This is a genomic window from Candidatus Phytoplasma pruni, from assembly GCF_013391955.1.
Classification (GTDB): Bacteria; Bacillota_I; Bacilli_A; order Acholeplasmatales; family Acholeplasmataceae; genus Phytoplasma.
In genome coordinates, this window is record NZ_JABUOH010000023.1 from 1 (window position 1) to 41,363 (window position 41,363).

Here is a 41,363-nt window from a genome sequence, read left to right on the forward strand (position 1 = left end):
TTTTTTTATTGTGTATTTAAAAAATATTAATTTTTTTTAAAAAAATTATTATTTAATTTCGTAAGCTGTTTTAACTTCGTCAACTGCTGTTTTGTATTGATCTTTTGAAACTGCTCTTAAAGCTGTGTTCATTTTGTCAACTGCTGCTTGGTCGTTGCCTTTTTCATCTACAGCTGGTTTTAAAGCATCTACTAATAATTTAACTGCTGCTTGAGCTCTTTCATAAGCTGCTTTTTTAGTGTCATCTTTAGGTTTGTTTGCGTCTTTAGTTAAATCTTCCATAGTTTTTGCATATGAATTTAACGTTGAAACAACTTTTTTCAATCCTGTAGCTTTTTCTTTAACTTCTGTTTTTCCGTTAGCTGCGTTTACTGGGTTAGTAACTACTTCGTCCCATTTATCAACTAACTTAGTTTGTAAATTGTTAACTGCTTTAGTTGGTGTAGTTCTCATTAATAAGTAAGCACCAACCCCTACTAAAAGTACTACAACTGCACTAACAACACCAAGAACTATTTTACCATTCTTAGTTTTTAAATAACTTTGTTTATTTTGCTTATCCATTGCTGCCATAATATTTTATTATCTCCTTTTTTTTCATTATTAAATCTTCAATAAAGATCCAATACCGATTTTAATTATAACATATTTTTTTATATAAAGTTATAATAATACATTATTTTTTAATCTGTTTAAAAATTTTATGTAGTATTTGATCCGCTTTATCGTCATTTTCTAGTTTTACATGATTTGTTTGGCTTAAAATTCTTTCGATATAATTGAGAGAATCTTTTTTATTTAAACCCGCTTGAACGATTATTTGGGTAATATTATCGTGGGTATAATTCTGTTCTAAATACCAACTTTTCACGATTTCTAATTCGTTCCCAGTTAAGAGACGGCCTTTTAAAGTTTCTAAATTTTCAATAGTTTCAGAAATATTGTTTTTTTGTTTTTTTTCAGTACTTTTAGCTTCTTTTTCTTTATATAATTGTTGTATTTTAACAAAAGTATTATCTAAATTAAAGATTTCTATAATTTTATTATCTTTTTTATCTTGTAGGATGGAAAAAAAATTTTTTTGTCTTAATCTTTCTAAAATAGATTCTAGTTCGTTTTTAGAAAGATTCGCTTTTTTAGCTAAAAAAGAGGACGAAAAGATTTTTTTTTCATAAGAATCAAATAAACAAAGTAAAACACTTAATTCTTGTATGTCTAAATGGAGTTTTTTAAATTCACGGATTAAAATTTTTTCTATATTTAAAAAACCTTCTTCGTATAAAATTTTAATCATTTTTTAAAATGCCTCCTTTAGAAACTTTGGTTAAAGCCTTTTTAGCAGCTTGTTGTTCGGCTGCTTTTTTGGTTTTACCATTCCCTTTTCCTAACCATTCTTTGCCTAAATAGACTTCTGATACAAATTCCTTTTCATGAGCTAAACCTTTTTCAGAAATGATTTTATAAGTGATATTTTGTTTTCTTGTTTGGACTAATTCTTGTAGTTGAGTTTTAAAATCAATAATATTAATGATTTTATTTAAACAAGGTAAAACAACGTGATAAAAGGTTTTTTGTGCTTGTTCAAACCCTAAATCTAAATAAATAGCGCCAAATAAAGCCTCAAAAGCATCCGCCACAATAGAATAATTATGAACGGATCTTTTTTTCTCTCCTTTGCCTAAATAAATATATTTTTTTAATTGAATTTCTTCAGCGTAAATCAATAAAGAATCTACACAAACTGCTTGAGCTCTTTTTTTAGTCATAACTCCTTCATCGTCTTTATTTTTTTTATATAAATAACTCGCCATGAAGAAATTAATGACCGAATCGCCTAAAAACTCTAATCTTTCGTTATTATTGTGTTTGGCGTTATTCTCATTAGCGTACGAACTATGCGTTAAAGCGTTAATATATAAAGAAATATTTTTGGGCTTGATATTTAATCGTTTAAATAACTGTTTAATAGACATAATGTTTCCTTATGTGATCTCAATTTTTTATTTTTTGAGAAAGTTTTGTTAAAAAATCTTTTTCTATTAATTTTTTCGCTTTTAAAATAGCGTTATAAAAAGAATAATAATCGGAGTTTCCTTGAGCTTTAACAACAATTTTGTTTAAACCTAAAATCATCGCTCCTCCAATTTCTTTGCTATCTAATTTTTTTTTAATGTTTTGAAGCTTTTTTTGAAAAAGTAATTTACTAATAATTTTTTTGAACCAATTTTCTGTTAAAACGTTTTTGACGTTTTTCATTAAGATGCCAAAAGCACCTTTATATGTTTTAACGATCATATTGGAGGTGAAACCGTCACTCAATAAAACATCCGCCTCAGAGTATAAAATATTTTGCGGTTCTTCGTTGCCTTTGAATAAAACATGAGGAGTTTTTTCTAATAAATCAAAGGTCTCCATTTCTAAATTTCTCCCTTTGTGCGGTTCTGAACCAATATTTAACATTTTCACAATAGGAGTTTCAATATTGAATAATTCTTGAGCCACAATAGAAGCGGCAATAGCGAATAATAATAGATTTTCAGCTTTAATTTCAATATTAGCCCCAGCATCTAATAAAATTCTTGTTCTACCATCTAAAGAAGGGAAAATGATAGCTAAAGCGATTCTTTTCATAGGTTGAATAGTGCCGATAATTAAATAACTGGCTAAAATTAAAGCTTGTGTAGGGCCAGCAGAAACAACGCCGTCTACTTCCTTATTTTTAGCCGCTTGTAAAGCTAAAAACATAGAATGTTGCGAATTATCTCTAATTTCTTCTCTAATGTTTTTAACGCCCATATCTAAATAATGAGGGGTGTGGATAATGCTTAATCTTTCTTGTAAAGATTCAGGTAATTCAGAAGAAATATGTTTTTTTAAAAATTTTTGAATTTGTGGTTCATCGCCATATAAATAAAGATATAAATCTTTTTCTTCGGATAACGCTTTTAAACTACCTTTGATAATAGAATCGGGAGCGAAATCGCCTCCCATAGCGTCGACTGCTATTTTAATCATAATAACCTCTTTTTATTTTCTAAATTTTCAAAATCTTTTTGTACTTGAGAAATAATTTTAAAATCTGTTGCTACATTTAAAAAATGATATTTTAAATAACCACTTTGTTTTTTACCTACAAAATCACCAGGACCTCTATTTTTTAAATCAAATTCGCTTAATTTAAAACCATTACTTTCTTGTTCTAAAATATTTAAACGTTGGTTATCTGCTGGATTTTCAGGGACTAAAAAACAATAATTTTGTTTTTCATTCCGCCCTACTCTTCCTCTTAATTGGTGTAATTGACTTAAACCAAAATGATCGGCCCCTAAAATAACAATGGTTGTTGCGTTAGGAACATCAATTCCTACTTCAATAATAGTAGTAGCTAACAAAATACCTTGAGGATTTTTCACAAAATCCGCCATAATTTCTTCTTGTTCTTGGTTATTTTTTTTACCATGTAAAACATAAAGATGTTGAATTTGTTCTTCTTCTAAAAAAGAAGTTATGGTTTCAATATTGAATTTTTTAGCATTTTGTTTAATAGCCGGAACTACTATATAAGTTTGTTCGTTTTTAGCTTGATTTTCCCTCAATAAAGGAACCATCTCTTCAAAAGGAAATCTTGCAGTAATAATGCTTTTTTTAGCATAAGGAGGTTCGGTTAATAAAGAAGTTTTTAATAAACCAAAATACATAACTGCTAAAGTTTTAGGAATGGGGGTCGCTGTTAAATATAAAACATCTGCTTGAAGATTTTGAAAGGAAGTTTTATCTTTCACATCAGTCCCGAACTTATGAGTCTCATCAATGATGATCAATCCTAAATCATTAAATGCCGTATTTGCTAACAAATGAGTACCAATAACCATTTGATATTCATTCTTAGCAATAGCTTTTTGTAAGGTTTTTTTCTTTTTACTTTTAGAAGTGATAAAAATAGTCTTAATTTCAGGAAATAATTTCGTAAAATTTAAATAATGTTGTTTAGCTAAAATTTCGGTTGGAGCCATCATTAAAACTTGTTTTTTGGCACTAATAACCGCAATAGCGGCTAAAAAAACAGTAATCGTTTTGCCCGAACCAACATCACCTTGAATTAACCTTTTAGTGGGATAATTCTGTTTTAAATCACTGTAAATATCTTTGACTATTTGTTTTTGGTTATCAGTTAAAGAAAAAGGAATTTTTTGCATCATTGTTTTAATATAATGATTATCATAATTTAAAGGTTTTTTAAAAGGAAGTTTCTTTTTTTCTTCAAATAATTTTTGTGCTATATTTAGGGCTTCTTCATGTTTAAAACGTTTTAAAGTTTTATGCAGTAATTGTTGACTTTTGGGCAAATGAAGATTCATTAAAGCTTCTTTTCTATCAATTAAATTATATGTTTTTAAAAAAAGAGGACTTAAATTTTCTTTGATTTTTAATTGTGGTTTATTAAAAATACTTTTTAAAAAAGTGGTGATAGAACGATCAGTAATATTTTTAATACCATAAACAGGCTTTATTTTATTTTTGTTTTTTAAATCAAAAGAAATTAACGAAGCAGTAATACTTTTATTATATAAATTATATTTACCTTTAATAAAAACATTTTTATTTATCTTTAAGAAATTGGTTAAATAAAATTTATTAAAAAGAACCACATCCAAAACTACATCATCATGGATTAAGATTTGAAAATGAAGTCTTTTTTTATCAGAATCATCTTTAGATACAAGAGGTTCGCTAACAATTTTTCCTATAACATTAATGATTTCTTTATCCATCACTTGGTTAATATTAGATAAAAGGAAGTTTTGATATTTTTTAGGTTTATAAAAAATCAATTCTTTTAAAGTGTTGATATCATTTTGAACTAATTTAGGGTATAAATTAGATTTTACAAACATTTGGTTTAAATTAGAATTCATTTTGGAAAAACCTCAAATATACCTTTAAATCTGATTTTTATTATGTCTTTGTTGGGTAAAAACAACCAATATGGCGATATCTTTCTAACTAATCAAGATCAGGTAATTAACACTATTTTAATAACATTAAAAAATTAGTACCACATTATTAAATCTTTTTTATATTGAATAATATTTTAAAAATAATATGGATATTATGCTTAAAATATTATTCATCTTCTTAATTATAACATATTTCAAATAATTGCGGTCTAATGGTTTTTTGTTTTTTTAAAAAAAATATTTTGTTTATTGAAAGAAGTGTAAAATAGAAAAGTTCAATATAGAAGAAGTAAAGATACCATAAATTTATTATCTTTTAATGCGATAATTGTCTGTAAATCGTTATTAAATTTTTATTTTACCATAATATAGAAAAATAACACCTTAATTTTTCATTAAGGTGTTATTATAAAATCTTTTGAGCGGTTTTCATTGTAAACTGTTTCTATTGTTAATTCGCCTGTTTCAGGATTATATGTTTTTTTTTTTTTTTTTTGTTGTTGTTCATTTTTGAATTCGCTTTTGATAGGTTTTTTGTCGCCGTTTAAAGAGGTGATATAATCAATCTTTGCACTACCGTTTTATCCAACGTTATATGTAGTTAAAGTATTATTTTTATAATCTATGATAGAGTCAATTTTCTTATCCTCTGTATTTTCGCCATCCTTTTTATAAAAAGTTATTTGAGAAGCTCTTTCTTGTGTTGTTTGGTTATCGTATTTTTTTTCAAATAGTTGTTTTTTAGGGTAAAAAAAAGAATTGTTGAGAAGAATATCGTCTTTATAATTGGACTGAAACCAAATTGTGGAACCGTCAGGATAGAATTTAGTATAAATTTTTTCATTTTGTAAAATTTTATATTCTGTAATATTGTCATTCTTTCCATCTTCACGCTTATAAGTTTCTTTTATCTTTTCTTCTTGTTCATTATATTCTTCAATCGAGCGAATTGTATCGTCTGAGTTATAATAAGTGATAGTTTTTATTTTATTATTTGGATGGTAAAGAACAATTTCAATTAACTTATTTAATTTGTTTAATTTGCGAATTTTCTTGCAATTATTGTTGTCCGTTTCTGTGATTAATTTATTGCCTTGTTCATCTGTTAGATCATGTTCTTGATTTTGAAGTGTTCCATCGTTATCAGTTGTCGGAAAACGACTGTAATTAAATTGTTTTTCCAACGTGTTATTTTCTTTGCGAATTGGCTCCTCATCATTGCCATCTTTTCTTTCGGATGATGCATCATCTTGCGCATCTTTTAAAACATGTTCTTTATTGTCAGATGTTCCTTCGTTATGGGATGACGGAAAATGACTGTAATAAACTTTTTTTTCCGAAGTGTCATCATCTTTTGATATTTTGTCAGACTCTTTTGGTACATTTTTATCATATTGTTCTTGTGATTTGATTGTATTTTCTAGATTGTCATATCTTGTTTTTTTGTCAGCTAAATTGATTTTTTCTTCTGATTTAAGAGAATTAAAAGCTGACACTCCAAAAAAACTAAAGAACAAAAATATTGTTAAAATTAAAATAAGTGCTTTATTGTTTTGCAATAATTTATTATTTTTTTTCATTTTTGCTTCTCTTTCTTTTTATATTACTTCCATTATACTCTTTTTTTTGATTTTTTATAATTTTTCTACAACAACAAAACTTTTAATAAGTTCCAACGGATTTTTCGAAAAATAGATATAATTTTATCTTAAAACGTACCTCCCATTTTATTGGTTAACGAATAGCTAATAAAAAAAAGACCTTATTCAAATAAGGTCTTAAAGTGGAGAAAAACATTCTTTAACGATGAATAGTTTCTTCAATTGAACTATCAGAATTATAGTAAATAGTTCTCGTTAATTTTTCGTTTTCAGGGTCGTATTCTTCCACCCTATTTCTTTGTTTATCTTGGATATTATAGTAAGTTTTTTTGATCATTTTACCGTTATTAGGATTAAATTCCGTTTCATAAAAAAGACCGAAGAACCCTTTAAATATTTTGATAGGTGGTTGGTAAGAATTGTTGGGAAGAGTATTTTTATCTGAAACATTCATCTTTTCAGGTTTAGTTGGCGGAGGAGTAGTGTCTAAATAGTCTAATTGCCATTGAAAATCTTTTAAAACCATGGAAGTACCTAAATTGATATTATCCAAAAACCATTCATCATTGATAAAACCTTTTTTATATTCGTATTGATGGGTATTTCCTTCGCTATCGTAAAGGATTAGGTCCTCTCTATACAATATGTTTTTGATGTCTCTACCTTTATATTCTCCTGGTTTAATATAACATTGATTTTGCCATTTTTTTAAATCTTCTTTATAATCATCTTCATTTTCATATTTTTGGTTACCCCATTGATGCGTTTTAGAAGTTAATTTTCGGGGCGTCTGATAAAACATCATTAACCCTAAAATAAAACATAAAATCAATATGGAAGACACTATAGCGGTTATAATGCATTTTTTATTTTTTACCAATTCTTTGAGTTTCATCTTTTCTTGCCTGTTTTTCTTTCTTTAATTGTTATTTATTAAAAGCATAATTAATAGATTCTTGATGTATGTTTAAAAATAATTTACTTTTTTATTTTATGTCTCTATTATACGTTTTTTTTGCAATAGTTTGAGGACAAAAATAAAACTTTTAAAAAAACACAAAATTTAAGAACATAAAAAAAATCATAAAATGCAGGCAATAAGGTTGATTTATGCATTTCTCTGTACATAGATTAATGACCTAATTTCTTTCATTATGACAAGAACAAGATGTATTTATTTTCTCTATGATAAGCTCAACAATCATTTGTTAAGTTAATTCGTTAAAAATAACTTGACAATTGTATATAAAATAACTTATAATTTAAGTGAATTATATTTATTTGTTTGTAAAAAAGTTTTTAAATTTTTCCTAATTTTTAATGATTATTAAAACTCTTAAATAGGTAGTTAATGAAATCTTATTATAATATTAGTTTTTAAAACCTTAAGACCGATAAAATAACGTATTTATCTTATATTTTGCATGAACGAAAACTTTTATCTTTTTTTTAGTTTGATTTTCTTTTTTATCTATTTATGCCTTATTTTAATAATTATTGATAAAATGATTCTTTTCCATGGAAACATTATAATTTGATTTGAATAAAAAAATATGATTTGATGATTTTGTTAAGATTCTGACAAAGAATTAAAAAAATTTTTAAAATATTAATAATTATTTTATTGGTGGGAGCTAAAAAAATGTGTTCTGTTAAAGATATTTATACCGATTACGCTCTTTATTTAAATAAAAAGATCGCCATTAATGGTTGGCTAAAAAACGGTCGTTTTCAAAAAAAATTTGTTTTTATCGATTTAAATGATGGCACTTATGTAGACGATTTACAAATAGTTTTAAAAGAATCTGAAGGAATCGACTTAAACGCGCTTAAAGATTATTTGACGATAGGAACGGCTGTTAAAGTGGAAGGCGTTTTAGTCGCTACTCCGCAAGCTAAAAAACCTTTTGAATTGTTAGCTTCTCAAGTACATATTTTAGGCAATAGTTCTTCTGATTATCCTATTCAACCTAAAAAACATTCTAAAGAGTTTTTGCGCACAGTGGCTCATCTCAGATTAAGAACTAATCTTTTTGGGGTAGTTTTTCGCCTTCGTAACACAGTTTCTATGGCTATTCATCATTTTTTTCAACAAGAAGGCTTTATTAACGTGCATACACCGATCTTAACTGGTAGTGATGGCGAAGGAGCAGGTCAATTATTTCAAGTGACGACCTTGGATTTAAATAAAATCCCTTTAAATGCTAATAAACAAATTGATTATAAACAAGATTTTTTCGGACAACCGGCTTATTTAACTGTAACGGGTCAATTAGAAGCTGAAGCTTTCGCGACCGCTTTTAGTAAAGTTTATACTTTTTCCCCTACTTTTAGAGCGGAAAATTCTCATACTCAACGTCATATGTCTGAATTTTGGATGGTAGAGCCAGAAATGGCTTTTTATGATTTAGGACAGAATATCAAAATGGCTCAAAAAATGCTCCAAAGCGTGATTTCTTATTCTTTAGAAAAGAGTCGAAAAGATTTTGAATTTTTAGATCAAAACGTCGAAAACGGTTTAATTCAAAGATTAACCGCTATAGCTAATTTGGAAAAATTTCCCCAAATAACGTACGAAGAAGCAATTAATCTTTTATTAAAAAGTGAAGTAAATTTTGAACAAAAACCTTTTTATGGTGGAGATTTAGCCACAGAACATGAAAAATATTTAACAGATACGGTTTTTAAAGCGCCTGTTTTTGTGATTAATTGGCCTAAAGAAATTAAAGCTTTTTACATGAAAAATAATCCTGATAATAAAACAGTGGCTGCTATGGATCTTTTAGTCCCTAAAGTAGGCGAATTAATTGGCGGTTCACAAAGAGAAGAAAACTTAGAAGTTTTACAAGCTAAAATAAAAGCTTTTAATATTTCTCAACAAGACTTAGAATGGTATTTAGATCTACGTCGTTTCGGCACATGCGTTCATTCTGGTTTCGGCTTAGGTTTTGAAAGACTAATGCTTTATTTAACTGGTTTAGACAATGTTCGAGATGTCATCGCTTTTCCAAGAGTACCGAATAATATTTCTTTTTAACTTTAATAAAAACAAAATCAAAAAAAGGATACTAATATAAAACGATCATGGGAATTATAATGAAAAATGTTTCCAAAATTTTTACAAATCAACAAACTAAAAAACAAACTTATGCAATTAAGGACTTAAATTTAGAAATTAAAAAAGGCGAATTAGTGAGCCTTTTAGGACCTTCTGGTTGTGGTAAATCCACTATTCTTTATATGATTGCTGGACTTTTAAAAGTGAACGAAGGGGAAATTTTTTTCGGAGATCAAAATGTGACCCATCTTCCTCCTGAAAAAAGAGGAGTAGGTTTGGTCTTTCAAAATTATTCCTTATACCCACATATGACAGTGAAACAAAATATTATGTTTCCTTTGCAAAATTTAAAAATGCCTAAAGAAAAAATACAAGAAGAAGTGGACAGAATAGCAGTTTTAACCTCTGTAGAAGAATATTTAGATAAAAAACCCGGCGAACTTTCTGGTGGCCAACAACAAAGAGTCGCGATCGCTCGTGCTTTGGTTAAAAACCCTAAAGTGCTTTTATTAGATGAGCCTTTATCCAATTTAGACACTAGATTACGCTTTAAAATGAGAGACGAAATCAGAAGAATACAGAAAAAGACCAAAATTACTGCTGTTTTTGTTACGCACGATCAAGAAGAAGCGATGTATATGAGTGATAAAATATATGTGATGAATAAAGGTTATATTCAACAAACGGATGTTCCTAGAGAAATTTATAACAATCCTGCTAATTTATTTGTAGCCTCTTTCTTAGGCATTCCTCATATTAATATTTTTAACGGTACTATAGATAATGGTGAGGTTAAAGTCGGTAATACCGTGCTTTTTAATAAACCAGAATTAAAAGGACAAAAAAAAGAAGTTCATGTAGCTATCAGACCAGAAGGTTATATCTTAGATGAAAAAGGTGTTTTTGAAGTTCAAGGAATAGCGATTGAAAGTCTCGGCAGAGAAACCGTTTTATTGGCTAAAAAACCAGAATCTTTGCATAAAATTTTTCAAATTATCATTCCTACTTATAAACAAAAAGAATTGAATTTCGCTAATATTAATAAAACCACCGTTCGTTTTAACATTATGGAACATAGATGTTTTGTTTTTGATAAAAATGATGGTAGTAGGATTTTATAAATGTTAGAAATCGCAGGTCACAAACAAAATAAACATTGGTTTTATTTAGCTCCTACTTTAATCGCTTTAACTCTATTTTCTTTTTATCCTTTAATCAAAAATATCATTATATCTTTTAACGGTAATTACCAAAAATTTAGCGATTCTTTTAGTCCTACGAAATTATTAACTTTCGATAATTATGGCAAAGTTCTTAAAGATGTGGAGTTTCATCACTCTCTTAGAAATACTTTAGTTTTGGTTCTTGTCGCGGTTCCTATTTCTTTAAACTTTGCTTTAGCTATTGCTTTGGCTTTAAATAGTGTTTATAATCGTTATTTAAAAGATCTTTTTAAAACTTTTTTCTTTTTACCATTGTTGGCTAATACAGTTATTATGGGTATGATTTTTAGTTCCTTTTTTTACCACAATACCGTCCCTTCTATTGAAAAGCCAGAAGGTTTATTTAATAATTTTTTAGGTCTTTTTGGGGTGGAGCCTAAAAATTGGATTAATATTTCTGCTCCTTATACGAATAAAATGTTTGTTATTATTTTTTATAACGTATGGTACAGACTACCTTTTAAAATTTTTGTTTTCGTATTGGCTTTACAAGATATTAATAAATCTTATTATGATGCAGCTAAAATTGATGGAGCTTCCAAATGGCGTATTTTCACTAAAATAGTGTTACCTTTGTTGGCTCCCGTGCTTTTTTATCAATTTATTATTGAATTATTGACGATCATGAAAGAATATGAATCTGTTGTCGGAGTATTCGGTAAAAACACTGATTATAGAATTCAAACTATTGTGGGTTATATTTATTCTCAAATTAATAGTCCTAATTATGATTCTTATTCTAAAGGTGCAGCAGCGGCTGTTATATTATTGTTTTTTTCCGTTTTATTTACGACCATTAGTTTTATATTGCAAAAAAGAAAAAAATAAATTATCGAAAGTAGATAGTGAAGAAAGAAAAAATGAGTAAAATAAAATCTTTTTTTAAAAACGCATGGGAAAAGCTACAAAAATTCAAATTGAAGCACAAAATTAATTTTTTTTCCATTATGAAATTTAGTTTTTTGTTTGCAGTTCTTCTGTTTTTAACCTTCCCCTTTTATGTGATGGTTATCGCATCTTTCAAAGATAAACCCGATATTGACAACAATAACATTTTAATGTTGCCTAAAGGTTGGAAATGGGAAAATTATCGAGAAGTTTTTTTAATAAAAAATTTTGACTTTATGAAATATTTTTATAACACTTTATTGATGGTTATTATTTCTACCGTTTTAGGAACTTTATTCGCTGTTTTAGCAGCTTTCGCTTTGAGTATTTTGAATTTTCCTTTCAAAAAAACTATTGTCACTCTTTTATTTATAGCGATGATGATTGCCAGCGAAACCTTAGTGTTAACCAATTTCCGTACTATGGCTAAATTAGGGATGATTGATACCGGTAAAGGTGCTTCCTTTCCTTTAGGAGTTACTTTTGCTATGGTATTACCTTATTTAGTTAACGTTGTTCACGTCTTTTTAATTATGCAGGCTTTTCAACGCGTTCCTAAAGAGTTGTATTATACTTCTAAAATAGATGGTACTACCGATTGGGAATACCTTTGGAAAATATTAATTCCTATCACTAAATCTTCGATTATTGTGACTGTTATTTTCAGAACAGTAGCGGCTTGGAATGCTTATTCTTGGCCAGAATTAATAGGAGGCGAATTGCTGACTAATATGATAAGAAAAACATTTGACGGAGAAAGCGGTATTGATAAGTTAAACGTACAAATGGCGGCTTCTGTTTTAATTAATTTACCATTATTATTAATTTTTATTTTAGCAAAAAAATACATTATATCTGGGGAAAATAAAAGTGGCATCAAAGGATAATTTTAAAAAAAATAGTTTATTTATTGGTTTATTTTTTTTGTCAATCTTTACATTGATTTATGTTGCCAATTTGTTCGCTTCGCCTAAGGATAAAGAATTTTATAAAAAAGAATATGATGATTTGAAAGATTTTGTTGGGCAAAACTTTCAAAATGCAGAACAACAACAATCATATTTCAAGAATCCCGATAAAAAGGTTGAAATTGTTTTTTGGCATAATTTATACCCAGAAGAACAAGAGGTTTTAGATGAAGTTATTAAAAAATTTGAAAAGGTTTATCCGAGCATTAAAATTAAAGAAGTGAATAAATCAAACTGGGGTAATATCGCTAAAAGCGTAGCTAACGCATTGCCGGTTAATAAACAACCTAATTTAGTTTTTTCTTATCCGGATCATGTGGAGTTTTTTTCTAGATCTCATAAGGTAGTGCCTTTAGATATTTTTATGCAAGGTGAAGATAAAAAAATTGAAGATCAATTTTACAAAACTTATTTGAAAAAAAATCCTTTAAAAGAAGCATATGATGGAGGAGAACATTATTATAGTTTCCCTTTTAGCAAAACAACTGAAACACTTTTCTATAATAAAGATATGTTTAAAACGCACCGCGATGCTTTAAATAAAGCTCTTGACAATGAAGAAGTTATCGATAAAGACGGTGTTATTTATGCAGGAGATTCATCAAAAGGCTTAACTTGGGAACAATTAAAAATTATTGCCGAAAAAATGAAAGAATTAGAAAAAAAGACAAACGGCTTTATTCCGATAGTGGTCGATAGTGAAGCCAATTTATTGATCACTGCTTTTCAACAATCAGGAATCGAATTTCCAAAAAGCCCAGAAGTGGCTAAAGATTTTTTAAAACAACCAGACGTTCAAAAAGTCATCAAATATTTTAAAAAAGAATTTTACAATAAAGGTTTGATGACAACTTCTAAAATGAACGGTGAACAAAAAGCTTTAGATATGTTTTATCAACAAAAAAGCAGCATTTTCATTTCTTCCACAAGAATGGTGCATAAAGTTCAAGAAGGTGAAATTAAAAACGTAGGTTTGTCAAAGATTCCTTTGATGAAAAGTGGAACATATAGTGGAACATATAAAAACGTGATGCAAGGTGCTAATATCAATATGTTTTATTCTTCTGAAAAAGATGAAATGGTGGCTTCTTGGTTATTTTTAAAAACCTTAACTTCTAAAGACAACCTTATTGAATTGTTAAACGCCAAAGGCGGTTTAAACATCACAAGAGAAGATATTTTTACAGAAGTTGATAAGAAGATGAAAGGCGATAAGGATTCTAAAATAAAGGTGAAAGCGGACACTCTTCATTTCGATTCTTTAAAATACGCCTATGAAAATCAAAAAACAGACAATGAAAATAAAAACACAGACAAAGATGATAATAAAAAAGAAGAAGGCAAAATGTTTTTTGAAACACCTATTTTCCCTAATTCAACTTTTTTAAGAACCGTTTTAACCGAATTATTTACTTATGTATTGGCTATTGATCAAAAAATATCAGGCGACCAATTGGATGAAGAAATCAAATCTTTATGCGAACAAGCAGCCAAAAGAATAGCGACTAATTAAGCTTATATAAAAAAAATTAATCATTAATGATTATTAATTACAAACAAAACAACAAAAAGAGAGGTATTCATAGACATCATGGACTTTATTAAACAACAAATTATTAATTTTGATACCATTATCATTCACGGACATAAAAGACCGGACGGAGATTGTTACGGTGCTCAACTAGGTCTGAAAGATATTATTCAAGAAAACTATCCCGATAAAAAGGTTTATGTTGTGGGAGAGGTTAACCCTAAAATGGCTTTTTTAGGAGATATGGATGTTATCACAGATGAAACTTACCAAGGCGCTTTATCAATCGTGGTTGATTGTGGTAACGCTAATATTATTAGCGATCAAAGATATAAATTAGGTAAAATGGTGATCCGTATAGATCACCATTTATTAGTGGAAGAATACGGCGATTACCAATGGGTAGAACCTCAATTCGCTTCTTGCTCTGAAATGATTTATGCTTTTAAAGAATATCACAACTATAAAATAAGCCTTAAAGGCGCGATGCCGATGTATGTAGGAATGGTAACTGATACCGGTAATTTCCGTTTCGATAGAGTAACCGATAAAACTTTACAAATGGCTTCAGAATTATTGCAATTTGAATTTAACGCTTTTGAGATCGATAAAAAAATCAATATGCAAAGCTTACAAATGTTAAAATTAAAAGGTTATATTTGTGAAAATTTTATCGCCGAAGATGGTTTAATTTATATTCAAATTTCACAAGAAATCATTAAAAAATTTAACTTTAGCATTAATGAAATTTTTTCTATCGTTAATATTTATAGTAATGTAACAGATTATCCTGTGTGGGCTTTTATCGTAGAGATGCCTGGGAAAGAATGGAAATTAAGTATCCGTTCTACCGGTCCTAAAATTAGCCATATTGTAAGTAAATTTGGCGGTGGCGGACATTTAAGAGCTTGTGGTGCTTTTGTGAAATCCCAAGATGATATTGATGAAATCATCAAATCATTAAAACAATCTATCAAAGAGTTTAAACAAGAAGAAACCGTTAACATAAGTACGGAAAATTAAAGAAATAAAACAAAGAGTGGTGAAGTCATGTACGAAGAAACTATTGCTGCTATTTCCACCCCTTTAGGAACGGGTGGAATCAGCATTATCAGAATCAGCGGCGCTAAAGCGATCGAAAGTATAGACCAAATTTTTAAAAGCCCTAAAAAACATTTTACCTTAAAAGAAGCTCCTTCTCATACCATTCATCATGGCTATATTTTAGACGATAAAAACGCTATTTTAGATGAGGTTTTAGTATCGGTTTTTAAAAAGCCTCATTCTTTCACTGGTGAGGATGTTATAGAAGTACATGGACATGGCGGCATTTTAATTACTCAACTTTTATTGGAAAGAATTTTATCCTTAAACATTAGAATAGCCGAACCGGGCGAGTTTAGTAAAAAAGCCTTTTTAAACGGTAAAATTGATTTAATCCAAGCAGAATCTATTATGGATTTAATTCATGCTCAAAACGAAAATGCTGTTAAATTGTCGCATCTAGGTTTGCAAAAAAAAACCTCTGAACTGATAGAAAACCTCAGTAAAGGCATTTTAAGCTTAATCGGTAAAATTGAAGTTAATATTGATTATCCTGAATATGAAGATATTCAAATGATGACTAATGATATTATTTTACCAGAAGTTCATCGTTTAATTAACAGTATGCAAGATATTTTAGATCATTCTGTCACAACGCGTTTTTTAAAAGAAGGGATTAAGACTTTAATTATCGGTAAACCTAATGTGGGTAAATCTAGTTTATTAAACGCTATTTTAGACGAAAAAAGAGCGATTGTTTCAGATATTGCCGGAACTACTAGAGATTTTTTAGATGTACATGTTAATATTAAAGGCGTTTCTTTGAATTTAATTGATACCGCAGGCATTAGAGAGACTGATGATCCTTTAGAAAAAATGGGCGTTTTACTGTCTAAAAAATTCTTAAAAGAGGCGGAATTGGTTTTATTATTATTAGATCAAAGTCGTCCTTTAGATCAAGAAGATAAAGAATTGCTAGAAATGACTAAAAACCATCCACGCATTTTAATCGGTAGTAAAGCTGATTTGCCTGCTAAAATGGATGCTTCTTTTTTAGAAGAAGAAATGGTTTTAATTTCTAATGTTACTAAAGAGGGAATTAATCACCTCAAAGATAAAATTTTAAAAACTTTTCAATTAGACCTGATTGAAGAAAAAAACTTTAATTATTTATCTAATTCAAGACATATCCAACAAATGAAAAAGGCTTTACAAGCTTTAAAAAACGTTATTATAGATATTGATCAACAAATTCCGATAGATATTCATATTATTTCTTTAAAAGAAGCTTATGAAGCTTTAGGAACTATTGTAGGCAACAATATTAACGAAACCTTAATGGATGAATTATTTTCTAATTTTTGTTTAGGAAAATAGTTCTTTTAAACAGGTTTTTATGTATAATTTATAGTATTGAAGAAAAGAAAGGACTAGATTTAGCTTTATGATTAAAATACGTTTTAATAATGATGTAATAGAATCTTTTTCCAAAGGAATTACTCCTGTTGAAATCATTCAACAACAAAATTTAAATTTTTCTACCAAACCAATAGCCGCTTTATTTAACGAAAAAGCGATCGAATTGAACCGTCCTTTAGAAGAAGATGGTACTTTAGAAATCATGACAGAAAAACATGAAAAAAGTTGGGAAATTTTAAACCATAGTACCGCTCATTTAATGGCTCAAGCGATTAAAAGGCTTTATCCTGAAGCTCTTTTTGTTGTCGGTCCAACCATTAAAGAAGGTTTTTATTATGATATCGATTTTCAAAATTCAGTTGTTTCGGAGAATGATTTTGCCACAATCGAAAAAATGATGCAAACTATTGCACAAGAAAAATTGGCTATTGTGAGAAAAGAAGTTAGTTACGAAGAAGCAGAAAAGTTATTTGCGGATAATATTTATAAACAAACCATATTAAAAAATATTAAAGACCCTACTTTGAGCATTTATACTCAAGGCGAATTTACTGACCTTTGTCGCGGTATCCACCTGACTAATACTAAATTTATCAAACATTTTAAATTGTTAAAAACATCTGGTTCCTATTTCCAAGGCAGTGTTAAAAACAAAGCTTTAACAAGAATTTATGGTATTTCTTTCTTTAACAGGCTAGATTTAAAAAATTATTTAAATTTATTATTAGAAAGAAAACAAAGAGACCACAAAAACATCAATAAAGAACAGAATTACTTTATGTTATCTCCTGAAGTAGGAGCAGGCTTGCCTTTTTGGTTACCTAAAGGAGCTACTATACGTCGTATTTTAGAAAGATATATTGTGGATAAAGAATTATCTTATGGTTATCAACACGTTTATACGCCTATTATAGCTAATACTAAATTATACGAAGAATCAGGGCATTTAGAACTTTATAAAGATAATATGTTCCCTATTATGGAATTAAAAAAAGAAGAAAAACTGGTTTTAAGACCGATGAATTGTCCTCATCATATGATGATTTTTAAACAACAATTACGCAGTTATAAAGATTTACCTCTTAAAATCGCTGAATTAGGGATGATGCATAGGTACGAACATTCTGGAGCGGTTTCAGGTTTACAAAGGGTAAGAGAAATGACTTTAAATGACGCTCATATCTTTATCACTCAAGAACAAATTAAAACTGAATTCGTGAAAATTATGCATTTAATTTTTGAAGTTTATAAAGATTTTAATATTACGGATTATTTTTTCAATTTAAGCACTAGAGATCCCGAAAATAAAGATAAATATTTTGATGATGATAATATGTGGCATAAATCTGAATCTATCTTAAAAGAAATTTTAAACGGTTTAAACATTAAATATAAAGAACAAAAAGGCGATGCTGCTTTTTATGGTCCTAAATTAGATGTTCAAGTTTTAACTGCTTTAGGCAATGAGGAAACTTTATCCACTATTCAATTAGATTTCCTTTTGCCACAAAGATTTAACTTAACCTATATTGGCGAAGATAGCAAAGAACATACTCCTATCGTGATCCATAGAGCGGTTATTTCCACAGTAGAACGCTTTTTAGCTTATTTAATTGAACAAAATAAAGGTGTTTTCCCGTTATGGTTAGCTCCTTTACAAGTCGTTTTAATACCTGTTAACGCTCAATTGCATTTAGAACATACGAAAAAAATACAAGAAATTTTATTGAAACATAATTTAAGAGTAGAAATTAACAATAAAGAAGCTACTTTAGGTTATAAAATTAGAGAATCTCAAAAAGCCAAAATTCCTTTCCAAATCGTTATTGGTGATCAAGAGTTAACTAGTAATCGTTTGACTTATCGAGAATACGGCGATCATAAACAAAATAACGTTTCTGTGGAAGAATTTGTTGCCATGTTAAATGATAAAATTCAGCAAAAAAAATAATTTATTTTGAAAAAGAAATAAAAAAGAGACCTCATATGGTCTCTTTTTTTTGTTTCGTAAATATTGTTGATTTATTAAAAGCTGAGTGAGATTGATTATTTGGACTCCTATTCAATAAAATAAATAAACCCTTTATAAAAAAATAATAATTTCACAAGAATAAGGCCCTTTCTTTGCTTTTTATATATTCTAATCTCTTCTTTTTTATGCCAAATGATCTTTTTTTTGATATAATAATAAGTAATTGGTATATTTATTTAAGACAAGAAAAAGAGGTGTTAACTATTAAAAAGAGATTATTTTTTTTTGATATCGATGAAACTTTATATAGTAATAAGAAAAAAGCCATTTTACCACAAACCAAAAAATTAATTTTAAAATTATCTCAAATGCCTAATACTATTTTAGGAATAGCAACAGGTAGAAATTACCGTAATTTAAACGCTGTTGAAGAATTATTACCGTTATTTAAATATTTTGTTCTGATGAACGGTTCTTTAACTATTTCTGATGGTCAAATTATCGACGAATCTCCTATTCCTACAGAACATATTGAAGAAGTTCATAAAAGAATTCAAAACTATCAAATGATGGCTGCTAGTATAGGAATTAACGATGCCGGTTTATATTTTGACGAAAAAAAAGACGATATGGAATTAGTCAAAGAATATCAGAAAACTTTAGATTTTGCCATTGATAACCAATTTTACTTAAAAGAAAAAATTTATCTTTTAATCGTGGTTGGAGCGGATAAAGACAAATTCGCCCCTTTATTTAAAGATCTAGATTATTTCAATATTTGCGTATGGAAAAATCATATTGATTTAACCGTTAAAGGCGTTAATAAATACTACGGAATTAAAAAAATTAAAGACAAATATCCTGATCATCAATTAATTTGTATGGGAGACGGTTCTAACGATATTGAAATGTTAGAAGCAGCTGATATCGGTATTGCGATGGGAAATAGTTTATATCCTAAAGTAAAAGCAGCAGCTAATATTGTTTCTCCCCATATAGACGATGATAAAATGTATGATTTTTACGAAGAACATATTTTATAAGATATCATTATTTTTTAGAAAAAACAATTTTAAACATCTTTTAACTTTATATAAAGCGTTTCCTTCTCTTTTTGATCCAAAAAAGGGATTAAAGAATAACCCCATAAAGCTTGAAAAAATGTTTATTTATTGTTTTTTTATTAATAACAAATTTTTTAAATTAAAAGGGTTTTAATGGATAAAAAAACACAAGAATTACATATTTTTTCCCCCAAATTTGAACAATTAAAAGAGAAAGAAAAAGATCTTTTTTCGCGTATCGTTAATAAACTATTTCAAGTGAATTATTTAACACTGCAAAAAATGGCAGATGCTAATGATTATCGTTTTATTTTATTACACCGTGAGCTTTTTGCTTCTTTTTTCCAATTAGCAGATTTTGAGTTAGAAATTAAAAAACATGATGAAGTTATTTTTATTCATAATTTACATCATTTTAATAAATTAAAATTAAAAAAAGAAGAAAGTTTGATTTTATTTATCTTTCGTATCTTGTTTCAACAAAAAAAAGAAACAACACCTTCTAACACTAAAATAGAAGTGTTTTTGCAGGATATTTTCAAGGAATTAAAACATATTGGTTATTCTGAAGTACAAAAATTCAACAAAGAAACAGTTAAAAAAACTTTAACGATGTTGCGTCAATATAATATTATTGATTATTCGGACCATAACAATCACTTATCTGATGATTTAACCATTACCATTTATCCTTCTATTCTTTATTTAATTGATATAGAGATGATTAAACATTATCAAGAACTCTTTCTTTTGAAACAAAGTGAAAACCCAGATGAAAAAATTAACTAAGATACAATTAGTAAACTGGCATTTATTCTCTTCTCAAACAATTGAAATAACCGGGAATGCTTTAATTTCTGGCGAAAATGGAGCGGGTAAATCAACTTTATTAGACGCTTTACAATACGTTTTAATTGGTGAGAGAAAAAATGTTAAATTCAATTTAGCGGCTAATGTGAACGCTAAACGTTCTTTAGAAAGCTATATGAGAGGCAAGATAGGTGCCGAAAATAAGGAGTTTTTAAGGAATGGGGACGTTATTACCCATATTGCGTTAGAATTTGTGGATGAGGAAACTCAAGAACCCACTATTTTAGGTTGTGTTTTGGAATTGCCTCAAAGAGGAGTTTTAAAAGAAAGATTTTATCTTTATGAAAATATAGCCTTAAAAAGCGAACTTTTTATTTCTAATCATAAACCGAAAAACCATAAACAATTAGCGGAATATTTACGAGTACAAAAGCCAGATTTTAGTTTTTTTGACACCAAAACGCAATATAAACAAGCTGTCGGTAAATATTTAAATATTAACGTCACTAAATATTTAGAAATTTTACCCAAAGCTTTAGCGTTTAAACCGCTTAATTTGCAAAATTTTGTTTTTGATTTTTTATTAGAAGAAAATCCGATCAATATTTCTAGTTTAAAAAATAGTGTTCGCCAATTGAAAAAAATAGAATCTCAAATAGAATTAGAAAAAAACAAATTACAGCAATTAATCGTTATTATTGATGCAGAAAAAAAATTTAAATTCTTAGACGAACAAATCAAAATTAACTCTTTAGTAGAGAAAAAAGTTTTAATAGCGAAAAACCAAAATCATTTAGAAAACATGTTGGTTAAAAAAGAACAAGAGGCTGTGAAAACTAACCATTTATTAGAAGAAAAACAGAATATCAATACCTCTATTGACAATTTAAACAATCATTTGTTACAATTACAAAACAACCGTTCTCAAGGTGATTTAAGTCAAATATTTTATTCTTTACAAAAAGAATTATCCCAAAAACAAACTTTTTGTCAAGATTTGCAAAGTCAAATAGATTTTTTTCAAGAGCGATTGCGAGCTGAACAAAAAATCTTCCAAGAATTGTATTGTTTACAACCAGACGCTATTATTCATCAAACAGCCGAAGAAATAGCACGTTTTTTAACTGCCCCAAAACCATTGGATATTTATCCGGAATTGAAAAAAACCATGTTGGCGATGACGGATTATTTATCCCAAGAAATTCTTAATTTTAATATCGCCCAAAATGATGTGCAAAAAGATATCAAACATTTGCAACAACAAATTACTGAAAAAAACTCCACTTTTCAAGCCATGAATAATATCACTAAAATATATAATCCGAACGTTAAAAAACTAGTAACTTTATTAAACGAAAAATTAAGTCTTTTTTATAAAAAAGAAATCCATATTCATCCTTTTTGTGAATTAATTGATATTAATGATGAATTATGGCGCAATTCTATCGAAGGTTTTTTAGGTAGTCGAAAATTTAATTTAATCGTGGAAGCGGGTTATTTTGATCAAGCTTTAAAAATATATGAAAAATTTCAAGCTAGCGAAAAGATTTATGACGTTGGTTTGGTGAATGTTGATAAAATACCGGATGTAGCTGATAATCCTCAGAGTTTAGCGGATAAAATTACTAGTAACCATAAAGATGCTTTAAAATACGCTAAATTATTGTTATCCCATATTATCTGTGAAACTGATGTCACTCAATTAAAAAACCATAAAACCGCGATTACTCCTCAAGGGATGATTTATAGTAGTTATACCGCGAAACAATTAAATCCGAAAAGTTACCAAATTCCTTATATTGGTAACGAATCTAAAGAAATACGTAAAAAAATACTTTTATCAGAAATTAATACTTTAAAAGACCATTTAAACCAAAAACAAAATATTTTTATGAAAAATAAAAGTATTATTGAATTAATGAGAAAAAGTAAAGTCTTTTCTTTAGTGAATAATGATCCATTTACCGTCTATAAAAAATTATCTGATAATGAGCAAGAAATAGTTGTTATTAACCAGAAAATAGAACAATTCCGTAGTCAACAAAATGTGGAACAAATAGAAGATAATTTAAAAAAGATTAAAAAAGATAAACAAATTCTGAACGAATCATTAGATCTTGTTTTATTAAAAATTGTGGAAAGCAAAAACAAGTATAATAAGTATGAAGAGAAAATAATTTTTCTTCAAAAAGAATTAACGGATTTACAAAATGATTTATACGCTATAGAACAAAAAGAAGTAGTGAATTTAGAAAAAGCTTCCGTTCAGCTGCAAAATTATTTAACTACTTACCAAAACAATTATGAATATATTTTACATCATATACAAGATAACGTCAAAAACATTGAGAAACAAAAACACGCTCAAAACCTTGATTTAACGAAGTATATGAATTTATACATTGAGACTTATCATCTCACCACTATTGAGGCAAAATTAGAATATTTTGATTATTTCGTACAAGAATATAATTTAATTAGCTCCAAAAATTTGATTACTTACGAACAAGAAGCCAAAGAATTAAGCACTAAAACCGAAATTATTTTTAAAGAAGAATTCGTGAATAAACTCAAAGAAAGTATTGAAAACGCTAAACAACAAATTAAAAAATTAAACGAACTTTTAAAAAATAGACCTTTCGGTGATGATAGTTATCAAATTATTACCAAAGCTTCTGATGATCCTGAATATAAAAAATATTATTCCATGATTGTAGAAGATAATTTCACCCAAGAGATTAATTTATTTTCCGAGAATGCTTCCTCTTATAAAGATATTTTATTAGACGAATTATTTCAAAAAATAATTTATTTTGAAGAAGGATATGAAGCGATCGCTTATGAATTTTTAGATTATCGTAATTATTTAACTTATGATATTCAAATTAACGATATTTACGGCAATATATCTTTATTTTCTAAAATTTTTCGTGAAAAATCTGGTGGAGAAACTCAAGTACCTTTTTATATTATTATCGGTATTTGTTTTGAACAATTATTAAGTGAAAATACCGTTCATAAAGGTTGTTTAGTTTTATTTGATGAAGCTTTTAATAATATGGATGAAAATAGAATTGAATCCATGATGTATTTTTTCAACCAATTAAACATTCAATTTTTAATCGCTATTCCGCCTCAAAGGATTGCTGATATTTCCCCTTATGTAACGACTAATTTAATTATCGTCAAAGATAATAATCATGTTATGGTAGAAAGTTTTACTAAATTAGCTTAAAAATTTTTTTAAAGAAAATAAATTAATTAGTAAAGAAGAATCCCCAAATGAAACAAAAATTAAAAAAATCGTCTTTTCAATCATTAATATTTATTGCGTTTGTTATAATAGTCACTTTTGCGAAATGTATGTATTTCGATAAATTAGATTTATCAGTAGACAAGCATCATTTTGAACCCACGCGTTTTTGTCAATTAACTTTAGGTTCCTTATTGATGGTTTTTGCTATTTATTTTTTCATTTTACCGCAAGAATTAATTATAGGTGGTCTAGAAGCGCTTTGCTTATTTTTAGATAAAGTGTTTTTTTACAAAACAAAGGAGAAAAAACAAAACCATTGGTTCAGTAGTAATAACGGTATTTTGTTTTTCCGTATTTTTATTATTTTATTTGGTGCATGTTTTCATCCAACATGGTTTTTTTTATTAACGCTTTTTGTGGCTTCCTTGTTTTCTATTTTGTTTAAAATATTAGAATATTGGCGAATAGATAGAGTGTTTTTATTAAATAAATTCCCGGATAAGATTAAAAATAACATTCTTTACCGTTTATCCTTATCTTCCGTTATTATTGGTGTTTTTATCGGCATAGGGGCTGGTTTAGTGATCGGAAATGAAGCTTCTACAGGTGGAACTGATTTTGTTTTCAAAGTTTTACATAATTTTATAAAAAAATATGTTACCATCGAATTTCCTATGATTTTGTTAATTATAGATGGTTCTATTTTGGTCGCTTCTTTCGCTATCGATTATTTTAGAAAAATAGATGTTAAAAAGAATATTGTGATTAAATACGTTTTTTCTATTATTACTTTCACTATTGCTATTAGTTTGATCACTTTAGTAAGCAATTCGGTTAAATAAAAATTCTTTCTCATAAAGAGGTCCTTTTGTACCAACCACTTCTCGAAGTGGTTTTTTCTTTATATGTCTTAAACCTGATAAATAAGCCTTATTTTAGACCAAAAATAAAAAAATGCAGAAAAAAGAAATATAGTTGTAATATTTATGGGTTTTTTTTGATACAATTTTAATGTATTGTTGTATAAAAAATTTTTAAAGAATTCATTTTATTTTGCATGAATTTTATTATTTGAAAAGATTTATAACAAAAGGAGAAACAAATAATGCCATATATTACTGATATTTTAGCTCGCGAAGTTTTAGATTCTAGAGGAAATCCTACTGTAGAAGTTGAAGTGCAAACATCTGAAGTTAGAGGAAGAGCTATTGTTCCTTCTGGTGCTTCAACTGGATTATACGAAGCTGTTGAATTAAGAGACAAAGATGAAAAAAGATATTTAGGCAAAGGTGTTTTACAAGCGGTAGAAAACGTAGTAAAAGTTATCAAACCTGCTTTAATGGATGTCTCTGTCTTAGAACAAAAAGCTATCGATCAGGCGATGATTGAACTTGATGGTACGCCGAATAAATCTAAATTAGGGGCTAACGCTATTTTAGGCGTTTCATTGGCTGTTGCTAAAGCAGCTGCTTCATATTTAAATTTGGAACTTTATGAATATTTAGGTGGAGTGCAACCGAAACAATTACCGGTACCAATGATTAATATTATGAACGGTGGAGCGCACGCTTCCAATAGTGTTGATTTTCAAGAATTTATGATTTTACCTGTGGGAGCTCCTACTTTTAAAGAAGCTTTAAGATATGGTACTGAAGTTTTTCATCATTTAGGCAAACTGTTAAAACAAAAAGGTTATCCTACAACAGTAGGAGATGAAGGGGGATATGCTCCGGATTTATCTTCTAACGAAGAAGCTTTACAAATGATTTTACAAGCTATTACTAATGCTGGTTATAAACCAGGAGAAGACATTTATTTAGGGATGGACGTTGCTGCTTCCGAATTTTATGACGCAGAACAGAAAAAATATGTTTTAGCTTCTGAAAATAACAAATCTTTCACAAGTGCTGAATTAGTGGCTTTTTATGAAGAATTAGTGAATAAATACCCTATTTTATCAATTGAAGATGGTTTAGACCAAAACGATTGGGATGGTTGGAAATTATTAACTAGCAAATTAGGTCACAAAGTTCAAATAGTTGGTGATGATTTGTTCGTAACTAACGTCGAAAGATTATCGCAAGGAATTGAAGAAAAAACGGCTAATTCTATTTTGATTAAATTAAACCAAATTGGTACTTTAACCGAAACTTTAGAAGCGATCGAAATGGCTAAAAAAGCTTCCTTTACGGCTGTTATTTCTCATCGTAGTGGAGAAACTGAAGATACTACTATTGCTGATTTAGCTGTTGCAACTAACGCAGGTCAAATCAAAACTGGTTCTTGTTCTAGAACTGACCGTATCGCTAAATATAATCAATTATTAAGAATTGAAGACAACTTACAAAATGCTCCTTATTTAGGATTAAAAGCTTTTTATAATTTAAAAAAATAATCATTTTTACTCAATAATGGCTCTTTTTCAGTAACATTATGAAGTAAGAAAGAAAAATGAGGGAATTTATTTTGGAATCATTTGTTGGTCTTATTATATTAGATGGTTTAGGAATTTCTCGCCAAAAACAAAATAACGCTGTTTTGTTAGCTCAGACACCTTATTTAGATTCTCTTTTTAAAAGTTATCCCCACAACGCCTTAGTGGCGTCAGGGGAAGCCGTTGGTTTACCTGAAGGACAAATGGGTAACAGCGAAGTGGGTCATTTAAATTTAGGCGCTGGTAGAATAGTTTACCAATCTTTAACCAAAATTAACAAAGCTATTAAAGAAAAAAATTTTTTTCAAAACGAAAGTTTTTTACAAGTCATCAAACATGTGAAAAAACACAATAGTAAACTGCATCTTGTGGGCATGATTTCTGATGGTGGTATTCACTCCCATATCAACCACGCTCAAGCGTTATTAGAGATGGCTGAACAAAATAATTTAACCGAAAAAACTTATTTACACGCTTTTACCGATGGACGCGATACATCGCCTAAATCTGGTTTAAATTATCTTAAACCTCTTTTAGAACAAAAAGTTAAAATTGCTTCTGTAGCGGGTCGATATTACGCTATGGATCGTGATAATAACTGGGAACGTATTAATACGGTTTATAATATGTTAGTTTCTCAAAAAGCGCCGATAATAGGGTCAGTAATAGATTATATGGAACAATCTTATCGTGACGATATTACTGATGAATTTATCAAACCGGCTATTGCGGATGTTAATGGTTTAATCGAAGATAACGATGGTGTGATCTTTTTCAATTTCAGACCTGACCGTATCGTCCGTTTAGCGACCGCTTTATCCAACCCTACTAAAACCGATCTTTTCATCACTCCTGGCAAAACTCCTTTTCAAGGCGAAAAAACATTAAATAACGTTTTATGTGCAACTATGTCTCCTTATGCTGAAAGTGTGAAAGGTGCGGTAGCTTTTCAAAAAGAAGATTTAACCAATACTTTTGGCGAAGTGGTAGCTAACCATAATTTAGCACAATTAAGAATAGCGGAAACTGAAAAATATCCTCACGTGACTTTCTTTTTTAACGGTTCTCAGCATGTTAAATTAAAAGGTTGCGAGGAGATTTTAATCCCTTCTCCTGCGGTGCCGACTTATGATTTAAAGCCTGAAATGAGCGCTTTAGAAATCGCCGCCCAAGCGAAAGAAGCTATTTTATCTAAACAATATCAAACAATGGTGTTAAATTTTGCTAATCCGGATATGGTCGGTCATACAGGTTCTTTAGAAGCAGCTATTGCAGCTGTCGAAGCCACCGATAAAGCTTTAAAAACGGTAGTAGAAGCTATTTTATCCGTAGGTGGAAAAGCCGTTGTAGTGGCGGACCACGGAAATGCCGAACAAATGGCAGATGAGCAAGGTCGTCCTCATACCGCTCATACTACTAATTTAGTGCCTGTTATTGTCACGGATGAAAATGTTTCTGTGCAAAAAGGTGCTTTATGCGATGTAGCTCCGACTTTATTAGCATTATTGAAAATACCTCAACCCAAAGAAATGACGGGAAAATCTTTAATAAAATAAATTAACCTTTTAATGGTTAAAAAATATTTTCATCGAACAATAAATTATATTTAAGAAAAGGTAAAACAATGCAAGAGAATAAAACTAAAATTATTTGTACTTTAGGACCTGCATCTTATGATGTTAACGTTTTAAAGCAATTGATGCTTTCTGGCATGAATGTAGCGAGATTTAATTTTTCTCACGCTCAATACGATAACAGTAAAAAATTACTGAAAACTATTCGTGATTTAAACCAAGAATTAAACACTCATGTGGCTACTTTATTAGATACCAAAGGACCGGAAGTAAGAACTCATGAATTTGACGGAGCAGTCACTATTACTAAAGATTCTTTAGTAAGAATAACTACTGAAGAAGTCTTAGGTAACGCCTCTTTATTCTCTGTTACTTATCCTGGTTTTTATGATGAATTAAACGTAGGTGATGTGGTTAATGTTGATGATGGTTATTTATCTTTAGAAATCGTTGAAAAAGACGCTCAGAAAAAAGAATTAGTAACCAAAGCCAAAAACACTCATGTTGTAAAATCACGTCGTGGAGTTAACGTTCCTAACGTTAGTTTAAACATTCCTTTTGTTTCCGAAAAAGACCGTCAAGACGTTATTTTTGCTTCTGAACAAAATTACGATTATATCGCTGCTTCTTTCGTTAGAAACGCTGAAGACGTGTTAGAATTAAGAAAAATTTTAAAAGAACAAAACAACGATCATATTCGTATTATCTCTAAAATTGAAAACCAAGAAGGGGTTGACAATTTAGACGAAATTATTGAAGTTTCTGATGGTATTATGGTCGCTAGAGGAGATTTAGGTATCGAAGTTCCCGGCGAAATGGTTCCTTTATACCAAACAACTATCATTGAAAAATGTTTAGAAGAAGGTAAAACTGTTGTAGTAGCTACGCAAATGCTAGAATCTATGCAAAAAAACCCTCGTCCAACTAAAGCCGAAATTTCAGACGTTTATAACGCTGTTAAAGAAGGCACTACTGCCACTATGTTATCCGGCGAATCTGCTTCAGGAGAATATCCAGTAGAAGCAGTACAATTTATGCATAAAATCAATAAACAAGCTGAAAAAGCGCGTGAAAATGAGTTTTTTGCTCCTCTTTATGAACCAGAAAGTTTACAAGAAGATCTTTTATTAAGTGCAGCGGAATTATCAGTGCGTTATCCTATTGCAGCGATTTTGGTGAGCAATTGGGAAGATGCTGAAAGCATTTCTAAATTCCATCCTTCTGTTCCTGTTTTAGCAACAGTTCAAGACGAAAAAGAAGCTAATTTATTAGCTTTAAGTTACGGTATCACTCCAGTTTTAAACCAAGCAGAATTAGACCGTAAACTAGATGCTTTAACTGAGGGCGAAGACGGAGAAATCATAGTAGTTACTGAAGGAAAAATAGAAATTAAATAATTTATCCTTAAAAAGCCCTTAAAAAGGGTTTTTAACTAAAATAATGACTTCTAGGAACTAAATAAGACAAGGGATAAAAAGAGTCCTATCAGTGAAGAAACAATAAAATTATCAACAATATTTGACAAAAATTAAAAAATAAGTTAAAATTAAAGATGGTCTTAAATTTCTTAATAAATTTATATTTTTTTCGTTTAAATACATTATTATTAAGATTTTCTTCACTAATTTTTACCTTTGTATTTAAACCAAAAAAATTATTTTAACAAATGTTTTTGAAAAAAACTTTTGCTTAAAATAAAAAAACAAGAAATTTAATTTTTTCAAACAACATGTTATTAATGTGGCTAAATTCGTCTTTACAAAAAATTATTTAAAAAAAATAAAAGGAGTTAATTTTCTAAATGACATTAAGTAAATCTTACGATCCTTTGAAAAAACAAAGATTACAAATTTTGGATTCAGAAGGAAATGTAGTTAATCCACAATTAGAACCAAAAATACCTGCAGAAAAACTGTTAAAAATGTATAAAACTATGGTTTTAGCAAGAGTTTCTGATATTAAAGCGGTTCAATACCAACGTCAAGGCAGAATGCTTTCTTACGTTATTAACAGAGGACATGAAGGCGGTCAAGTCGGTTCAGCAGCAGCTTTAGAAGACCAAGACTGGGTTTCACCTTATTTCCGTGATATTGGGGTTTATTTATACCGTGGTATTCCTTTAGAAAATATCTACCTTTATTGGTATGGTAACGAAAAAGGTTCTAAAATGGATCCTTCTAAACGTATTTTACCAGTTAACATTATTATTGGTTCAGGAATCAATATTGGTGCTGGTTTAGCTTTAGCAAGTAAATTGCAAAACAAAAAAGAAGTTACAGTAGCGACTATTGGTGATGGCGGAACAGCTCATGAAGAATTTTATGCTGGTTTGAATTACGCATCCGTTTATAAAGCTCCTTTAGTAGTATTGATTCAAAACAATCAATACGCTATTTCTACTCCAAGAAAAATCGCTTCTAACTCTGAAACTTTAGCACAAAAATCCTATGCTTTCGGTATTCCTGGTATTCAAGTAGATGGTAATGACGTTTTAGCTGTTTATGCGGCTGTTAAAGAATTTACTGAAGCAGCACGTAACGGCGAAGGAGCTAGTTTAATTGAGATCTTTACTTACCGTATGGGAGCTCATACAACTAACGATAACCCTAACTTATACCGTTCTAAAGAAGAAGAGGAAGAATGGAATAAAAAAGATCCTATTGAACGTTTTAAAAAGTATTTGTTGAAAAAAAACGTTTTAACTGAAGAAATGGTAGAACAAATCAATCAAGAAGCAGAAAAACACGTTTCCGAAGTACATGAAAAAATTACTTCGTACGGCGCTAATGTAGAACCGATTGAAATTTTTGAACATCTTTACCATGAAATGACACCTCAATTAAAAGAACAACACGCAGAATACGAACAATTTTTAAAATCAAAAGAAGAAGGTAAATAAAAATGGCTTTAATGAATTTATTGCAAGCGGTTAATCATACCTTAGATCTCCAATTAGCTAAAAACCCTAAAGTAGTGGTTTTTGGTCAAGATATTGGTAAATTAGGAGGAGTTTTCCGTGTTACTGCAGGATTGCAAAAAAAATACGGAGAATCTCGTGTTTTCGATACTCCTATAGCTGAATCTGCTATCGTTGGTAGTGCGATCGGAATGTCTATGAACGGTTTAATTCCTGTAGCTGAAATTCAATTTGATGGTTTCCTTTATGTGGGATTAGAAGATTTAATCGCTCATGCTGCGAGAATGAGAAATCGTACTCGTAACAGTTTTTCTTGTCCTATGGTTTTAAAAGTTCCTGTTGGTGGCGGAGTTAAAGCATTAGAACATCACTCAGAGAGTTTAGAAGTTATTTTAGGTTCTATTCCTGGTTTAAAAGTGGTAGTTCCTTCTAATCCTTACGACGCTAAAGGTCTTTTAATTGCCGCTATTAATAGCCCGGATCCAGTTGTTTACATGGAACCTAAATATTTATATCGTGCAGGAAAACAAGAAGTTCCTGAAGAAGAATACGAAACAGAAATTGGTAAAGCGAACGTAGTTAAAGAAGGTACAGATGTAACTGTAATCGCTTGGAGTTCAGCTGTTTCCATCGTTCAATCTGCTTTAGAAAAACTAGAAGCTGATGGCATTTCTGTAGAATTAGTGGATTTAAGAACTATTAATCCGATTGATAGAGAAACAGTTCTTAATTCTGTGAAAAAAACTGGTAGATTAGTTGTAGTACATGAAGCTACTAAAACTTATGGACCAGCTGGTGAATTAATTACTTTAGTAAATGAATATGCTTTTGATCATTTAAAAGCTGCTCCTAGTCGTGTAACAGGTCATGATATCATCATGCCTTTAGCAAGAGGAGAATATCACCAAGTTTTAAACGCTGATAAAGTAATTTATGGCGTAAAAAAAGCTTTAAAAAAATAATTTAAACAAAAAAATTTAAAAAAATGAATGAGGGTAATAATATGTATGAATTAAAATTTGCTGATATAGGCGAAGGAATTAACGAAGGAACTGTTTTAACTTGGAACTGTAAAGTTGGCGACAAAGTTAAAGAAGGCGATGTTTTAGTAATCGTTGAAACTGATAAATTACAAGCTGACATAACTGCTCCTAAAACTGGTACTATTACTAAAATTGGTTACCAAGAGGGCGAAAATGTTAACGTTGGAGATGTTTTAGCTGTTATTGAAGAAGAATAATTTAAATAAAAAAGGACGTTTTAAAAATGACAAATAATAACGACAATGTTTTAAACCCTACAAAAGAAGCTGTAGAAAACAACACAAATACTAACACAGAAGACGTAGAAATTAAAAAAATTTCTCGTTTAAGAAAAACAATTGCTAAAAAAATGAGCATTTCCAAAACAGTTATTCCTGAAGTAACTTTAATGGATGAAGTAGATATTACTAATTTAGTAGCTTTAAGAACGCAAATGAAACCAGTAGCTCAAGAAAAAGGCATTAAATTAACTTATATGGCTTTTATCGCTAAAGCGGTTGTTTTAGCTTTAAAAGAATATCCTGTTTTTAACGCTAGTTTTGATGATGAAAAAGAAGAATTAATCATTAAAAACTATATTAACTTAGGCATTGCTATTGACACTAAAGATGGCTTAATTGTTCCTAACATTAAAAACGTTGATAATTTAACTGTTTTAGAGTTAGCGAAAGAAATCCACACTTTATCTGTTAACACAGTGGAAAGAAAACTACAATTACCTCAATTACAAAAAGGTACTTTTACTTTAAGTAATTTTGGCGCTATTGATATTACTTATGGTACACCAATTATTAATCATCCGGAATTAGCTATTCTTGGTATTGGTAAAATAGTTAAAAAACCAATAGTTAAAAACGGCGAAATTGTTGTAGCTGATATGTTACCTCTATCTTTAGCGATCGATCACCGTATTATTGATGGTGCTGACGGCGGAAGATTATTGAAAAAAATTAAAGAATTATTAAACGATGTTAAAACTTTAGAAAATGATTTCACTGCTTTATAAAAAGGAAAATTATTTTTTGACTGAATTATAAAAAAGAGAAGTAAATTGATGGAAAGATATGATATTTTAATTATTGGCGGAGGACCTGGCGGTTATACCTCCGCTATTAAAGCGTCCCAAATGGGAGCTAAAGTTGCTTTAGTAGAAGACCATAAATTAGGCGGAATTTGTTTAAATTACGGTTGTATACCAACTAAAGCTTTTTTAAAAAGCGCTAAAATTTTTGACCTTTTAAAACATTCTAAAGAATACGGTATTGAAACTAGTACGGATGTCGAAGTAAATTGGACTTCTGTATTAGAACGTAAAAACAAAATAGTTAAACAATTAACTAACGGTATTTCTTTCTTAATGAAAAAAAATAAAATTGATGTTTATAACGGTTTTGCTGAGGCTTTATCAGCTCATCAAGTTCAAGTAGGTGATAAAGTTTTAGAAACTAAAAAACTTATTATCGCTACGGGAGCGAGTGCTTTTATTCCTCCGATTAAAGGCGCTAAAGAAGCATACGAAAACAAATACTTATACACTAGTAAAGAATTAGTTCAATTGGAAAAATTTCCGAAAAAATTAGTTATTATTGGTGGTGGAGTTATTGGTGTAGAGTTTGCGACTATTTTTAATAAATTTGGCGCTGAAGTAATTATTTTAGAAAGAGCGAACTCTATCTTAAACGTGATGGATAAAGATATTGTTGATGCTTACACGAAAAAATTAAAAAGCAACCAAATTAAAATTTTAACTGAAGCTGCAGTAGTGGAAATCGATAATAATAAAGTGCATTACACTTATGAAAACGAAACACACGTAGAAGAAGCTGATGTTGTTTTAATGGCAACTGGAACTAAACCTAATTTAAAAGGGATAGAAAAGTTGAATTTAGAAACTGACAGAGTAGGCGTTATGACAGACGGCTTTTTAAAAACTTCTGTAGAAGATGTTTATGCTATTGGCGATGTTAACGGTAAATATATGTTAGCTCACGTAGCGAGCCACGAAGGAATTATCGCTGTTACTCATGCTTTAGAAGCTGATGCTCATTTAAAACCAATGAATTACGATCGTGTTCCTTCCTGTGTTTACGGTTTCCCTGAAATCGCCACTATTGGTTGGATTGAAGAACAAGTGAAAGCTAAAGGAATTGAATACAAAGTTTCTAAATTTCCTGTTAAAGCGATCGGTAAAGCTTTAGCTGACGGCGAAACAGATGGTTTTGCCAAATTAATCGTTGATAAAAAAGATCTTAAAGTTTTAGGAATGCATATTTTCTCTTATAATGCTACTGAATTAATTAGTGAAATTGGTGTAACTATGGAATTAGAAGGAACAGCACATGATGTTGTTCACGCTATCCACCCACATCCAACTTTATCTGAATTAACTTTAGAAACTTTTTTAGGCGCGATTGATAAACCAATCCATATGTAAAAATAATACTTTTTAATGAAAAAAATAACCCATTTTTATGAGTTATTTTTTTCTAATTTTAATGATAAAATTTATCATTGAATAACCAAATATGATGATTAAAAAGAGAAATAAAACATGTTAATTGATACTCACGCTCATCTTAATTTAGATGATTATTCTAAAGATTTAAAAGATGTTATAAATAGAGCTATAAAAAACGATGTTCAATATTTTATCGTCCCTGGTTTAGATCAGAAAACGAACGAAAAAGCCATCGAATTAGCCCTTCAAAACCCTGAAATCAAAGTCGCTGTGGGGATTCATCCGTCTTATGTGACTAATGAAGATCCTTTCAGTATTGAAAAATATTTAAAACTCCCTCAAGTGGTGGCTGTGGGTGAAATTGGTATTGATTTATATCATGAACAAAAAACCTTGCCATTACAACAAAAAACTTTAAAAATTCAAGTTGAATTAGCGATCAAATATGATTTACCCATCATTTTGCACGCTCGTTCTTCTTTTGAAGAAATATATGACATCTTGTTGCCTTATAAAAACAAAATTAGAGGCGTTTTCCATTCTTTAGTAACCGATTTGGAAGCAGCCCAAAGAGCGATCGATTTAGGATTTTACGTAGGTATCGGTGGGATTGTGACATATGAAAAAGCTTCGGAAGTTCATACTTTAGCGAAAGAATTACCTTTAGATAAAATCTTATTAGAAACTGATTCACCTTTTTTAACCCCTTCTCCGGGAAAAAAATCACATAGAAATGAACCCGCTTTGGTTAAATTAGTAGCTGAAAAAATCGCGAGTTTAAGAAACATTACTTTAGAAGAAGTAGCCGAACAAACTACTCAAAACGTTAAAAAACTGTTTTTACCTCATCTTTAATTCATTCCCTTAACAACTTGATAATTGTTAGCAAGAAAGGTTTGTTTGTTATGAAATTTACTAAATCAGAATCTAATCAAATGGTTAATTTAGAACAAAATTCTGAAGCATGGCACAAGCATAGAAGCAACTATATTAACGCTTCAGAAGTTGCTGCTATTATGGGGTTAAATCCGTTTGAATCTAAACAAGCCCTTTTTAAAAGAAAACTTTTTAAAGAAAAAATCGAAGATAATAATGCTATGCGTCACGGTAGACGTTTAGAACCAGAAGCGAGAAATTTTTTTAATGAAGTGAACAATATGGAATTCGTTCCTGCTGTCTTTACTAAAGATTTTATGTCCGCTTCTTTAGATGGTTGGCATCAAGAATCTAACAGCATTTTAGAAATAAAATGTCCTATTTCTTATAACAGCCCTTCTTGGAGCAAGTTTTTGTTAAATAACGAAATACCTATGTATTATTACGCTCAAGTGCAAGCTCAACTCTTTTGTTCTGATACAGAAAAAGCGTTTTTCTTAGTGTATCAAACGTTTCAGAGCAGCAAGGTTAAGGAAATCCACAGAGACCCTAAATTTATTGAAGAAATGTATCAAAAAGCTCATGTTTTTTATAATCTTTTAAATGAAGCTAAAGCGACTTTAGATAAGTTACAAGAAAAATGATCTGTTTGATTGATTTGTTCTTTAGATAAGAGGAACAAAAAAAGAACCTTTTTTGGAGGTTCTTTTTTTATGTAATTTAATATATGTCGTAACTTAATATATATTGTAATTGGTTGTTTTAGTGGGTGTTTTGTTATTAGTTAAATAAAGACCTATTTAAGGGCATAAAAAAAGACCAAACAAATTATTGGTCTTAAATGGAATAGGGTTAAAACGTTTTTAACGCATTAAACTATCAATTGGTTTGTTTGGTCTCAAATTTATATAAATCCTAATTATACTTGCTTTTTAAAATTATCTTTGTGAGTTTTTTAAATCTTTAACTAATTTAACGTTATAAATTATTAAACAGATAATATAAGCGAAAATATTTAATCTATAAAATAATAAATATAATTGAGTGTTTTTTAAACTGAATAAATCTTTATTGTAAGTTATCGGTTGGTACAATAAATTTAAAAATTTTTTATTTTCTTGAGAAGTGGGCGTTTTATCTGTTAATGTTTCCACTAAATTTAAAGTTTCATTATACAAGAAAAACACTAAAGCTAAAACTAAAGTCGTCATCACTATGTTGATAATAGCTGATTTAACTACTTTTTGCATTAAAGTTTCGCTTTTATTTTTTTTATCGTTGCTCATTTTTTGCCTCTTTCATATTAAATTTAATAATCATTATAACTTTATTAAATGGCAAAAGTTATATTGACATTATACCATATATTTAATAAAAATCAAATAAAATAATCTCTTTATAGGAGTTATGCGAATAATATTCTAAAAAACGCTTTTTTGAGGAATAATATGTACGATATGTGTTCGAAAAAAAGAAAAATTGAACGTTAAATGTTCTATTTTATAAAAGTTATAAAGTTGTTAATTTTTAAACAAAAAATAGAAGAAAGATAACGTTTATTATTTTTAAATTAATTACATATTTATTTTTTTCGTTGAAAAAGATCACACAAGAAACGCCTCGCTAATAAAATTTTATTTCTCAGTTATTAAAGCAAGAATTTCTTTATAATTGGCAGCAGAAAAGTCAGCCACTTCATCTAAAAGAGTGTAATCTCTTTCATGACTTATAAAAGAAATCATAGGAATTTTAGACTTAGACAAAGTCTCTATTATTTTTCTAGAATTGAATAGCCATAAATTTTCCAAATTATCTTTCTCTTTTAAAATAACGAAAACATCTACTAATTTTTCTCTATTAAATTTTCTAATAATATTGGCTATTTTATCGACTGCATCATTTTTTTCAGTTGAAACATAAAAAGTGATCATTTCAGAGGAAGGGAGTTTTTTTTGAATATTGTTTTGCAGTTTTTTAGCCTTAGAATTTTCATCACAAACAATGAAACCTATTTTTTGTGGATAGGAAGGGATGGTTTTTTTATTTGGACTTATTTTTAAGTGTTTAGTCCAATCTTTGTTTATTTTAATGAATTCTACCCAATCGATCAATTGCGTTTCACTTGATTTGCGCAATATTTTAATTATAGCTATTATGTGATCTGTTTTTTTTATGTTTAATTCTTCTTGAGTAAAATTATCTTTTTGCAAAAAGCCGTTGAAAACTTGTACACCTTCATCTCGCACAGCTAATATATCAATTAATTTATCGTGCGAAAAAGAAAACAATTGACCCTTCAATAATACATTTTTTTCTTCTATTTCTCCTTTTTCAAAATAATGATTTAAAAAAGTAGGATTGAATAAGTTTTTATATTTATAATTAATATTTTTTTGCTTCAATAATATTTTACCGAAATGACTTTTTTTTAAGTTTTGGATGACTATTTTGTATTGTTTTTGCACTTGATCAATGCGCTCTAATAAATCAACAAACAGCATTTTCACTTCTATTAATTTATCTATATGTCTCGTACATAAGTCCACATCATCTTCTTTATCAAAAGTAAAAACCATTAAATAACTTGTATTGATATAATCTTCTATTTTTTCAATAATACTTAAGATGTCTTTTTCTTTTTGTTTATGGTTTAAAGCGCTTCCTGTGAATAAGAAGTAATCTCTGTGAACTTGATTGTAATGATCACAAGTTTTTTCCAACATTTCAATAAAAATTTTTAATTCCACTATAGGACCGTCTGGATTAATTAAGACCACTTCGTCAAAAAACAATTGTATTTCTTGTAAATAAAATTCTACTTCTTTAACGGTTTTGGATAATTTTTGTTTTTCGTTTTCATTTAGTAAGTGTTCTAATTCTTTCCAACTTGCCATTTCGTGGGCCATTTTGTCGGTTTGTTCTTTTATTGATTGATAGATTCTCTTGTCGATAGTATTACTTTGTTGAAAAGGTTGGAGAACGTCTGTGAATAAAGAATTTAATAAATCTCTTGCCTCTTGAGCTCTTTGCAATAAACTCTCTTTTAAAAAAACATCATCATAGTTATTCATATCATTCCATTCCCTACCCTTATTCATTAATTAATAAAAAAACTATATATGTATTCTACATTTATATTTTTAAAAAGTCAAATTTTTCGATAAATTAGTTTCTTTTTCTTGAAATGACTTTCAATAGTTAAAAAAGCGCACAAATACATAAAAAATATTACCTTATGATACGATTTATCATAAGGTAATTATAAGATAGGATAGGAAGATAGTGTGAAAAGCGAGGAAAATTAAGAAAAAGAAAAATGGAAAGGTAGGTTTTTTTAAAGTTAATTTTGTTTGGAGAATGTGGAAAAGGAAGTTATACTTTCCAATGATTTAGGGATTAATAGTTATTTATGAGTGCCTAACTTTTTCTCTAATATTTTTAAACCGATATTAGCGAATAAAATTAAAATTAAATAAATAACCCCGGCGATAGTGAAAGTCGCGAAAGTATTGAAAGTTGCACCTCTAATTTGTTTAGTAACAGCGAACAATTCCATTACCCCAATAACACTTAAAACAGAACCATCTTTTAAATTAATGATAAATTCGTTCATTATCGGTAGTAAAGATCTTTTGATCGCTTGAGGAAAAATAACATGCCTTAATGTTTGTTTTTCTGTCATCCCTAAAGCTTGAGCGGCTTCTATTTGAGCTGGATCAAAGAAATTAACGTTTCTTAAAATGATTTCAGCGATATAAGCGGTAGAATTGAAGGTAATCACGATTAGACCAGCATTTAGAGGAGTTAACCATTTAAATTCTCCTAAAGCGTGGATACCGTAATAAAAAATCATCGCTTGAATCATCATCGGAATCCCTTTGATAACAAAAATATAAGCAGAGAGCAATTGATCAGTTATCAATTGGATATAATATTGAACAGAAGTGACTTTTTTTCTGTCTTGTTTTTTTCCTTTTAGATAAACAATACCTAAAGCGATTCCAAACGCCCCTAGAGTACCTACAATAGCTAAAAGAAGGGTTATTTTAATACCTTTCAGATATAAACCAGAGTTTCTTCTTAAGATAGAGAAAATACTACTTTTTTGCTCAATGGCGCTATTGTTTTTTACTGCTTGTTCCATAAATTGTGTTCTAGTATTTTCATCTATTTTACTTAAAACTTCATTAACTTGTCCTAATAAAGGATTATTTTGTCTAACCCCAATTCTGGTGTCAATATCCATATTAGCAGCTTGAATTTGTTTATATAATGCTGCATCAACATTATCAATAGTCGTTAATGAATCAGAAAATTTATTTAAATAAAGTTGGGCTAAAGGAGATTCAGCTATAAAACCGACAATATTTTTGGTTTTGGTTTTGGTAATTAAATCAGTATAACTGTCTAAAAATTCTACTGTTCCTTCGCTACCAGCTAATTCTTTTGTTTTTTTTTCATAAATGGTTTCTTTTTGAACCCCTAATGTTTTACCTGTTAAATCACTAATATTTTGGATATTTTGAGGATTATCCTTATGAACGATGAAACGTACTGTTGGCTTTAAATAAGGTTCAGTGAAATCTATCATTTTAGCTCTTTCGTCTGTTTTAGTCATTCCACCTACGATTAAATCAATTTCGCCATTTTGTAAGGCAGGAATTAAACCATCCCATTCTTTTTTAACGATAACTAATTTACGCCCTAGACTTGTAGCTATCTTGTTCGCCATATAAACGTCATAACCGTCAGCAAAATTTTGTTCATTTTCGTCAGTACCGACAGGATAACTTTCATCCGTTCTGTCAGCCGGACTTACGCCATAATTAAAAGGAGCGTAATCTACTTCCATACCGATTCTTAAAACATTCTGATTACTATCGCTTGATTTTCTAGTAGAAAAGCGATAAATACCATAGCTGATTACAATACTAAAAATTAAAACAACTAACGAAATGATTAAAATTTTCTTTTGCCTTAAACCCATCTTTCTTACCTCTTTTATTTAAAAAACATTTTTTAAATAAAAGAAAAACCCTTACTAATTTAAAAAGTAAGGGTTTTGGTTAGCATAAAAGAAAGAGTCTTTGTTTTATGTTTTGTCAGCCCCATTACTTTTTAAAAAAGTAAAGAGTGTTATAGCTCTTATTCTATAACCCCATATAAAACTATTGCCATAGTTTTATATTCGGCGATGATTACCTTTCTTACACTTCTAAGAATGCCTTCTCCGTGTAATACTAATCTGCATCGCTACCTCTGAATTTAATCTTTTATTTTTTTTAAAATTTTATAATTAGATTATAACTTAAATAAAGTGGTTTGTCAATTGTTTTTTTAAAGAAAATAAGAGATTTCTTCAAAACTTGGTTATGAGGCAGGAGATAACTTCTTTAAAGCTTTGTTATTTAGGCTCTTTTCTTACTTATTGGATAGTATTATTGTTGTTCCTCAACTAATTTATAATTGATCTCACATTTAATTTTGATTTTGGAGACAGAATCTTTGAATAATTGTAAGTTTTCATGACCTTCTAATTTATCAGCTTTTAATTTAATTTTATTATAAACGGTTAATTTATTTTGGTTGTTGGGATCTTTTTTCGATACTTTTGGTCTTTTTGTATTAGTTATTTCTGTGTCTACTTCTTCTCCTTGGGCGTTTTTCTCTTTATAATAATGTTTGATTTCTAAAGCATCTTTTAAAACAGCTTCTACTTTTTGTTTTGTATCATCGTCAAGAGTCTCATTTGGTCTGACTTCTGCTTTAATTTTGCCTTTGACTTTTGCTGGATCAATCACTAAATATAAGTCATTTTCGCTTTTGTTAGTTACTTCCACTTCTTGGACGATAGTTTGGATTTCGGTGTCTAAGGGTGTTTCACTGTCAGGAACTAATTTTTTTTTAGTTATATCTTTTTGAACTACTGCAACAAAAACTTGAGGAGCAGATATGTCCGCTTCTACGCCTAGATCGGCGCTAGATGTCTTCCATGCTAAAGCGATAAGGATAACAGTTGGTATTAAAGCAACAACCATCACAATGATCCAGAAACTATTCAACTTTTTATTTTTTTTAATGTTTTTCATTTTTTTATATATTATCCACTCTTTCCAAGATATTTTTTTTAGTTTAAAAAAGCATAATTATAAGATGTTAAAAAAATTATTATTATTGTTTTTAAAGTTTTTTAGTTATTTTCCTCATATAATTATTTTATTTTCAATCTATCTTATATTTTACAATATAAAAAAAATAAACAATAAAAA

33 protein-coding genes and 1 riboswitch are annotated in these 41,363 nt (G+C 29.1%); of the genes, 22 read left to right on the forward strand and 11 right to left on the reverse strand.

The genetic code is table 11. From position 1 onward, the window contains the following. Nucleotides 1–48: 48 nt before the first annotated feature. The 7 genes from HR065_RS00695 to HR065_RS00725 form a co-directional block, all read right to left on the reverse strand. Nucleotides 49–573, reverse strand: a complete 525-nt coding sequence (locus tag HR065_RS00695) for a hypothetical protein (protein ID WP_178734004.1) — start codon at nucleotides 571–573, stop codon at nucleotides 49–51. Nucleotides 574–676: 103 nt separating this feature from the next. Beyond that, entirely contained in the window at nucleotides 677–1,294 is a 618-nt protein-coding gene (locus tag HR065_RS00700; protein WP_178734005.1) for a DnaD domain protein, read from the reverse strand. Then, a complete protein-coding gene (rnc, locus tag HR065_RS00705) occupies nucleotides 1,287–1,973 on the reverse strand; it encodes a ribonuclease III (protein ID WP_178734006.1) in 687 nt (228 codons plus the stop codon). Before rnc ends, HR065_RS00700 begins: the two co-directional genes overlap by 8 nt. Before the next feature lie 19 nt (nucleotides 1,974–1,992). Then, the gene (plsX, locus tag HR065_RS00710) at nucleotides 1,993–3,015 is read right to left on the reverse strand and encodes a phosphate acyltransferase PlsX (RefSeq protein WP_178734007.1); all 1,023 of its coding nucleotides are present in this window, start codon (nucleotides 3,013–3,015) and stop codon (nucleotides 1,993–1,995) included. Next, the gene (locus tag HR065_RS00715; RefSeq protein WP_178734008.1) at nucleotides 3,012–4,916 is read right to left on the reverse strand and encodes a DEAD/DEAH box helicase; all 1,905 of its coding nucleotides are present in this window, start codon (nucleotides 4,914–4,916) and stop codon (nucleotides 3,012–3,014) included. Before HR065_RS00715 ends, plsX begins: the two co-directional genes overlap by 4 nt. Before the next feature lie 623 nt (nucleotides 4,917–5,539). Further along, nucleotides 5,540–6,538, reverse strand: coding sequence for a hypothetical protein (locus tag HR065_RS00720; RefSeq protein WP_178734009.1), 999 nt, complete (start codon nucleotides 6,536–6,538; stop codon nucleotides 5,540–5,542). A 220-nt stretch (nucleotides 6,539–6,758) separates the two neighbouring features. Next, nucleotides 6,759–7,364 carry a DUF2963 domain-containing protein gene (locus tag HR065_RS00725; protein ID WP_178734010.1) on the reverse strand — a complete coding sequence of 202 codons (606 nt, stop codon included), beginning with the start codon at nucleotides 7,362–7,364 and terminating at the stop codon, nucleotides 6,759–6,761. 837 nt (nucleotides 7,365–8,201) lie between these two features. Between HR065_RS00725 and asnS the strand changes: the two genes are divergently transcribed. The 22 genes from asnS to HR065_RS00835 all read left to right on the forward strand — a co-directional run bounded on the left by asnS (nucleotide 8,202) and on the right by HR065_RS00835 (nucleotide 35,738). Next, entirely contained in the window at nucleotides 8,202–9,596 is a 1,395-nt protein-coding gene (gene asnS / locus HR065_RS00730; RefSeq protein ID WP_178734011.1) for an asparagine--tRNA ligase, read from the forward strand. A gap of 47 nt (nucleotides 9,597–9,643) precedes the next feature. Beyond that, nucleotides 9,644–10,738, forward strand: a complete 1,095-nt coding sequence (locus HR065_RS00735; protein ID WP_178734012.1) for an ABC transporter ATP-binding protein — start codon at nucleotides 9,644–9,646, stop codon at nucleotides 10,736–10,738. Further along, nucleotides 10,739–11,668 (forward strand): carbohydrate ABC transporter permease, encoded by a 930-nt coding sequence (locus HR065_RS00740; RefSeq protein ID WP_178734013.1) that lies wholly within the window; start codon nucleotides 10,739–10,741, stop codon nucleotides 11,666–11,668. 32 nt (nucleotides 11,669–11,700) lie between these two features. Further along, nucleotides 11,701–12,615 carry a carbohydrate ABC transporter permease gene (locus HR065_RS00745; protein WP_178734014.1) on the forward strand — a complete coding sequence of 305 codons (915 nt, stop codon included), beginning with the start codon at nucleotides 11,701–11,703 and terminating at the stop codon, nucleotides 12,613–12,615. A 37-nt stretch (nucleotides 12,616–12,652) separates the two neighbouring features. Then, entirely contained in the window at nucleotides 12,653–14,209 is a 1,557-nt protein-coding gene (locus HR065_RS00750; RefSeq protein WP_244948321.1) for an ABC transporter substrate-binding protein, read from the forward strand. Nucleotides 14,210–14,287: 78 nt separating this feature from the next. Beyond that, the gene (locus HR065_RS00755) at nucleotides 14,288–15,250 is read left to right on the forward strand and encodes a DHH family phosphoesterase (protein WP_178734016.1); all 963 of its coding nucleotides are present in this window, start codon (nucleotides 14,288–14,290) and stop codon (nucleotides 15,248–15,250) included. Between the two features lie 27 nt (nucleotides 15,251–15,277). Next, nucleotides 15,278–16,648, forward strand: coding sequence for a tRNA uridine-5-carboxymethylaminomethyl(34) synthesis GTPase MnmE (mnmE, locus tag HR065_RS00760; RefSeq protein ID WP_178734017.1), 1,371 nt, complete (start codon nucleotides 15,278–15,280; stop codon nucleotides 16,646–16,648). Between the two features lie 67 nt (nucleotides 16,649–16,715). Then, the gene (gene thrS, locus HR065_RS00765; protein WP_178734018.1) at nucleotides 16,716–18,641 is read left to right on the forward strand and encodes a threonine--tRNA ligase; all 1,926 of its coding nucleotides are present in this window, start codon (nucleotides 16,716–16,718) and stop codon (nucleotides 18,639–18,641) included. A 275-nt stretch (nucleotides 18,642–18,916) separates the two neighbouring features. Further along, nucleotides 18,917–19,705, forward strand: a complete 789-nt coding sequence (locus HR065_RS00770) for an HAD family hydrolase (protein ID WP_178734019.1) — start codon at nucleotides 18,917–18,919, stop codon at nucleotides 19,703–19,705. Between the two features lie 174 nt (nucleotides 19,706–19,879). Continuing rightward, nucleotides 19,880–20,515, forward strand: coding sequence for a DUF4194 domain-containing protein (locus HR065_RS00775; RefSeq protein WP_178734020.1), 636 nt, complete (start codon nucleotides 19,880–19,882; stop codon nucleotides 20,513–20,515). Further along, nucleotides 20,499–23,771 carry an ATP-binding protein gene (locus tag HR065_RS00780; protein ID WP_178734021.1) on the forward strand — a complete coding sequence of 1,091 codons (3,273 nt, stop codon included), beginning with the start codon at nucleotides 20,499–20,501 and terminating at the stop codon, nucleotides 23,769–23,771. The genes HR065_RS00775 and HR065_RS00780 overlap by 17 nt, the downstream gene beginning before the upstream one ends. A gap of 47 nt (nucleotides 23,772–23,818) precedes the next feature. Next, nucleotides 23,819–24,634 (forward strand): YitT family protein, encoded by an 816-nt coding sequence (locus tag HR065_RS00785; RefSeq protein WP_178734022.1) that lies wholly within the window; start codon nucleotides 23,819–23,821, stop codon nucleotides 24,632–24,634. A 263-nt stretch (nucleotides 24,635–24,897) separates the two neighbouring features. Continuing rightward, complete coding sequence (gene eno / locus HR065_RS00790; protein WP_178734023.1) at nucleotides 24,898–26,187, forward strand: phosphopyruvate hydratase; 1,290 nt, start codon at nucleotides 24,898–24,900, stop codon at nucleotides 26,185–26,187. A 68-nt stretch (nucleotides 26,188–26,255) separates the two neighbouring features. Then, the gene (gene gpmI / locus HR065_RS00795; protein ID WP_178734035.1) at nucleotides 26,256–27,782 is read left to right on the forward strand and encodes a 2,3-bisphosphoglycerate-independent phosphoglycerate mutase; all 1,527 of its coding nucleotides are present in this window, start codon (nucleotides 26,256–26,258) and stop codon (nucleotides 27,780–27,782) included. Nucleotides 27,783–27,850: 68 nt separating this feature from the next. Continuing rightward, on the forward strand, nucleotides 27,851–29,197 hold the full coding sequence (gene pyk, locus HR065_RS00800; RefSeq protein WP_178734024.1) for a pyruvate kinase: 1,347 nt from the start codon (nucleotides 27,851–27,853) through the stop codon (nucleotides 29,195–29,197). A gap of 404 nt (nucleotides 29,198–29,601) precedes the next feature. Further along, nucleotides 29,602–30,699, forward strand: coding sequence for a pyruvate dehydrogenase (acetyl-transferring) E1 component subunit alpha (gene pdhA / locus HR065_RS00805; RefSeq protein WP_178734025.1), 1,098 nt, complete (start codon nucleotides 29,602–29,604; stop codon nucleotides 30,697–30,699). A gap of 2 nt (nucleotides 30,700–30,701) precedes the next feature. Continuing rightward, nucleotides 30,702–31,679, forward strand: coding sequence for an alpha-ketoacid dehydrogenase subunit beta (locus HR065_RS00810; protein ID WP_178734026.1), 978 nt, complete (start codon nucleotides 30,702–30,704; stop codon nucleotides 31,677–31,679). Nucleotides 31,680–31,720: 41 nt separating this feature from the next. Continuing rightward, nucleotides 31,721–31,957 (forward strand): biotin/lipoyl-containing protein, encoded by a 237-nt coding sequence (locus HR065_RS00815; RefSeq protein WP_178734027.1) that lies wholly within the window; start codon nucleotides 31,721–31,723, stop codon nucleotides 31,955–31,957. A 26-nt stretch (nucleotides 31,958–31,983) separates the two neighbouring features. Further along, nucleotides 31,984–32,766 carry a dihydrolipoamide acetyltransferase family protein gene (locus HR065_RS00820; RefSeq protein WP_178734028.1) on the forward strand — a complete coding sequence of 261 codons (783 nt, stop codon included), beginning with the start codon at nucleotides 31,984–31,986 and terminating at the stop codon, nucleotides 32,764–32,766. A 48-nt stretch (nucleotides 32,767–32,814) separates the two neighbouring features. Then, entirely contained in the window at nucleotides 32,815–34,194 is a 1,380-nt protein-coding gene (gene lpdA, locus HR065_RS00825) for a dihydrolipoyl dehydrogenase (protein WP_178734029.1), read from the forward strand. A gap of 117 nt (nucleotides 34,195–34,311) precedes the next feature. Beyond that, a complete protein-coding gene (locus HR065_RS00830; protein WP_178734030.1) occupies nucleotides 34,312–35,073 on the forward strand; it encodes a TatD family hydrolase in 762 nt (253 codons plus the stop codon). Between the two features lie 50 nt (nucleotides 35,074–35,123). Continuing rightward, nucleotides 35,124–35,738: a lambda-exonuclease family protein gene (locus HR065_RS00835; RefSeq protein ID WP_178734031.1), complete on the forward strand. Its 615-nt coding sequence runs from the start codon at nucleotides 35,124–35,126 to the stop codon at nucleotides 35,736–35,738. Nucleotides 35,739–36,032: 294 nt separating this feature from the next. On the opposite strand, the gene HR065_RS00840 is transcribed toward HR065_RS00835, so the two are convergent. The 4 genes from HR065_RS00840 to HR065_RS00860 form a co-directional block, all read right to left on the reverse strand. Beyond that, the gene (locus HR065_RS00840) at nucleotides 36,033–36,380 is read right to left on the reverse strand and encodes a hypothetical protein (protein WP_178734032.1); all 348 of its coding nucleotides are present in this window, start codon (nucleotides 36,378–36,380) and stop codon (nucleotides 36,033–36,035) included. Nucleotides 36,381–36,728: 348 nt separating this feature from the next. After that, nucleotides 36,729–38,165, reverse strand: a complete 1,437-nt coding sequence (locus tag HR065_RS00845; protein WP_178734033.1) for an exodeoxyribonuclease VII large subunit — start codon at nucleotides 38,163–38,165, stop codon at nucleotides 36,729–36,731. Nucleotides 38,166–38,497: 332 nt separating this feature from the next. Continuing rightward, on the reverse strand, nucleotides 38,498–40,081 hold the full coding sequence (locus HR065_RS03590) for an ABC transporter substrate-binding protein/permease (protein WP_218644377.1): 1,584 nt from the start codon (nucleotides 40,079–40,081) through the stop codon (nucleotides 38,498–38,500). A 108-nt stretch (nucleotides 40,082–40,189) separates the two neighbouring features. Then, a riboswitch (Lysine riboswitch) is annotated at nucleotides 40,190–40,364 on the reverse strand. Between the two features lie 168 nt (nucleotides 40,365–40,532). Beyond that, a complete protein-coding gene (locus HR065_RS00860; RefSeq protein WP_178734034.1) occupies nucleotides 40,533–41,183 on the reverse strand; it encodes a hypothetical protein in 651 nt (216 codons plus the stop codon). Nucleotides 41,184–41,363 lie beyond the last annotated feature (180 nt).

Coding starts and splice junctions, on each gene's coding strand:
- HR065_RS00775 (WP_178734020.1), top strand. CDS start 19,880: ATGGATAAAAAAACACAAGAATTACATATTTTTTCCCCCAAATTTGAA.
- HR065_RS03590 (WP_218644377.1), bottom strand. CDS start 40,081: ATGGGTTTAAGGCAAAAGAAAATTTTAATCATTTCGTTAGTTGTTTTA.
- HR065_RS00695 (WP_178734004.1), bottom strand. CDS start 573: ATGGCAGCAATGGATAAGCAAAATAAACAAAGTTATTTAAAAACTAAG.
- HR065_RS00845 (WP_178734033.1), bottom strand. CDS start 38,165: ATGAATAACTATGATGATGTTTTTTTAAAAGAGAGTTTATTGCAAAGA.
- thrS (WP_178734018.1), top strand. CDS start 16,716: ATGATTAAAATACGTTTTAATAATGATGTAATAGAATCTTTTTCCAAA.
- lpdA (WP_178734029.1), top strand. CDS start 32,815: ATGGAAAGATATGATATTTTAATTATTGGCGGAGGACCTGGCGGTTAT.
- HR065_RS00785 (WP_178734022.1), top strand. CDS start 23,819: ATGAAACAAAAATTAAAAAAATCGTCTTTTCAATCATTAATATTTATT.
- HR065_RS00840 (WP_178734032.1), bottom strand. CDS start 36,380: ATGAGCAACGATAAAAAAAATAAAAGCGAAACTTTAATGCAAAAAGTA.
- rnc (WP_178734006.1), bottom strand. CDS start 1,973: ATGTCTATTAAACAGTTATTTAAACGATTAAATATCAAGCCCAAAAAT.
- eno (WP_178734023.1), top strand. CDS start 24,898: ATGCCATATATTACTGATATTTTAGCTCGCGAAGTTTTAGATTCTAGA.
- HR065_RS00720 (WP_178734009.1), bottom strand. CDS start 6,538: ATGAAAAAAAATAATAAATTATTGCAAAACAATAAAGCACTTATTTTA.
- HR065_RS00860 (WP_178734034.1), bottom strand. CDS start 41,183: ATGAAAAACATTAAAAAAAATAAAAAGTTGAATAGTTTCTGGATCATT.
- HR065_RS00740 (WP_178734013.1), top strand. CDS start 10,739: ATGTTAGAAATCGCAGGTCACAAACAAAATAAACATTGGTTTTATTTA.
- HR065_RS00745 (WP_178734014.1), top strand. CDS start 11,701: ATGAGTAAAATAAAATCTTTTTTTAAAAACGCATGGGAAAAGCTACAA.
- HR065_RS00815 (WP_178734027.1), top strand. CDS start 31,721: ATGTATGAATTAAAATTTGCTGATATAGGCGAAGGAATTAACGAAGGA.
- HR065_RS00810 (WP_178734026.1), top strand. CDS start 30,702: ATGGCTTTAATGAATTTATTGCAAGCGGTTAATCATACCTTAGATCTC.
- HR065_RS00755 (WP_178734016.1), top strand. CDS start 14,288: ATGGACTTTATTAAACAACAAATTATTAATTTTGATACCATTATCATT.
- HR065_RS00715 (WP_178734008.1), bottom strand. CDS start 4,916: ATGAATTCTAATTTAAACCAAATGTTTGTAAAATCTAATTTATACCCT.
- plsX (WP_178734007.1), bottom strand. CDS start 3,015: ATGATTAAAATAGCAGTCGACGCTATGGGAGGCGATTTCGCTCCCGAT.
- HR065_RS00830 (WP_178734030.1), top strand. CDS start 34,312: ATGTTAATTGATACTCACGCTCATCTTAATTTAGATGATTATTCTAAA.
- pdhA (WP_178734025.1), top strand. CDS start 29,602: ATGACATTAAGTAAATCTTACGATCCTTTGAAAAAACAAAGATTACAA.
- HR065_RS00835 (WP_178734031.1), top strand. CDS start 35,124: ATGAAATTTACTAAATCAGAATCTAATCAAATGGTTAATTTAGAACAA.
- HR065_RS00820 (WP_178734028.1), top strand. CDS start 31,984: ATGACAAATAATAACGACAATGTTTTAAACCCTACAAAAGAAGCTGTA.
- HR065_RS00735 (WP_178734012.1), top strand. CDS start 9,644: ATGGGAATTATAATGAAAAATGTTTCCAAAATTTTTACAAATCAACAA.
- HR065_RS00725 (WP_178734010.1), bottom strand. CDS start 7,364: ATGATGTTTTATCAGACGCCCCGAAAATTAACTTCTAAAACGCATCAA.
- pyk (WP_178734024.1), top strand. CDS start 27,851: ATGCAAGAGAATAAAACTAAAATTATTTGTACTTTAGGACCTGCATCT.
- mnmE (WP_178734017.1), top strand. CDS start 15,278: ATGTACGAAGAAACTATTGCTGCTATTTCCACCCCTTTAGGAACGGGT.
- asnS (WP_178734011.1), top strand. CDS start 8,202: ATGTGTTCTGTTAAAGATATTTATACCGATTACGCTCTTTATTTAAAT.
- HR065_RS00700 (WP_178734005.1), bottom strand. CDS start 1,294: ATGATTAAAATTTTATACGAAGAAGGTTTTTTAAATATAGAAAAAATT.
- HR065_RS00780 (WP_178734021.1), top strand. CDS start 20,499: ATGAAAAAATTAACTAAGATACAATTAGTAAACTGGCATTTATTCTCT.